Annotated in this window: 45 protein-coding genes and 1 other RNA gene (2 of these 46 cut by a window edge); 20 read left to right on the top strand and 26 right to left on the bottom strand. The window is 49.6% G+C overall.

Annotated elements, in window-relative coordinates:
- The 5 genes from FH871_RS07310 to FH871_RS07330 form a co-directional block, all read right to left on the bottom strand.
- Window positions 1-3008 carry the 5' portion of an efflux RND transporter permease subunit gene (locus FH871_RS07310; protein ID WP_138990772.1) on the bottom strand. It extends 151 nt beyond the left edge of the window, so 3008 of the gene's 3159 nt are visible here — the first part of the coding sequence; it begins with the start codon at window positions 3006-3008; its stop codon lies off the left edge, out of view.
- Window positions 3009-3117: 109 nt separating this feature from the next.
- Complete coding sequence (locus FH871_RS07315; protein ID WP_138990773.1) at window positions 3118-4200, bottom strand: efflux RND transporter periplasmic adaptor subunit; 1083 nt, start codon at window positions 4198-4200, stop codon at window positions 3118-3120.
- Window positions 4201-4207: 7 nt separating this feature from the next.
- Entirely contained in the window at window positions 4208-5461 is a 1254-nt protein-coding gene (locus tag FH871_RS07320) for a TolC family protein (RefSeq protein ID WP_138990774.1), read from the bottom strand.
- A 108-nt stretch (window positions 5462-5569) separates the two neighbouring features.
- Entirely contained in the window at window positions 5570-6937 is a 1368-nt protein-coding gene (locus FH871_RS07325; protein WP_138990775.1) for an ATP-binding protein, read from the bottom strand.
- Window positions 6938-6941: 4 nt separating this feature from the next.
- A complete protein-coding gene (locus FH871_RS07330; RefSeq protein WP_138990776.1) occupies window positions 6942-7628 on the bottom strand; it encodes a response regulator transcription factor in 687 nt (228 codons plus the stop codon).
- A 264-nt stretch (window positions 7629-7892) separates the two neighbouring features.
- Here FH871_RS07330 and FH871_RS07335 point away from each other — a divergent pair, with 264 nt between their 5' ends.
- Entirely contained in the window at window positions 7893-8930 is a 1038-nt protein-coding gene (locus tag FH871_RS07335) for a sugar phosphate isomerase/epimerase (protein ID WP_138990777.1), read from the top strand.
- 115 nt (window positions 8931-9045) lie between these two features.
- Here the strand turns inward: FH871_RS07335 and FH871_RS07340 are convergent, their stop codons facing one another.
- Window positions 9046-10002 (bottom strand): sugar phosphate isomerase/epimerase, encoded by a 957-nt coding sequence (locus FH871_RS07340; RefSeq protein WP_138990778.1) that lies wholly within the window; start codon window positions 10000-10002, stop codon window positions 9046-9048.
- An 82-nt stretch (window positions 10003-10084) separates the two neighbouring features.
- Window positions 10085-10261 carry a hypothetical protein gene (locus tag FH871_RS33070; protein ID WP_171062789.1) on the bottom strand — a complete coding sequence of 59 codons (177 nt, stop codon included), beginning with the start codon at window positions 10259-10261 and terminating at the stop codon, window positions 10085-10087.
- Window positions 10262-10528: 267 nt separating this feature from the next.
- Here FH871_RS33070 and FH871_RS07345 point away from each other — a divergent pair, with 267 nt between their 5' ends.
- The 7 genes from FH871_RS07345 (at window position 10529) to FH871_RS07375 (ending at window position 19487) form a co-directional block, all read left to right on the top strand.
- Window positions 10529-11518 carry an alpha/beta hydrolase gene (locus tag FH871_RS07345; protein ID WP_138990779.1) on the top strand — a complete coding sequence of 330 codons (990 nt, stop codon included), beginning with the start codon at window positions 10529-10531 and terminating at the stop codon, window positions 11516-11518.
- 94 nt (window positions 11519-11612) lie between these two features.
- Window positions 11613-12941, top strand: coding sequence for a sorbosone dehydrogenase family protein (locus FH871_RS07350; RefSeq protein WP_138990780.1), 1329 nt, complete (start codon window positions 11613-11615; stop codon window positions 12939-12941).
- A 172-nt stretch (window positions 12942-13113) separates the two neighbouring features.
- Window positions 13114-13863 (top strand): SDR family NAD(P)-dependent oxidoreductase, encoded by a 750-nt coding sequence (locus tag FH871_RS07355; protein ID WP_138990781.1) that lies wholly within the window; start codon window positions 13114-13116, stop codon window positions 13861-13863.
- Window positions 13864-13875: 12 nt separating this feature from the next.
- Window positions 13876-14805, top strand: a complete 930-nt coding sequence (locus FH871_RS07360; RefSeq protein ID WP_138990782.1) for an aldo/keto reductase — start codon at window positions 13876-13878, stop codon at window positions 14803-14805.
- Between the two features lie 165 nt (window positions 14806-14970).
- The gene (locus tag FH871_RS07365) at window positions 14971-15309 is read left to right on the top strand and encodes a PadR family transcriptional regulator (protein WP_138990783.1); all 339 of its coding nucleotides are present in this window, start codon (window positions 14971-14973) and stop codon (window positions 15307-15309) included.
- 103 nt (window positions 15310-15412) lie between these two features.
- Complete coding sequence (locus tag FH871_RS07370) at window positions 15413-18067, top strand: ABC transporter permease (RefSeq protein WP_138990784.1); 2655 nt, start codon at window positions 15413-15415, stop codon at window positions 18065-18067.
- A gap of 229 nt (window positions 18068-18296) precedes the next feature.
- Window positions 18297-19487, top strand: a complete 1191-nt coding sequence (locus FH871_RS07375) for a S8 family serine peptidase (RefSeq protein ID WP_138990785.1) — start codon at window positions 18297-18299, stop codon at window positions 19485-19487.
- A 49-nt stretch (window positions 19488-19536) separates the two neighbouring features.
- On the opposite strand, the gene FH871_RS07380 is transcribed toward FH871_RS07375, so the two are convergent.
- Together FH871_RS07380 and FH871_RS07385 are read right to left on the bottom strand one after the other, a co-directional pair.
- Entirely contained in the window at window positions 19537-22695 is a 3159-nt protein-coding gene (locus FH871_RS07380) for an efflux RND transporter permease subunit (protein ID WP_138990786.1), read from the bottom strand.
- A gap of 12 nt (window positions 22696-22707) precedes the next feature.
- Complete coding sequence (locus FH871_RS07385) at window positions 22708-23865, bottom strand: efflux RND transporter periplasmic adaptor subunit (RefSeq protein WP_138990787.1); 1158 nt, start codon at window positions 23863-23865, stop codon at window positions 22708-22710.
- Window positions 23866-24043: 178 nt separating this feature from the next.
- Here FH871_RS07385 and FH871_RS07390 point away from each other — a divergent pair, with 178 nt between their 5' ends.
- Entirely contained in the window at window positions 24044-24379 is a 336-nt protein-coding gene (locus FH871_RS07390) for a DUF1801 domain-containing protein (protein ID WP_171062790.1), read from the top strand.
- Window positions 24380-24523: 144 nt separating this feature from the next.
- Here FH871_RS07390 and FH871_RS07395 read toward each other — a convergent pair whose 3' ends face one another.
- The 5 genes from FH871_RS07395 to lpxK form a co-directional block, all read right to left on the bottom strand.
- The gene (locus FH871_RS07395) at window positions 24524-27481 is read right to left on the bottom strand and encodes a PD-(D/E)XK nuclease family protein (protein WP_138990789.1); all 2958 of its coding nucleotides are present in this window, start codon (window positions 27479-27481) and stop codon (window positions 24524-24526) included.
- Between the two features lie 94 nt (window positions 27482-27575).
- The gene (locus FH871_RS07400) at window positions 27576-28163 is read right to left on the bottom strand and encodes a tRNA-(ms[2]io[6]A)-hydroxylase (protein WP_138990990.1); all 588 of its coding nucleotides are present in this window, start codon (window positions 28161-28163) and stop codon (window positions 27576-27578) included.
- Window positions 28163-29110 carry a DUF1835 domain-containing protein gene (locus tag FH871_RS07405; protein WP_138990790.1) on the bottom strand — a complete coding sequence of 316 codons (948 nt, stop codon included), beginning with the start codon at window positions 29108-29110 and terminating at the stop codon, window positions 28163-28165. Before FH871_RS07405 ends, FH871_RS07400 begins: the two co-directional genes overlap by 1 nt.
- A gap of 9 nt (window positions 29111-29119) precedes the next feature.
- A complete protein-coding gene (locus FH871_RS07410; protein WP_138990791.1) occupies window positions 29120-31141 on the bottom strand; it encodes a putative porin in 2022 nt (673 codons plus the stop codon).
- 90 nt (window positions 31142-31231) lie between these two features.
- Window positions 31232-32275 (bottom strand): tetraacyldisaccharide 4'-kinase, encoded by a 1044-nt coding sequence (lpxK, locus tag FH871_RS07415; RefSeq protein ID WP_229317114.1) that lies wholly within the window; start codon window positions 32273-32275, stop codon window positions 31232-31234.
- A gap of 103 nt (window positions 32276-32378) precedes the next feature.
- On the opposite strand from lpxK, the gene menC reads away from it, so the two are divergent.
- Entirely contained in the window at window positions 32379-33488 is a 1110-nt protein-coding gene (gene menC, locus FH871_RS07420; RefSeq protein ID WP_138990793.1) for an o-succinylbenzoate synthase, read from the top strand.
- A 23-nt stretch (window positions 33489-33511) separates the two neighbouring features.
- Here the strand turns inward: menC and hemF are convergent, their stop codons facing one another.
- Window positions 33512-34411: an oxygen-dependent coproporphyrinogen oxidase gene (gene hemF, locus FH871_RS07425; RefSeq protein ID WP_138990794.1), complete on the bottom strand. Its 900-nt coding sequence runs from the start codon at window positions 34409-34411 to the stop codon at window positions 33512-33514.
- A gap of 138 nt (window positions 34412-34549) precedes the next feature.
- Window positions 34550-35176: a helix-turn-helix domain-containing protein gene (locus tag FH871_RS07430; RefSeq protein WP_138990795.1), complete on the bottom strand. Its 627-nt coding sequence runs from the start codon at window positions 35174-35176 to the stop codon at window positions 34550-34552.
- Window positions 35177-35477: 301 nt separating this feature from the next.
- On the opposite strand from FH871_RS07430, the gene FH871_RS07435 reads away from it, so the two are divergent.
- Together FH871_RS07435 and FH871_RS07440 are read left to right on the top strand one after the other, a co-directional pair.
- Window positions 35478-35885, top strand: coding sequence for a hypothetical protein (locus FH871_RS07435; RefSeq protein WP_138990796.1), 408 nt, complete (start codon window positions 35478-35480; stop codon window positions 35883-35885).
- 389 nt (window positions 35886-36274) lie between these two features.
- The gene (locus FH871_RS07440) at window positions 36275-36781 is read left to right on the top strand and encodes a hypothetical protein (RefSeq protein WP_138990797.1); all 507 of its coding nucleotides are present in this window, start codon (window positions 36275-36277) and stop codon (window positions 36779-36781) included.
- Window positions 36782-36794: 13 nt separating this feature from the next.
- Here the strand turns inward: FH871_RS07440 and FH871_RS07445 are convergent, their stop codons facing one another.
- Window positions 36795-37067, bottom strand: a complete 273-nt coding sequence (locus FH871_RS07445) for a hypothetical protein (protein WP_138990798.1) — start codon at window positions 37065-37067, stop codon at window positions 36795-36797.
- 67 nt (window positions 37068-37134) lie between these two features.
- On the opposite strand from FH871_RS07445, the gene FH871_RS07450 reads away from it, so the two are divergent.
- Both FH871_RS07450 and FH871_RS07455 read left to right on the top strand, forming a co-directional pair.
- On the top strand, window positions 37135-37917 hold the full coding sequence (locus tag FH871_RS07450; protein WP_138990799.1) for an MBL fold metallo-hydrolase: 783 nt from the start codon (window positions 37135-37137) through the stop codon (window positions 37915-37917).
- A 51-nt stretch (window positions 37918-37968) separates the two neighbouring features.
- On the top strand, window positions 37969-38544 hold the full coding sequence (locus tag FH871_RS07455; RefSeq protein ID WP_138990800.1) for a DUF2911 domain-containing protein: 576 nt from the start codon (window positions 37969-37971) through the stop codon (window positions 38542-38544).
- 35 nt (window positions 38545-38579) lie between these two features.
- Here FH871_RS07455 and FH871_RS07460 read toward each other — a convergent pair whose 3' ends face one another.
- The 3 genes from FH871_RS07460 to FH871_RS07475 form a co-directional block, all read right to left on the bottom strand.
- Window positions 38580-40241 carry an ELWxxDGT repeat protein gene (locus FH871_RS07460; RefSeq protein WP_138990801.1) on the bottom strand — a complete coding sequence of 554 codons (1662 nt, stop codon included), beginning with the start codon at window positions 40239-40241 and terminating at the stop codon, window positions 38580-38582.
- Window positions 40242-40332: 91 nt separating this feature from the next.
- Window positions 40333-40662, bottom strand: coding sequence for a multidrug efflux SMR transporter (locus FH871_RS07465; RefSeq protein ID WP_138990802.1), 330 nt, complete (start codon window positions 40660-40662; stop codon window positions 40333-40335).
- Window positions 40663-41552: 890 nt separating this feature from the next.
- Window positions 41553-43202, bottom strand: a complete 1650-nt coding sequence (locus FH871_RS07475) for a two-component regulator propeller domain-containing protein (RefSeq protein ID WP_138990803.1) — start codon at window positions 43200-43202, stop codon at window positions 41553-41555.
- A 165-nt stretch (window positions 43203-43367) separates the two neighbouring features.
- On the opposite strand from FH871_RS07475, the gene FH871_RS33965 reads away from it, so the two are divergent.
- Entirely contained in the window at window positions 43368-43499 is a 132-nt protein-coding gene (locus FH871_RS33965) for a hypothetical protein (RefSeq protein WP_255516896.1), read from the top strand.
- Between the two features lie 43 nt (window positions 43500-43542).
- Here the strand turns inward: FH871_RS33965 and FH871_RS07480 are convergent, their stop codons facing one another.
- Together FH871_RS07480 and FH871_RS07485 are read right to left on the bottom strand one after the other, a co-directional pair.
- Window positions 43543-43743 (bottom strand): hypothetical protein, encoded by a 201-nt coding sequence (locus FH871_RS07480; RefSeq protein ID WP_138990804.1) that lies wholly within the window; start codon window positions 43741-43743, stop codon window positions 43543-43545.
- A 312-nt stretch (window positions 43744-44055) separates the two neighbouring features.
- Complete coding sequence (locus tag FH871_RS07485) at window positions 44056-44655, bottom strand: helix-turn-helix domain-containing protein (protein ID WP_138990805.1); 600 nt, start codon at window positions 44653-44655, stop codon at window positions 44056-44058.
- Between the two features lie 427 nt (window positions 44656-45082).
- Between FH871_RS07485 and FH871_RS07490 the strand changes: the two genes are divergently transcribed.
- The 4 genes from FH871_RS07490 (at window position 45083) to FH871_RS07505 (ending at window position 49095) form a co-directional block, all read left to right on the top strand.
- Window positions 45083-46354, top strand: a complete 1272-nt coding sequence (locus tag FH871_RS07490) for a site-specific integrase (protein WP_138990806.1) — start codon at window positions 45083-45085, stop codon at window positions 46352-46354.
- Window positions 46355-46356: 2 nt separating this feature from the next.
- On the top strand, window positions 46357-46551 hold the full coding sequence (locus FH871_RS07495; RefSeq protein WP_138990807.1) for a hypothetical protein: 195 nt from the start codon (window positions 46357-46359) through the stop codon (window positions 46549-46551).
- Window positions 46552-46626: 75 nt separating this feature from the next.
- Window positions 46627-47892: a VapE domain-containing protein gene (locus FH871_RS07500; RefSeq protein ID WP_138990808.1), complete on the top strand. Its 1266-nt coding sequence runs from the start codon at window positions 46627-46629 to the stop codon at window positions 47890-47892.
- A gap of 318 nt (window positions 47893-48210) precedes the next feature.
- The gene (locus FH871_RS07505) at window positions 48211-49095 is read left to right on the top strand and encodes a toprim domain-containing protein (protein ID WP_138990809.1); all 885 of its coding nucleotides are present in this window, start codon (window positions 48211-48213) and stop codon (window positions 49093-49095) included.
- A gap of 823 nt (window positions 49096-49918) precedes the next feature.
- On the opposite strand, the gene FH871_RS07510 is transcribed toward FH871_RS07505, so the two are convergent.
- The 4 genes from FH871_RS07510 to FH871_RS07525 form a co-directional block, all read right to left on the bottom strand.
- Entirely contained in the window at window positions 49919-50911 is a 993-nt protein-coding gene (locus tag FH871_RS07510) for a hypothetical protein (protein ID WP_138990810.1), read from the bottom strand.
- Window positions 50912-50935: 24 nt separating this feature from the next.
- Complete coding sequence (locus FH871_RS07515; protein WP_138990811.1) at window positions 50936-53014, bottom strand: hypothetical protein; 2079 nt, start codon at window positions 53012-53014, stop codon at window positions 50936-50938.
- 229 nt (window positions 53015-53243) lie between these two features.
- Window positions 53244-53616: a transfer-messenger RNA gene (ssrA, locus tag FH871_RS07520) on the bottom strand.
- Window positions 53617-53653: 37 nt separating this feature from the next.
- Entirely contained in the window at window positions 53654-54283 is a 630-nt protein-coding gene (locus FH871_RS07525) for a hypothetical protein (RefSeq protein ID WP_138990812.1), read from the bottom strand.
- Window positions 54284-54492: 209 nt separating this feature from the next.
- Here FH871_RS07525 and FH871_RS07530 point away from each other — a divergent pair, with 209 nt between their 5' ends.
- On the top strand, window positions 54493-57671 hold the 5' portion of the coding sequence (locus FH871_RS07530) for a ThuA domain-containing protein (protein ID WP_229317130.1). It continues 178 nt past the right edge of the window; the window shows 3179 of its 3357 coding nt (coding positions 1-3179); the start codon lies at window positions 54493-54495; the stop codon falls past the right edge of the window.

The following is a 57671-nucleotide window of genomic DNA, read 5'->3' on the forward strand; positions in this document are numbered from 1 at the left end:
GGTTTTTGGGTTTCGGAGCCAATTCCGGTCGAGACTGCTGCCGGCAATAACCCGATAGCCGCCATCAAGGCCGTCATGACCACCGGACGAATCCGGCTCCGGATGCCCTGCCGGATGGCTTCGTCGAGCGGAAGCCGGTCGGCCCGGTTCTGGTTGAAAACAGACACCAGAATCACGCCATTCTGCACACAGATTCCGAACAGGGCAATGAAACCCACCCCTGCCGAAATGCCGAAGTTGATGCCCGTTGCGTGCAGCGCCAGAATCCCGCCCATCAGCGCAAACGGCACATTGAGCAGCACCAGACCCGCATCTTTGGGATTACCGAACGTGACAAACAGAATGACAAAAATGGCCGCCAGACTGAGCGGAACCACCTCCCCGAGCCGTTGGGTGGCCCGCACCTGGTTTTCAAATTCGCCCGTCCAGTTGACCGAATAGCCCTTCGGCAGTTTTTTCAGCTTCTGACTGACTTTACGCTGGGCCTCGGCAATGGTGCTTCCCAGATCGCGCTCCCGGACGGAGAATTTGACGCCAATAAACCGCTTGTTCAGATCGCGGTAGATGAACGCCGGGCCGGTGGTTTTACGCAGGGTTGCAATTTCGCTGAGCGGTATTTTACTCCCGTGCATCGTCGGCACCATCAGCCGCATGATGTCGTCTTCGGTTTTCCGGTAATGCTCGGCGTAGCGCAACCGAATGTCGAACCGGCGTTCTCCCTCATACAGAATCGAAGCGGTTTTTCCGCCAATCGCCATCTCGATCACCGCCTGGGCATCAGCCGTTGAAACCCCGTAGAGGGCCATTTTGTGGTCATGAAACAGGACGCTGATTTCGGGCTGGCCGATGTTCCGCAAAATACCGACATCCTTGATACCCGGCACATTTTGAATCGCTTCGATCACCTCATCCGCCAGTCCGTTGAGCGTCGTCAGATCCTCTCCAAAAATCTTGACGGCATTCGAGGCATTCATCCCAGCCACGGCTTCGGCCACGTTGTCGATGATCGGCTGGGAATAGTTATAGTTAATTCCCTGAAACTGTTTAAGTTTCGTATCCATCTCTTCGATCAGGTCATCGGTGGAAAGCTTGCGCCCAGTCCGGCGGTCCGGCCAGTCGTCTTTGGGTTTCAGGTTTACCTGCATCTGCACGTAATAGAATCCGGACGGATCGGTGCCGTCGTTGGAGCGGCCGGTTTGCGACAATACCCCGTTGACCTCCGGAAATTCCATCAGCTTTTTCCGCAGAACGCGCACCATTTTGGTGGTCTCACTCAGCGACGAACTCATCGGCAATTTGGCTTCCACCCACAATGCGCCCTCGTTAAGCTGCGGCAAAAATTCCGTTCCCAGCAAAGTCGCGGAGAAAAACGTCAGCCCCAGGCAAACCGTAGCGAACAGAAAGCTCAGTTGTTTGCGGGCATAACACCATTCAAAACCGGCGGTAACGGTATTGGTGAAAAACCGGACGATGAAATTGTTCTTCTCCCGGACGTTTTTCCGCAACAGCATGGAACACAAAACCGGCACCAGCGTCAGCGTGAACAACAAGGCACCCAGCAAGGCAAAACCGAGCGTCCAGGCCAGCGGGGAGAACATTTTGCCCTCCACTTTCTGGAACGAGAAAATCGGCAACAGCGCCGTAATAATGATCAGTTTGGAAAAGAAAACCGCTTTGCCCAACTCCCCCCCGGTTTTTTTGATCAGCCCGAGTTTGCTCATCCGGTTAAAGGTCGCCATGCCTTTTTTATGCGCCAGATGGTCGAGCGTTACGAAAATCCCTTCGACCATCACCACGGCCCCGTCAATGATGATTCCGAAATCGACCGCGCCCATTGACAGCAAATTGGCCGACATACCCCGCAAACGGAGACACATAAACGCAAACAGCAGCGCCAGCGGAATGATGATGGACACGATGACGGTGGTTCGCCAGTCGGCCATGAACACAAAGACGATGACCGTTACCAGAATGATGCCCTCGGTCAGGTTATGCATCACCGTTCGGGTACAGAACGCAATGAGGTTGTCGCGGTCGTAAAAGGTCACCATTTTCGTGTCCGATGGCAAGATCCGGGTGTTCAGCTCTTCGATTTTTTCCTTTACCCGCGTCAGAATTTCGCTGGGATTTTCGCCTTTCCGCATCACCACGATGCCTTCCACCACGTCGTCGTTGTCGTTCAAACCCACCTGCCCGACCCGGGGCAAGCTCGATTCGGCGACTTCAGCCACGTTTTTCACCAGAACCGGGTTGCCGTTCAGTTCTTCAATGATGATGTTTTCAATATCGGGAATCGACGTCAGCAGGCCGACACCCCGAACTACATAGGCTTGCCCGTTGCGCTCGATCACATCGCCCCCGACGTTGATGTTACTACGCGTGATGGCTTGGTATACTTCCAGGGGCGTCAGGTCGTATTTGGTCAGTTGTGTGGGATTGACCCGGATTTCGTAGATTTTCTCCTGACCGCCAAAGGCCACGACGTCGGCCACGCCGGATACACTACGCAACTGACGGTCGATCACCCAGTTGTGCAACGTCAGCAGTTCCCGGCTGTCGCGGGTTTTGCTTTCCAGCGTAAACCGGAAAATTTCACCCGTCGGGCCATACGGCGGCTGCACATCCGGCTCGACGGTTTCGGGGAGTGTTACCGTACGGAGCTGATTGTTGACCTGTTGCCGGGCAAAAAAGTCTTCGACCTCATCTTCAAAAATGATTTTGATGACCGACAATCCGAACATCGTGATGGACCGGACGTTCGTTTTCCGTTGCACGGAATTCATCGCCACCTCGATCGGCACCGTTACAAACCGCTCCACCTCTTCGGCACTCCGCCCGTTCCATTCCGTCACAACGATGATCTGGGTGTTGGTGACGTCGGGAAACGCTTCGAGCGGGGTATTTAGGTAACTCACCACACCGGCGATGATGAGTCCGGCGGTCATGAAAAAGACAAAAAACCGGTTTTTGAGCGAAAAGCCGACGATATTCCGAATGAACCTGTTCATATTTTCAATGAGTGCTTGAGCGAATGAGTGACGGGACCGCCCGCGCGGTGCGTAAATTGGGTAGATACGCTATCGGCATTCAGAGATTGAGATTTATTCACTCCTTCACTCAATCGTTGAGCGCGTCGTAAACCAGCAACTGATTTTTTGAGATTACCTGTTCACCGGTTTTCAGACCGGAGCGGATGTAGGCAATATCGCCCAGAAATTTGTGGACCTGAACTTCCCGGGTTTCGATGTCGGAGCGGCTTCGGAACACCATGACGTAGTATTTTGAATTGTCGAAAATAACCGCCGTGGAAGGCACCGTTGCCATGTTGGCGCCGTCGTCGAACCGCAGGGCCACCGTCGCGTGCATTTCCGGTTTGAGTTTCATATTTCCGTTTTTAAGCCGGATACGAATGGTCATGGCCTTGGTTCCGGGGTCGAGTACGCTGAAAATTTTATCGACTTTCCCGTGAAATTGCTGATCGGGATAACTCAGCGTTTGCACGTTGGCCGACATCCCGGCTTTCACCCGGCCAATGTCGCTTTCGTTGACGTTGGCCAGCACCCAGACGTCGCTGATCTGACCGACGGTGAACAGGTTGTCGGCGTTGTCGGAGCGAAGTTGCATGTCCCGGTTGACGTTTTTCTCAATCACAAAACCGTCGATCGGCGCCCGGACCACGTAGGTTGGCGTTTTGCCCAGGCCATAAATTCGAAAGATTTCCTTGACCCGGCTGAGTTCGGCCTGGGCGGTTTCTACGTCTTTCTTCGCCGAAACCACTTCCCGCTGGGCGTTCAGTTTGCTCTCGAAGAGGTCTTCGGCTACACTCAGATTTTTCTGCGCCAGCAGCAGATCCGACTGGGCCTGAATCATTTGTCGCTCAAAATCCGCCACCTCACCCGACCGGATCACGGCCAGCTGCTGCCCTTTTTTCACGAAGTCGCCCAGTTCCACATCCACCTCTTCCACCACGCCCCCAACCAGCGGAAATACCTTGATCACCTTGTTTTCGTCGGCGGCCACCTTTCCCACCAACGTCAGCTCACTCCGGACCGGCTGGTTCAGAACCGTTTCCAGGTGGATGCGATTCATCATCGTATCCGACATCATAAAGGCCTTTGCCTCGCTTTCTTCCACCTTCTGATGGCAGGCCGTCGCCAGCCCCAGTGTTCCCAGCAATAGACCGCTAACGAGTTTGTTCATCCTGTTTTTAGTTAAAAAGCTCCTCTCCCACGACGTAATTCAGTTCTTCATATGCACTGATGCGGTCGGCTTTGAGCCGGTTCAGTTCTTTGGTGCTTTCGTTGTAGGTCTCGATGAGGTCGATAAACTCCAGCAGGGAGATGTTGCGCTTCTGAAAATTGGCAAACAGACCCTGGTTCAACAGCTCGAATTGTTCCGAAAACCGCGATTCGACCGACTGGACCGTCCGCTCGACTTCCTGGACTTTCTGCAAAGCCGCCAGCACTTCGTTGTTCACCTGCACGGCCTTCTGATTTTGAATCTGTTTCTGGTAGTCGATCTGGCTGCGGGCGGCTTTGATGGCCCCCTGGTTGCGGTTCAGAAACGGCAGATCCATCGCCACCGAAACGCCGAGGTAATGCGGAATATAGCTCCCTGCCTGATCATACGTTCCGCCAACGCGCAAATCCGGCACCGCCAGCGCCTTTTGCAACGTATAATTCAGTTCCGACTGCCGGGTCAGCGACTGGTTGGCAAGCACATCCGGCCGGTTCTGCAGCGCCCGGCTTCGCAGGGAGTCGACCGGCTGGTTGGGAAAGCGGTATTGCTGGAGCTGGGCTTCGTTGACCAGTGGCAGAATGGGCTGATCGACTGAAAGCAACGTCCGCAAAAACTGCTGGTTTTCGGTCTGGCGAAGCCGGATTTCCAGCCGGTCGTTGTTGAGTTGAAACAGCAGGGCCTTCAGCCGGAGCAGCTCGCGCAACGACACGTTATTTTTGTCGAATTGTTGCTCAAAAGCCGCAACGGTTCCCTGTAAGGTGGTAATCTGACGGTCGTAGCGGGCGAGGGTTTCCTGCTGAAAGTAGAGATCGAAAAAGCGGCTTCGAAGTTCAAACCGGAGCGAGCGCAGCAAATCGGCAAACTCGTAGTTGTTCAGCCGGGCCGATTCCTGCGCCAATGAAATGCGTTTGTTCCGTTTCCCGGCGGTGTAGAGAAGCTGCTGCACCGAAATGATTTTCTGCCCCTGCCGACCCACGTCCAGCACCCGGCTCCGCTCCGTATTGTAGGCACTGATTTCAAGAAAAGCCGTCGGGTTGTCGTATAGACTGGCCTGAATAATGTCTGCCTGCCCGGCTTCGATTCGAAACCGGCCCGCCAGCAGCAACAGGTTATTTTTCAGAAACAGACTATCGGCCTGTCGGCGGCTCAGTCGCAAGGTGTCCTGCGCCTGTCCGATCAGAGAAAACAGGCAACACGCACTAAAAACAGCTAAAATTCGCATTCCATTCGGTTCTCACAATGCCGATGCAAGGTTTGCCGAGAGAAGTTAGAAGTCTGTTAGAAGCGAATTAGAAAAAAGTTAAAGAGCCGTTAAAAAAAAATTAGAAACTCAAAGATGAGTGATCTGGATGGTAAACTGACTCCCTTCATTCAGGCGGCTTTCCACGGCGATGGTGCCCTGATGCAGCTCCAGAATCCGCTGACAAATGGAGAGTCCAATCCCAAACCCTTCATAACCAGCGGCATTGGCAGAACGATAAAACGGCTCAAAGATCAACTCGGTTTCCTCCGGCGATAAGCCGATTCCCTCGTCGCGGACACGGACCCAGCACGAACGGGCATCGGTACCGAGTCGGACATGGGCGGTATGATCCGCGGAATATTTGCAGGCGTTGTCCATCAGGTTCAGCAAAACCCGCTTCAGCAATTCTTCATTTCCCGACACGGTGGTTTCGGTTTCCGATTCGGGCAGATTATCGTAATCGAATTCAACACGGTACTGGGGCTTGGCACTCAGCAGTTCATCCCGGGCCAGCAATACGACTTCCTCCATCTGCACCGGGGCCAGCGGCATCTGGCTGATGTTTTCGAGCGTTCGGGCCAGAAACAGCAGGCTGTTGGTCAAACCAATAAGGCGGTCGGCATCCGATAGCAAATTGGTCAGAATGGTTTCATATTCATTGGCCGTTAGCCTCCGAAGCAGGCCCAGTTGAATTTCGGATTTGAGGGCCGCCAGGGGCGTCCGGAGTTCGTGAGATGCGTGGGAAACGAAGCTGCGCTGCTGTTCGAATGCCTGCTCAAGTCGCCCCAGCACGGCGTTGAAATTGACCGCCAACTGATCGATTTCGTCTTGGCGGTCACCCTCATCAAGCCGTTGTCGGAGATTCCGGGCGGTAATGGTCGAAACCTGGGTGTTGATCTCGTCAATGGGCCGCAGCGATTGCCCGGCGAAGAAAATGCCCAGGCCGATGGTCAGACTAATCCCCCCCAACAAACCCCAGATCAACGTGATGCGGAGGTTTTTCTGTTTATTCTGCCCGACGCGATCATTGGCCGACGCCAGCACCACCAGTTTTCGCCCGCCTTCTTCGTATAAAATCCCGGCCAGTTGGTTGTCGTCACTCCAGGTTTCAACCTCTTTGACTTGCCTGACCTCATCGAGCAATCCCCGTTGGTAGTGAATAATGTGGTCGTCGACGCTGGAATAGATCAGGCGGTTTTGTTCATCGAACACCAGCACTTTTTCGTCATACAGGGCCGTGAGCGTATTCCGGTCGATGATTTTGAGCAGATTATGATCCACTTCGTTGACCTGAATCAAAAACCGGGCGGTGGTGAGTGCCTTGCTTTTTAGCCGGTCATAGAAATCATCACGGCTGTAGGTGGCGGTGGTGACGTAAATAATGACCGAAAAGGCCAGCAAAATAGTGGCAACGATGAGCGAAAACTGAAGCGCGATCCGGTTTCTGATCTTCATCTGCTTACTCCACTTTTAAAACGTAGCCCATACCGGCGCGGGTGTGAATCAATTTCGGCTCGAAATCACGATCCATTTTTTTTCGTAAGTAGTTGATATACACCTCCACGACATTCGTACCAGGATCAAAATTGAGACTCCAGACTTTTTCCGCCAGGTCCATTTTGGATACGACCCGGCCCCGGTTGCGGACGAGGTATTCGAGCAGGGCGAACTCCCGGGCGGTCAAGTCGATGGGTGTGTTGCTGCGTTTAACCTGCTTGGTGGATAGATTGATTTCCAGATTCGCGATGCGCAACACCTCATCGGCGACGGTTTTATCGATCAGATCCGCCCGCCGGAAACAGGTTGCAATCCGGGCGTTCAACTCCCTGAAATCGAAGGGTTTCACCAGGTAATCGTCGGCACCCCGTTCCAGTCCTTCCACTTTATCTTCAATTTCACCCAGGGCCGTGAGCATGATGATCGGCAGATGCGGTTTTTCGGCCCGGACATTCCGGCAGATTTCATAGCCATTCAGACCCGGCAGGTTGATGTCCAGAATGATTAGATCGAATGGATGCCGCAACGCCAGATCACGCCCGTTGTAGCCTTCGTAAGCCACCTCGGTCTGGTACCCCTCCTCCATCAAACCCCGGCTGATGTTCTGGGCAATCCGGCGGTCATCTTCAACGATCAGAATGGTTTTCATACGGCTTTGAAATCAGGATACGTACCGAACTAACACCACAAACCGCCCCGACGGTTCTTGAAATCCAAATTCTAAGGGTATTCTAATGCCATCGCTCTCTCTTTCCAAAACGCTTCCCTGTCGGCTCACACGGTTTATTGGTCGACATTTCGAGCCCACTCGTCTATTACCCTTGTACATTCACCTGAAAAAGTATTACTTTGACTATTTCATACTGTAATCTCTTTCGTCAGTCTATTCATCCCAATCTACCGAATTAAAACGATGGAAAACCAATCCACTCGCCGTCAGTTTCTGGGTGCCACAGCCGCTCTGGTTTCCAGTGCCCTGGTTGCGCCCTCCAAACTGTTTGGCGCACCGGCCCTGATCCGCAATCTGAACAAACCCAACTCGCTGATCAACGGCGTACAGGTTGGGGTCATTACGTATTCGTACCGGGATATGCCCGACCAAAGTGCCGAAGCCACCCTGCAATACGTCCTGGACAGCGGCATCAGCGCCATCGAGTTGATGGGTGGACCGGCCGAGTCGTTTGCGGGCGCGCCCAAAAATACGGTCGATATGCGGGCCATTTTCCCATTGATGCGGAAACGACGCGAAAACCAGACCCTCACCGAAGACGAACAGAAAATGCTGGCGGATGCGGATGCCAAAATGAAAGCCTACCGGGCAGAAGTGGCGAAATGGCGGCTCTCGGCACCGATGAGTAAGTTTGAGCAGGTTCGCAAGATGTACAACGCAGCCGGTGTCACCATTTACGGATTCAAGCCCGACGCGTTTGGCATGCAGAACACCGACGCAGACATCGATTACGGAATGCGGGCGGCTAAAGCACTGGGGGCCAATCAGGTCACGCTCGAACACCCGGCCAACGATGCCCATACCCTGCGATTAGGAAAAATGGCCGAGAAACACGGTCTGCGGGTCGGCTACCACGGTCATGAACAGCAAACGCCCACGTTCTGGGATACGGCCCTCGCCCAATCCCCCGGCAATGCCATGAACTTCGATCTGGGCCATTACCTGGCCGCTGGTCAGCCCGACCCACTGGGCCTGATCCGGCAGAAACACACCCGGATTTCCAGTATGCACATCAAAGACCGCCAATTACCGGCGAATGGGAAAGGAAATTTGCCCTGGGGCCAGGGCGATACGCCCTTGTTGCCGGTTTTGAAACTGATGCGCGAGCAGAAATATACCTTCCCGGCTACGGTCGAGTTGGAGTATAAAATCCCGGAGGGCTCCAATGCCGTCGCTGAAGTGAAGAAATGCATGGACTTCTGCCGGAATGCACTGAGTTAATGAGTTAAAAAAATGCATGTTAAATATCAAATGATGAATGTTAAATGTAAAAGTGATTGCAACTCCGGAACTTTTACATTCGATATTCATCATTTGATATTCATCATTCCCTTTTTCACCCCAACCCTGCCGATTTCAGCATTCCCCGCAGCGTCTGCAAATCCGTCTGCATGGCCTGATAGATTTTTTCCCGGGGAACCGTGATGGCTCGTTTGCCCTGATCGGCACCGCCCAGCGGGTACTCCAGGTGCAGCGAAATCGGAACACGGACGTTTAGTTTTTTCAGGAGTGCAAAGTAAGCCGGAAAATCGACCATGCCCTGTCCCAGGGGTACACTTTGCGCTTTCCATTTCCCCGCCGTTTTCTCCCAGATTACGTCTTTGATGGCGATAAACCGGATGTGCGGGGCAATCATCCGCAAGCCCGTCGACCAGGACGTCCCACCCTCCACCGTCGCGTGACGAATGTCGTACTGACTTCCCATGTGGGGGCTATTGATTTCTGTAAGAACCGTAGCCAGATCCCAGGTAGCCGAGCCGAAGTTGGTTCCGGCGTGGTTTTGATACGCTCCTGCCAGATTCAGTTGCTGATTCAGTTTTGCCAGTTCGCCAAGTTGCTGGCGGTAGTTGGTCAACACAGACCGAATCGGTTGGTCAGCGGGATACGCCAGCCAGCCCGTGCGGTAATACCGGATGCCCTGCTTACGGGCGGTTTCCAGCACCGTTCGGGCCGTCTCATCGGCTTTGGTAATGGCGGTGGTAATCGTAGATACGCTCAGGTTGCGCTTTTTGAGGATGTCGACCGCTTTCGGCAAATCGGTTTGCACCCGGGCCGGTTCGACGTGGCCATCGGGCCGAACCGTCAGATCGACGCCATCGAAACCGAGGTCGGACGCAACCGTTGCCAGTTCGGTATAATCCAGGAAATGAAGGAGTTTTGAAAAAATATGGATGCCATAAGGAACCGCACCTGCCGGTGCCTGCGAAACCGCCCTGGTTTCAGCCGCCGAACCAGCCAGACTGGTCGCCAGCAACCCTTTTAACACATCACGTCGTTGAAGCAGAAGCGGCATAGCGTTAGGGAGTAGGTGTGCCGATAAGGAATTTTGCGGGCTGATCTACTCGGTGGTCGTGACTCAGAAAAATACCAATCCCCTACTCCGCCTGCTTCGCTTTCACCAGTAACACGAGCAGAACTGCCACCGCCGGAACCGTTAAACCACCCGCGATCAGGGCCTGGCGGTTGGTGCTGAATCCATCCGCAATGCCCGAAAACAGGTTGATCATAATCGCGATAAAAAGCAGTGCGGTTAAAATTGGTAGGGCTTTCATGGCTTTCTGTATACTTTAGTGTTTGCGTGTTGACCGATTTGGTTACTATATGACGGTGCGATGAACCACTTGTCACACCCGAAAGAATAAAAAACTTCGCCCATCAAAACCCATCTGTCTGGTTATTGCACTATGCCTTTTCGGGCCGAACAGGTTTATAAAACCGGTAGGCTGTCCGTGGTAAACTGTTTGTAAAAATCGGTATGTTTGTTGTTCCATACGATGAACGGTTTTACGCGTTCTTCCTGCGTTTTAATCTGGTAACTCATGCTGATGCTGCGTCGAATCGGGCTGGTTTTGCTCGTCCTGTTTATTCTGCTGAATATCGTTTCGGCATTCCATGCCTCCCGTTTCACGTATTTTTACAACAATCCGGACAAAACTCCGGCGCGGAAAGCCGAAGACTATTCGACCAGCGAACTTATCCAGGCGGCTTTTTTTGGCCTGAAACTGAAGAAATCGGTCGTCAGCGATACCCCAAAAATCCCCTACGAAACCATTCGGCTCACCAACGAGTATGGTCAGAGACTGGAAGGCTGGTATATTCCGGCAGAACAGGCCAAAGGCACCGTAATTTTGTGCCACGGTCACGCGTCGAATAAATCGAAAATCCTCTGTGAAGCGGACTATTTTCACGCACTGGGCTACAACACCCTGTCGTTCGACTTCCGGGCGCACGGCAATTCTGATGGCAACATTTGCACCATCGGTTTTCGTGAAACCAACGATCTGAAAGCCGCTTATGATTTTGTGGCGAAAGGAAACGAGAAAAACATCATCCTCTGGGGTGTGTCGATGGGAGCCGCCACGATCCTGAAAGCCATTCCCGAACACGGATTGAAACCGGCGCGCGTCATTCTGGAATGTCCGTTTGCCTCACTCTACGACGCCATTCAGGGTCGCCTTCGATCAATGCACATTCCAGCCCATCCGGTGTCGGAATTGCTGGCGTTGTGGGGCGGCATGCAGCGCAGCATGTGGGTGTTTGGCTTCCGACCCTCGGAGTCGGCCAAACAGCTCACGATGCCGGTTTTGCTCAACTGGGGCGCGAAAGACCCCCGGGTTCTGCGACACGAGACCGACGCCATTTTTGAGAATTTAGGTACTTCCCGGAAACAGTTGGTGGTTTTCGAGAATTCGGCCCACCAGTCGTTTTGCATGAACGAGAACGCAAAATGGCAGGCCAGCATCAACCGTTTTTTGCAGACCAGTCTCAAACCCGCCCGTCAACCGGTGACCGAACTTCAAGCCCGTTGAGTTGGTTTATTCCGAGATGAAGCACGAAAAATAACCCAAACAAAGCCATTGATCAGTCGGTTGATACAGGATTACTTGCTAATTCTTCTCAACGATGAACAACCGGATTATTCTTTTTACACACACTTTACTCCTGACTGGCCTGCTGCTGTCCTGTGGCCAAAGCAAAAAGACGGAGAGCGCCGAAAATGCCGCTACGACGACGGAAAAACCCGAAACCGCCCAGGCACCTGATCTGCCGGAACCGTCCGAATCGTCCAAGCATTTTAGCAATGTGATTGGCTGGAAAGACGGCCAGATGCCCAAGGCTCCCGACGGTTTTGTGGTCACCGAATACGCCCGCGATTTGAAAAACCCGCGCCGGACCTACGTCCTGCCCAACGGCGACGTGCTGGTGGTGGAGTCGCAAACCGAAAAGAAAGGCGTGGTGAAAAAGGTGGTGGCCGCCGTCAGTGGACAGGCCAAAGCCGGTGCCGTTGGTGAAAGTGCCAACCGCATCACACTCCTCCGCGACGCCAACAAAGACGGCAAACCGGAGATTCGCGAAACCTTTCTGGAGGATCTGAATCAGCCGTTTGGGGTCGTTTTAATCGGCAGCACGCTCTATGTTGCCAATACCGACGGCGTTCTTAAATTTCCGTATGAGCCGGGTCAGACCAAAATAACCGCCAAAGGAACGCCGATTCTGCCATTGCCTGCCGGGGGTTACAACAACCACTGGACGCGTAACCTGCTTGCCAATGCCGACGGTTCCAAGATTTATGTTTCGGTGGGATCGGGCAGCAACGTGGGCGAGAACGGCATGGAACATGAAGTGAAACGGGCGGCCATCCTGGAAATCAACCCCGATGGATCGGGCGAACGAATTTACGCCAGCGGGCTGCGGAATCCGGTGGGTATGGACTGGGCGCCCGGTACGAACACGCTGTGGACGGCGGTGAACGAACGCGACGAGCTGGGTGATGAACTCGTGCCCGACTACATCACCAGCGTCAAAGAAGGAGCATTCTATGGCTGGCCTTATTCCTATTTTGGACAGAACGAAGACCCGCGCCGGAAGGGTGAACGGCCCGATCTGGTCAAAAAAACGATTGTTCCTGATGTGGCCGTAGGCTCGCACACGGCGTCGCTGGGGCTGGCGTTTTATGATAAAACCGCTTTCCCGGAGAAATACCGCAATGGTGCGTTCGTGGGTCAGCACGGTTCCTGGAACCGATCGGCTTTTTCCGGTTACAAAGTCATTTTCGTACCCTTTGAAAATGGAAAGCCAAGTGGGAAGCCGGAAGATTTTCTGACCGGTTTTATTGCCAATGACAAGGACGTATTTGGTCGCCCGGTTGGCTTATCGGTTTTGCCCGATGGTTCACTGCTCGTGGCCGACGATGCCGGCAACCGGATCTGGCGGGTCAGTGCAACTCGCTGATCTGAGGCCATTTCACGGTTTTGTTCTTGATTGGTACAAATGCGATCATTATTGGGATAATTCCAATAGCATTCTTCGATTGATAGCACTACGTTTGCTAACCGACTGTCCCGGCGCTTGTTTACGGGGCAGTCGGTATCGATCGGTTTTACGAATCTCCTAACATCGTACCATGAAATTCAAAGGCAAAGTAGTGGTCATTACCGGCGCCACCACCGGCATTGGCAAAGCGACCCGCGAACACCTTGCGCGTGAAGGTGGAATTGTCTATAACCTCGACATCCAGAAACCCACAGACGACGACACGCCGGGCGAATTTATCCCGTGTGATGTCCGAAACAAACAGGAAATCAAAGACGGTTTGGCGGCTGTTGTGGCCAAAGAAAACCGCATCGATATGCTCTTCGCCAACGCTGGCATCCACCTTTTCGCTACGATGGAACAAACATCCGACGACGAGCTGGACAACCTGATCAACATCAACATTAAAGGCACCTTTCATACCGTCCGGGAAGTACTTCCTTACATGAAAGCGCAGCGGAAGGGAAGCATCGTTCTGATGGGTTCCGATCAGACCTTTACCGGCAAAGCCAGCAGTTCAGTCTATGGCCTGACCAAGGGTGCGATCGGGCAACTCACCAAAAGCACGGCCATCGACTATGCCCCGTTCAACATCCGGGTCAACTGCATCTGTCCCGGAACCATCGACACGCCTTTGCTCCATAAAGCGGTAACCCACTTTTCTTCCATCAATTCTGTCGGCGAAGCGGGCGTTTATGAGTCACTAAACACCATCCAGCCCCTGGGTCGAATTGGCCAACCCGAAGAGATTGCCGCGGTGGTCGCGTTCCTGTTGTCAGACGACAATTCCTTTATGACGGGCAGTCTGGTGAGTGCGGATGGTGGGTATGTTTGTCAATAACGAATGAAACTGATGGATCAAAACCAACGAAACACCCGACGAGATGCCCTCCGGCTGCTTGGGGCTACGGCCGCAACGCTGGCAACGGGCGGTTTATCCGGTTTTTTAGCTCCTCCTTCCATGCTCAACCGACTGATTCCTTCCAGCAACGAAAAACTGCCCGTCGTGGGCATTGGCACCTGGCAGACGTTCGATGTTTCCGGAACGGCGGAACAGGAACCGTTGCTGCAGGCTTTGAAAGCCGTTCACCAAGCCGGGGGCAAGCTGATCGATTCGTCGCCGATGTATGGACGTTCGGAAGAGGTCGTGGGCAAACTCACGGCAGACTCCGGGATTCAAAACCAGTTTTTTTACGCTACGAAAGTCTGGACGCGGGGTCGGGAAGCGGGCATTCGACAGATGGACGAGTCGATGCAGAAAATGAAACGGTCGTCGATGGACCTGATGCAGATTCACAACCTGGTCGATTGGAAAACGCACCTGGAAACGCTCAAAGCCTGGAAAGCGTCCGGCAAAATCCGCTACATCGGTATAACGCATTACACCGATTCGATGCACGATGAACTGGCGGAAATCATCCGTAAAGTTCCCATCGACTTTGTGCAGTTCAACTACTCGATTCTGTCCCGCAATGCCGAAAAAAAGCTATTGCCCGTCGCCCGGGACAAGGGCGTTGCAACGATCATCAACCAGCCGTTTGCCGAAGGGCGGTTATTTTCGCTCGTGAAAGGGAAGGCACTACCAGCCTGGGCGACCGAAAACGAGATCAACAGCTGGGCGCAGTTTTTTCTGAAATTTATTGTTTCAAACCCCGCCGTTACCTGCGTCATTCCCGGCACCAGCAACCCCCGGCACGCTGCCGATAACATGCTGGCCGGACACGGACGTCAACCGGATGCAGCCCTGCGCGAAAAAATGGCCGCGTTTCTTCAGCGGTTGTAACGTTAAATCACGCCCTTTTCCTGTCCGCACCTGGACAAATTCTGTCCGAAATCGTACAGAGCCTCTTCTTCAATACCCTCCAAATCGCTTCCAAAGCCACTTTTTCTTTCTGGCATTCTATTTGTTTTGCAAAATTACAACTAATCGTTTGAATGGAGTAAGACCATGCGAAGATCCTTTCTGGGCGAGTTTGAAGAAATTGTCCTGCTGGTGGTGGCAGCCTGTCCGGCCGAAGCCTACGGCGTTACCATCTGGGAGGATGTCCAGCAGCAAACCGGACGAACGATCACGATGAGTGCCGTCCATGCCACCTTATACCGCCTAGAAGAGAAAGGGTTCCTGTCTTCGCTCATGGGGGGGGCCACCGCTGAACGGGGTGGACGACGCAAGCGGTTTTTCGCGCTGACCAACGCGGGCGTTCGGGCCTTGAACGACATTCAGGAAGTCCGCAGTCGTCTCTGGCAGGCCATTCCACCGGGGAAATTTCAACTGATTGGCGGGTAAATAAAAATGAATATCGAACACTGCATATTGAATAGAGAATATCGTAGGGTGTCCTCTCTTCATCATTCAATATGCAGTGTCCGATATTCGATATTTCAAACCGATGAGACACACCGAAACACAGGATTCAACTGAAGGACCACATCCGCCCCGCTGGGCCGACTGGCTGCTGGAACACTTCGTGGCACCTCATCTGCTGGAGGATGTGCAGGGCGATCTGCATGAAGTTTTTTACAAGCAGACAGAGCATGGCGGTTTGGCAAACGCCCGACGGGCGTTCGTCCGGGCGGTTTTGAATTACCTGAACCCGTTCTTTTTGAAGCGAAAACCCGAAGCATACTCCAAACCAACAAATACCACAATGATCCGTAATTATTTCAAAATTGCTTTTCGAAACCTGGTCCGCAATAAAAGCTACACGGCGATCAATGTCTCCGGGCTGGCCCTCGGAATGACCTGCGGCATTCTGATTTTCATGCTGGTCAAATACCACCTGAGTTTCGATACGTTCCACGCCAATTCCGACCGCATTTACCGCTTCGTGACCGAGCAACACCGCGAAACGATCAGCTACCGCGCCAACGTTCCCAGCCCCCTCGGCAAAGTTTTCCGCAACGACTATACTTTTGGTGAGAAAGTAGCCCGCATTGCCACCGCCGAGGATGTGGTGCTGACGGTTAAAGAAGATTCGGAAATCCGCAAGTTTAAGGAGAGCGAGGGCGTGGCCTTCACTGAACCCGACTTCTTCGACATTTTTAACTATCCGCTGCTGAAAGGAGATCGGGCTACGGTCTTGCGTGATCCCAATACCGCCATTGTGACGGAGAAAATGGCCCGAAAGCTCTTTGGCGTGGCCTATCCGATGAACAAACTGTTTCGGCTGGATAACAAGGTTGATTTCAGGGTCACGGGAGTATTGAAAGATTTACCCATCACCACCGACCGAAAAACCGAAATCTACGTATCGTACAACACGCTGAAACAGTACAACGACTGGCTGGCCAGCGACGATGCCTGGGGCGGTATCAACAGTGCCATGCAGTGTTTTGTCCGGCTCCGGCCCGGTGTCTCGCCCGATGAGGTCGAAAAAGTTCTGCCCGCTTATGTGAAGAAATACCGTCCAACCAATAAAAACGTTCACCATTACAAGCTTCAACCGCTGGCCGATATACACTTTAATGCCCGGTATGGCGGAGTCATCACCAAAACCAATTTGTGGGTTTTAGGCTGTATTGGCCTGTTTCTGATCATCACAGCCTGCGTAAATTTCATCAATCTGGCCACGGCACAGGCGCTAAAGCGCTCCAAAGAAGTGGGCGTTCGAAAAGTGCTGGGGAGTTTTCGCGGGCAACTTTTCTGGCAGTTTATCGCCGAAACCGGTTTAATCACGACCGTAGCCGTTGGGTTGGCCTGCATTGCGTCCGCGTTACTCCTTCCTTTTATCAATGACTGGTTCAAGGTACAAATCGCCGTCAACTCCATTTCCGACTGGCAGTTTATGTTGTTTCTTCCCCTGCTGACATTGGTTGTTACGTTCTTTGCCGGATCATACCCCGGACTGATTCTGGCCGGTTTTCAGCCGGTTATGGCGCTCAAAGGAAAGCTTTCACAACAAAACATCGGCGGTTTCAATACCCGGCGTACGCTGATCGTGGGGCAATTTGCGATTTCGCAAGTGCTGATCATTGGCATGATTGTGATCACCAACCAGATGCGGTTTTCGACGCAATCCGATCTGGGGTTTAACAAAGACGCCGTGGTGATGCTGCCGGTGGCGACGGAATCGAACGTGCTGACGATGAAAACCCTGAAAAGCCAGTTTTCCCAGATACCGGGCGTTCAAACCGTATCGGTTTGTCAGTCGGCCCCGGCTTCGAACTACAACGTCTGGAACACCTCCCCCAGATACGACAACCGGGCTGAGGATGAAGCCTTTAGTGTGAGCGTCAAAGCCGCCGATGAGCAGTATATCCCGATGTTTGGACTGAAAATCGTGGCGGGTCGCAACCTGTTTCCGTCCGACACGGCGAAGGAATTTATTGTCAATGAAATGTTTGCCCGCAAGCTGGGTCTGAAAGCATCCGACGAAGTGATTGGGAAAGCCCTGAGTTTAAACGACGGCAACACCAAAGGGACGATTGTGGGGGTGATCGCCGATTTTCATGACCGGTCTTTCCACGAAGACATCAACGCCATTTGCATCACGACAGCCCCGGATTTGTACGCGAGTTATGCCCTGAAAATCAATAGCGCCACCGTTCAACCCACACTGGCTGCTCTGGAAAAAACGTGGAGCGACCGGCACCCGGATCAGGTATATGACTATCAATTTCTGGATGAGCACATTGCCAATTTTTATGCAACCGAAGACCTGATGCTCAAGCTGATTCAGGCTTTTGCCGCCATCGCCATTTTCATCGGCTGTCTGGGTCTCTACGGTTTGGTGTCGTTTATGGCTGCTCAAAAAACCAAGGAGATCGGGATTCGAAAAGTGCTGGGCAGCAGCATGGGCCAGATTCTCTGGATCTTTGCCAAAGAGTTTTCGCGACTCATTCTGATCGCCTTCGTTGTGGCCGCTCCGGTGGCCTATTACACGATGACGGCCTGGCTGAAAAACTTCATCTTTCGCGTCGATCTGGGGGTCGAGATCTTTATTTCCGCCATTGTTGGCACCTTTTTGATTGCGTTTATGACCGTCGGTTTTAAATCCATCAAAGCCGCGTTGATGAATCCGGTGAAAGCCCTTCGCTCGGAGTGATTGTCTGAACAGACTACCTGAAACAAGCGGTTTGACTTGTTTCTCATTAAAAACGAACCAGGCCCCGGCTGAAAATTGCAATAGCAATCCAGCCGGGGCTTTCCGGTTTATTCCCGGGTTTTCAATCAATCGCCCCGGTGAATAAATCAGGTAGTACTACGCTGTTGGCGAACCCGTTCTGTCGCTACATTTGGTTCAGTCTCCCGTTCCAACTATATCCTTACCCCTCATGAAACAAAAACACATTATTCTCCGAACCACACAAACCGCCACCCGCGATCCCTTTCTGGGCGCACTCTCATTTCCCCGCTCCGCCGAAGCGGTTGCCGCCGGCCTTTCCATCGAAGTTGAAGACATCGACCGGAGGCAGGTATCGGCTCTCACCCGCCGGTCCGACATTCTGGCGATGGCTCCGGCCATTCCCATGAAACTGATCGAGCCTGTCAGCAAAAAAAATATAGCCACGCCAGCGGCCCAGACTACGGCCTGGGGCGTCAAAGCCGTGGGCGCCGACACCTCACCGTTCACGGGCGAAGGGGTCATTGTGGCCGTGCTGGATACGGGCATCGATGCTGCTCACCCGGCTTTTGCGGGCGTCCAGATCATTGAACAGGATTTTACGGGCGAAGGCAACGGCGACCAGAATGGTCACGGCACCCACTGCGCCGGAACGATTTTTGGCCGCATCAGCGACAACATCCGGATCGGTGTGGCACCCGGTGTTCAGAAAGCCCTCATTGGCAAGGTTCTCGGCGAAAACGGCGGTGGTTCCAGCGAGCAGATCGTCAGTGCCATTCAGTGGGCGGGTCAGAACGGCGCCAATGTCATCTCCATGTCGCTGGGGATGGACTTTCCCGGTTTTGTAAAGCAATTGATCGACGAGGGCTACCCCGCGGAACTGGCCACTTCCTACGCGCTGGAAGGTTACCGGGCCAATGTCCAGCTTTTCGAGCGGATGGCCGCTTTGATTAAAATACAAGGTTCGTTTTCGCAGGCCACGGTCATCATTGCAGCCGCCGGCAACGAAAGCCAGCGGAATGTGAATCCGGATTTTGAGATTTCAGTGAGCCCGCCCGCCGTGTCGGATGGCATCATCTCCGTCGCAGCGCTGGGCGAAAGCACGCAGGGACTGACGGTGGCAACATTCTCCAATACGGGGGCCAATGTTTCCGGGCCGGGGGTTAAAATTCTGTCGGCCCGACCCGGTGGCGGTTTTGTTCAGATGAGCGGCACCAGCATGGCGACACCCCACGTGGCGGGTGTGGCGGCTTTGTGGGCGGAGAAAATCATGAAAACCGGTTTTCTGACGCCCCTGACGCTAACAGCCCGGCTGATCGGTTCGGGTACAGAAACGGGTCTGAAGCCCGGTTTTGATCCCACCGATGTGGGGGCAGGTCTGGTGCGTGCGCCCCAGGTTTGAATGGATTCTTCCAAACGAAAAAACCGGCGATGAGCCGGTTTTTTCGCTGTTAAACTTCTTCTTCGTGTAGTTCCTCGCTTTTGCGTTTGACCGGCTTTTCAGGCTCCGGCAACGGTTGAAGCGGCTGCGGGTGATCTTCGTACGCCGAATTATCCACGATTTTATACCGCGACAGGAACGAGTACATGGCGGGAATCACAAACAGGGTCAATACCAAAGAGAAAATAATTCCCCCCACAATAACGACGCCCAGCGGAATGCGGCTTTTGGCTGCCGCACCCAGTCCCAATGCAATCGGCAAGGCACCACAGGCCGTTACGAGACTGGTCATCAAAATAGGACGAAGCCGGAGGGCAGAAGCTTCGATGGCCGCTTCAAACCGGTTCATGCCCTCTTTGCGCTTTTCATTCGCGAACTCAACGATCAGAATACCATTTTTCGTCACCAGACCAATGAGCATAATGATACCGATCTGCGAAAAGATATTCATCGTCTGATTAAACACATACAATGAAAGAACGGCCCCGGCAATGGCGAGCGGCACGGTCAGCATAATGATGAACGGATCGGTGAAGCTCTCGAACTGAGCCGCCAGAATCAGGTAAATCAGCACCAATGCCAGCAGGAAGGCAAACAGGGTGTTCGATGAGCTTTCGGCATAATCGCGGGACGATCCCGACAATTCGGTCTGAAACGTTTCGTCGAGCGTCCGGGCCGCGATGGCGTTCATGGCATCCACCCCATCGCCGATGGTTTTACCGGGCGCTAACCCGGCCGATACGGTGGCGGATTTGAACCGGTTATGGTGATACACCTGGGCCGGGCTGGATACCTCGGCAAATTTCACCAGATTGTCTAACTGGATCAGGTTGCCCGCATTATTCCGAACATAAAACGAGGCCAGGTCGACCGGTTCGTCACGGTCGTCCCGTGCCACCTGGCCAATCACCTGATACTGTTTTCCATTCATCAGAAAGTAGGCCAGCCGCCGGTTGCTCAGTGCCAACTGAAGGGTCTGGGCCACATCCTGCACGGTTACCCCCAAACTAGTGGCTTTCTCCCGGTCGATCGTAATGTTCAATTCCGGTTTATTGAATTTCAAATCGACGTCGAAACCCTGAAATGTCGGATCTTTCTGTACTTCGTCCATAAACTTCGGCAGGTTTTGCTGAAGCTTGTCAAAGTTGAGGTTCTGGATCACAAACTGCACCGGCAATCCCCCCCCGCGCCGTCCAACCTGAATGGTTTGCTCCTGGGTCGCATTCATCCGGGCTTCGCTGGAGCTTCTTAGATACTTGCCCAAATAATCCGTGATTTCCTGTTGTGACCGTTTGCGTTCACTGGGCTCAACCAGATTGAGCGATATAAATCCGGAGTTGACGGCACCAGCCGCCGAGTTACCCGGCGCAATAACACTAAACGTGTAGTTCAGTTCGGGAATCGAATCCATCACAAACTGGTTTACCCGTTCGGTAATCCGGGTCATGGCTTCGTAGCTGGTTCCTTCCGGAGCGGTAATGGGCACCCGGATGCGGCTGCGGTCTTCCATAGGAGCCAACTCGGACTTCAGCGAAGAGCCAATCCAGAAAATGATGCTTAAACAAATGCCGATGATGCCCACGGCCAGCCAGCGACGGCCCATAAAGGTCGTCAGGGATGATCGGTAACTTCGGTCCAGCCATTGGTAAAACGGCTCGGTTTTCTGATAAAACCACGATCCTTTCCCCTGGTCTTTGCTCACCAGCAATACACTCAAAACCGGCGTCAGGGTCAGGGAAACAAAGGCAGAAATCAATACCGAACTCGCTACGACGACCCCAAATTCGCGGAACAGACGCCCGGTAAACCCTTCCAGAAAGATAACCGGTAAGAAAACGATGGACAAGGTGGCAGAGGTCGAAATAACCGCAAAGAAAATTTCTTCCGAACCTTCTTTCGCAGCCCGTTTCAACTCCATGCCCTCTTCAATTTTCTTGAAGATATTTTCCGTGACCACAATCCCGTCATCCACTACCAGCCCCGTAGCCAGCACGATCCCAAGCAGCGTCAAAACGTTGATACTGAAGCCCGAGATATACATAATGAAGAATGTCGCAATCAGCGAAACGGGAATATCGATCAGCGGGCGAATGGAGATCAGCCAATCCCGGAAGAACAGATAAATAACGATGACCACCAGAATGAAGGAGAGGATGATGGTTTCGGCCACTTCTTCAATGGACTGGCGAATAAATTTCGTTTTATCATCACCATTCAACAGCTGAATATCGGACGGCAAATCGCGCTTGATATCCTCCAAACGTTTGTAAAATTCATCCGCAACAGCCACATAGTTTGCGCCCGGTTGCGGAATTAAAGCCAGAATTGCCCCGGAAGCGTTGTTCTGTTTGGCGGCCGATTCTTCATTTTCCGGTCCCAGAACCGCATATCCGACATCTTTAAACCGGATAATCTGGTTGGCTGTCTGCCGAATGATCAGGTTGTTGAAATCCTCTTCCGTGGTTAACCGCCCTACCGCTTTCACCGTTAATTCGGTGTTATTGCCGTAGATTTTACCGCCGGGTAATTCAACATTCTGACGGTTTAAGGCTTCCTGAATATCCTGTGCGGTCAGTCGATAAGCCGATAGTTTGTGCGGATCGATCCAGAGCCGCATGGCCGACCGTTTCAGTCCGTATACCATCACCTGGCTAACCCCCGGAATGGTTTGCAGACGTTCCTGCAACACATTTTCAACATAATCCGACAACTGCATCGGATTTCGGGTTGTGCTTTGAACAGGCAGAAAGATAATCGGTTCCGAGTTGGCATCGGCCTTGCTCACGACCGGGGGGGCATCGATATCCTGCGGAAGCTGCCGCTGCGACTGGGCTACTTTATCCCGCACGTCGTTGGCGGCCCGCTCCAGGTCGGCCCCCAGTTCAAACTCGACGGTGATGTTACTGCTTCCGAGTGCGCTGGTCGATGAAATGGTCCGAATGCCTTCGATGCTGTTGAGCGATTTCTCAATCGGCTCGGTAATCTGGGATTCGATAATTTCCGGATTCGCTCCCACGTAGCTGGTTCGAACCGAGATAATCGGCGGATCGATAGCCGGGTATTCACGAACGCCCAGAAATGTAAAGCCAATGACACCGAAAAGGATGATGACAATCGACATAACCATGGCGAAAACCGGTCGCCGAAGGCTTAATGAAGGTAGACTCATTGGTTTTGTTCGTTAATTCATACTCGCACTATTACCCGCTGCTGACCCTTGCTCCGGTTGCTTCTGACCCGTTAACCGGTCCACTTTAGCCACTTTTACCGGCGCTTCAGGCCGCAGGAAAATCAGGCCGGTCGTTGCCACCGTATCCCCCTTCTGCAAGCCCTGCGTTATTTCTACAACGCTGGCATTCCGCAATCCGATCTTCACATCTTTAAAAACCGCTTTTCCGTTTTCGATCACCACCACCTGGCTACCGCGCGTTTGCGGAATCACCGACTGGCTTGGAACAACGAGTGCCTGGGCATTATTGATCACCAGACTCACTTTGGCGAACGTTCCGGGGCGCAGGCTGGACGAATTGTTGGCTACCCGCGCCCGAATCCGCAGATTCCGGGTGGCTTCCTCGACGCCCGGTTCGATGGCATACACCGATCCGTTAAACGTTTTGTCAAGGCCGTCGACCTGAAACGAGATCACACTGCCAACCTTAACCGATGGGCTGTATTTCTCGGGAACCGAAAAATCCAGCTTCATCGAATTGGTCTGTTGCAACCTGGCAATCAGCGTATTCGGACTTACCACCGCCCCCAAACTCACATTCCGTAAACCAATGGTTCCGGAAAAAGGTGCCCGGATTTCGGTCCGGCGAAGCGCTGCTTTCGTCACTTCGATGTCGGCCAGCGTTCCTTTCAGATTCGTTACGATAATGTCATATTCCTGCTGGCTGATACCGCCCCGTTCCAGCAATTGCTTGTTTCTTTCTTCAATACGCCGGTTATTTTCTTCCAGCGATTTGAGCTTCAGCATTTGTGCCTGTAAATCACCATCGTATAGCTTCACCAACAACGTACCCTGTTTAACGGCCCGTCCCTCCTGAATGTTCAATTCGACAATTCTTCCGGAAATTTCGGGATAGATATCTACCTGTTCTGAAGCCAGCAGGGAGCCCGTAGCCACCACTTCGTCTTTCAAATTCTGGGAAGTAACCACATAAACATTGACTGCCGTCGGGCCGCCCCCGCCCGCCCGGCCACCGCCGGCCTGCCCGGAGGGAGCTCCTCCCCGACCACCACCGGCTGCTTCGCCTGGTTGCTTTTTAGAAGACTTATTGTAATAAATGATGCCACCAACCACCAGCACCACCAAAATAATAGCAATCCACCTTTTCACAGAGATAGTATGTTGAAGCGGACGCGGTATTGCGCCCATTGAGAAAGTTGCATCAAACCGTATGCCTACTGTCGGAATCTGATTTTTCAGCTAACTTAGCACCGAAATTACTCCATTACAACAAGCCATGACAGTTGAAGAATACATTAATCGACAAACACCCGAAATTCATCGCCTATTGGACCAAATACGTCGATTAATCCTGGAAGCGTCCCCCAAAGTTCAGGAAAAAATGAGTTGGGGCGTGCCCTTTTATTTCCACAAAGGCCATTTGTGTTACCTCAATCCGCTCCGAACACCGGAGGTCGCCGTCGATCTTTGTTTCCTGAGAGGCTATGAATTAGCCAATGAACAGGGTGCTCTCGAGGGCCGGGGACGCCGAACGGTCAAGTCACTGGTTGTCCAGGCCGACACTGTAAACGAAGACCTGATCCGGGAATTGTTGCAGGAAGCGATTTTACTCAACGAAACCTCGAAAGAAAAACCGGCTATTTTTCATAAAAAAAGAGGGTGATTTTGCCTGAATTTCAGTAGCATTTTCCCGCTTTTCAGAAAATTTTAAATGTAAAATGGTGAATAGTAAATGCAAAAGTCTCCGGTTGGTAACTCCTTTTACAATTAACATTCACCATTTTACATTTAAAACGTCAATTTAACTTTACCGCCCACACAATTTCCGATACTCACACCATTCGCAAATCTTTTTGTCGCTGGTTTTCTGGAAAGGCCGGCCGGGGTCGAACAAATCCGCGATGATTTTGCGGAGGTGAATTTCCGTTTCAACCACGAATTCTTCGGGCGTGCCCAGATGCAGTTTGTTCTCCATAAAACCGCCTTCCATGTTGCGGAACGAGTAAAAACCGGCCACGACCCGGGTGTTCGTACCGTCGATCCATTCGCTGCCAAACTGCAATCCCTTGTTTTGCAGCATCTTCTTGTACACCAGATACTGGTATAACCACAACTGCCGGGCCTTGTCTTTCTGGGCGTCGGTCAGCAGGAGTTCCATCGTTTTGACGTCGGCATCCCGGGCTTCGATTTTCCCGGTTTTGTAATCGGCCACCCGAATCAACACCGTACCGTCGGGCTGTCGAAGCCGCTCGACCCGGTCGATTTTCCCGGCAATCCGGATGCGCAAGGGTCCGATGGCGGTTTCGACCTCCAGCTCGGTATCCCATTCTTCTTCCGTTTGCAACACTTCCAGGTTTTTTCCGTAGCGTTCCACCTGCAGGGCATTGAACCGCACCATCAGGTCTTCCGCCACCTTGTAGAGCAGACGGTTCATGCCCGACTCGGTCACGCGGTTTACAAACGCTTCTTCGTATTTCAGCTTCAATTTTTCGACCACCCGTTCGGTCGTCACCTCCGCTCCCACCATGCGGTATTCCTGATCGAGGGCTTCCAGCGTGTTGTGAATCCACTGCCCGAATTCGGCGGCATCCATCTCATCGCTGACCTCATCGTCTTCCTGCATGCTGATCACCCGGCTGAAATAATACTTGAGCGAACAGCTCATGAAATTATTCAGCGAAGTGGGGTACATTCCGCCGAACACCCGGTTTTTGGCCGAACTGAATTTCCCCATCAAATCGTCCCGCAGTTTCGCCAGAATCGCATCACTTTTCGGAATTTCGAGTGTATCGAAGGGTAACAAAGCCGACTTCTGATCGGCCGGTTTGCCAAACCGCACACTGGGATAGCTGATGGTCACATGGCCCCCGGAGGCCGGAACCAATTCGTGTTCGATCTGGCGGATAAACCGGCTTTTCTCGCCCTTGCTGGTCCCGTACGCATCGGCCGAGGTAACATAGAGAAGGGAGACTTTTTTGGCCCGCTGCAACAGCCGGTAGAAGTGATAGGACATCACCGATTCCTGATCCTGGTAGGTCGGCAAACCGACTTCCACGCAGGCATCGAACGGAATCAGGGAATTCAGTTTCCGCGACTGGGGCAGAATTCCTTCGTTTACCGACAAAATAATCAGGTGCTCGAAATCCAGCGCCCGGGTTTCGAGCATTCCCATCACCTGCAAAGTGCTGCCCCCCTCACTTTCAAACGGGATGCTGGTTTGCCGGATCAGTTCATACAGAAACTGCTTCAAGCTCTTGATCGTCACCAGTTCATTCCGTTGCTCGCGTTCGAGCGTGGTTTCCAGCTGGCGAAGCAGATTCTGAAATAAATACAGATACTCGGTTTCGATGGCGTCCTGCTGCTCGGTGTAAACCGCCCGCAGCACCTCGATCAAGGCATAAAACTGGTGAATGACCACCAGCGGTTTGTCATCCGGCCACCGGCGGAATAATACCTGAAACAGCGGGCTGTTTTCGCCCATCGCCAGCAACTGCTTTTCGTCCAGATACACCAGATTGTCCGTCGTAATGGTGTTGATGGCTTTCTGAACAACCCGGTTTGGCGAACCCGCCGACGCTTTCAATTCTGTCAATTCATACTGCCGGATAAACGGGTGATTGAGAACCTTGACAACGTGCCGGTGGTTAAATTTGGGAATGTAGACCGTGCCGCTGCCGTCTTTCTTCTGAAAAGCGGCTACGGTTCGCTGCATTTCGAACAGGGCATCGACCAGCGTAAACAGGTGCGAATTCTGCAACGAAAGCCCCATCGTCACGTTCAGATCCGTTACCGAGCCACCCATCGAATACAAAACCGGTAACAACAGGGTTTCGTCGCCCAGAATCAAGGCCGTGGTGCCGGCATCGGTTTCAGAATCGGCATGCTGCCGGTAAATCTGGCTGGCGACTTTGGCCTGCATGCTGGCATTCGGAACGCCGATGACATGAATGTGTTTGGGCGTTTCGGTGAGCCCGTTTCCTTCCCAGGTCCAGGGGCCACTCCAGCCATCCCGTTTGTAATTCCGTAGCATCTTTCCGGCTTCCTGCCGCTTCGACTGCATATAATAGGCATCCGTGTCCCAGAGCATTTCGGCTTTCTGCGCTTTCAGGAGCGTTTTCACAATCTGCTCTTCCGACCGGCTCAGGGCGTTGAATCCCACGAAATATAGTTTTTCATACGCCGGATTGTCGCGCACCAGGTCTTCCACCTGATTAGCCAGCAACCGGTAGGCCATGCCCCGATAGGCCCAGCCTTTCGACAAAAGTCGCTCGTGCAGAGCCTCGTAGGCGGTTTGCAGGTTTTCGAAGAGCTTGAAATACCGCTGCGTTCCGACGGTTTCGAGTTTGGCTCCCCGGCCGTCGGGCAATTCGAGCCGCCAGCGTTCGAGGGCTTTGGCCGCCGTCATGTAGCTGAACAGTTCAGAAGGGGAAATCATGTACTGATCAATGCGGTCAAAGTCGGTGAGCAGAATGCTCGCCCAGTTCAGAAACCGCCCAAATTCCAGCGTATCGTCAATTTCTTTGAAAACTTCAAACAGTTCGAACAGCAGACTGACCGGATCGATTTGCAGAACACCCGCACTCTGCATGATAAAGTCGTCGACGGCCAGCACGTGCGGTGACAAAAACGGCGTATCGGACTGCTGGCTAAGGTGTTGCTGAAAGGTGGAAACCGCCCGGCGTGTTGGCACAATTACCCACACATCGTCCATCCGCGTTTGATGGTTCTGGAAGATGTGCTGGGCCACTTGACGTAAGAATGACATGTACTTTTTCCGGATAAAACTGACGGTTGTTTATCCAGGTATTTCAATAGGTGATACTCAAAAATACGCTAAAAAAGACGGCTTTCCAACCCGGTCAATGAAACCGGTCGGCGCGGACTTCCAGCGTTTTCATGATTTCGGCTTCAGATTCCAGCAGTTCTTTCCAGCGTTTTCGAACCTTTTCTTTTGGATTGTACTCTTCGGCCAATTCAATAAAATTCCGGTAATGCCCGGCTTCCGAAATCATCAGCTCGCGGTAGAATTTTTGCAGGTATTCGTCCGTCAGGTTTTCCGACAACAGCTTGAAGCGTTCGGCACTGCGGGCTTCGATGAGGGCATTCAGCAGCAGCTTTTCCATCAACTGCTCGTTGCGGTCACCCGGTTTGCGGAGAACCTGCAGCAACTGGTTGACATACTCATCCTTACGCGGTTTTCCCAAGGGAATATTCCGTTTACGAAGCTCTTTCAGAACCCGCTGAAAATGCCCCCATTCTTCGGCCACCACGGGTGTCAGCACTTCCACCAGCTTTTCACGTTCGGGAAACTGAACGATCAGCGAGATGCAGGACGATGCGGCTTTCTGTTCGCAAAAGGCATGATCGATCAGGATATCGCCGAGGTTCATTCGGGCCACATCGACCCAGCGCGGATCGGTGGGAAGTTCCAGGCCTAAAGTCGTTATCACAGCTCAATCAGTTTTTCCTGTTCCCGGTCCCACCGATACGGTGAGTCAGATGTCTGGTAATAGCCGCCCAGCCAGCGTTCCACCGGGTTGAGCACCCGGCGTCCGGCAATGATGTCGGCACCGGTTTCGGTCAGACTGACACCCGCTTCGGTATATTCCCACAGTTTTCCGTTCAGTTGGCGGATGGTTTCTCCCACGCTCAGGTCGGTAATTCCGTAGTCGCGGTCCTGCTGCAAAAACCGCCCGATCAGGCTGGCTTCCGGCATCGGCCCTTCCATCAGCGTCGCCGTCAGCATATGTTCAATCAGATTCAGGTTGTTTTCGGTAAACGGAAAACGCTGTAAATGCAGAATCAAAGCGTTTCGCAAAAACCGCAATCGACCAAAATCGGCAGCCAGAAGTTGCTGAATGGCCAGCGGCTCCGGGCTGGCGTAGGCATTCCAGACCGCCCCGGCCACCTCCAGTTCGTGACGGGTCAACGCTTCGGCCTGTAAAAACAAGGTCGCCAACTGGGCTCCCTTCAACTGTCCGATGCCTTTGAAAAACGGCTCTCCCGGAAAGGAATCAACCGACACCTGTTTGATTTTGGTGGCTCCCAGTGGTCGCTGCGCCAGTTGCGCCAGCAGAAAAACCAGGTTGATCTGGCAGAACAGATCGTGCTCGAACCAGAGGTAAATTTCGTCGTAGTCGGTCGGAACCGCCAGTTTTTCAAACGCCTGCACCACCCGTTGATCGTAATCGGAAGGCGCGTCATCCGTCACGTTGTGCCACACCCGGCGAATGCGCCAAAGTTCGTGAACCGATTGAACATCCGCCTTCACCGGCCCCTCCGACATCGCTTCCCGCCAGACCATCAGGTCGGTTTGATCGGCCTTTCCCAGGATGTTCGATTCGGCAAAGGCTCCGGCGGTTGCGTCGCCGTTGAGGATGTGTAATACTTTCATAATCAAGGCTTAATCGAATAATAACCAATGAACCCCAAAGGAAAAAGACCGGTTGATGGTCCGAAAATACGGTGCGCTGTAATACGTCTGGTCGAACAGACCCTGGTTGGCGTGGGCCATTTTCAGAAAAAGCCGCACCCGGTTGATCCGCAAGTTGGCATACGGTTCGGCCATGATATAATCGCCCAGTTTGGTTTCGTTCTGCAAATGATACTGCTGGGTGAGTGGCATATACTGGTCGGCAAAATACGCGGACTTGTAATGAAACTGAACCCCCGCCAGCACATACAATTTCTTGAATAACAAAAAGTTGTATTCAAACCGGGCATTCGCCAGCAAAGTCGGTATGCGCAGCACGTCATCGTTCGACACCAGCGTGTAGTAGCCCTGCCCTGCCATCGTAAATTTGCCCGCCCGGAACTGCCAGCCCAAACTGGTTTGTAAAATGCTGAACGCATCCGAAAGCTGTTGCGGAACCGCTGCCGTGTCGAAATAAATATAATTTGTCAGCAGATAATAATCCATACCAGGGCTCAGAATCAGTTTTCCCAGCTTCAGATTCAATTGTCCATAGGCATGTTGCGTGCCCCGCAAATTGAACTGGGTTGCTAATCTTCCTTCATGGTCCCACTGGTAGATATTGCTCGTATACCGGTTTTGGATCAGCGTTGGGGAGGCAAAGACACTTTCGTATCCGGCCGTCAGCAGGCGGCTTTCCAGACGCCCCTGAAGCCGGAAGTCGCGGCCTAACAAATACTCCACTTCGGCCGTCACCCGTGTCAGGCTGTCCGGAAAATAGTAGCCCAGCCAACCGCCGACAAACGTTTCGAGCCGATTGCTTTTATAGCTCGAATCCGGCACCAGCCGCCCGATGTTGAAGCGGTTCTCCAGGCTGTAATAACGGTTTCGGAGCCAGGCACGGTAGTTGAAAGCCGATCCGCGCGCCGAAAACTGGCCTTTGATGCCAATCTGGTTCTCAATCAGCCGAAACAGTGTGGTTTGCCGGGTCTCCAGGTTGTCGAAATAATAGCGCGGATAAAAAGGTTTCCGGGACAGATTTGACGAGTCGGGAGGCAACAAATTGTCGGTTATGTCCGTGTCGGTAAACCGGTAGCTTTGGGCACGGAAGTCAACGATGTTATAAAGCTGAAAAGCCGTATCCAGAACATACTGGTGATACAGATGGAGGTCGTTGCGGATTTCGCGGGAGTTGGCCGTCGACAAAACCGGCCTCAGTTCCAGGTCTGGATTGGCAGCATTGGACGTACCCGATTCCGGTTCAATCACACCACCCTGATCGAGCGAGCGGTGGTTGAGGTTGTTGTAATGCGCCAGCAAGGTATACTTGCCGTTTTTGGACCGGTAATTGGAATGCACGACAAAATTCCAGTTTTCGGCCAGGCGCTGGGTGCCGGACGAAACGGCGGTGGTCCCCCCAAATTGTACGTCCGACGTCATGCGCTGGAGATTGAATCCGAGGTTCCAGCGTTCGCTGATGTTTTGCGTAAAGTCGAAATTGACGATGTTCTGCCCACGTCCTCCCAACACCAGATACATGTTCGTGTAAGGCGATCGCGTGTCGAAATACCGGACGTTCTGGGTCTGATACCCGTACAATCCGTAGGCGCTCAGGCCGGTTTGGGAGCCAATGACGGGTGTCTGGTAAAAAACCGGTCGCAGGGCCGTCCCCAGATTGCCCAAATCCGTGTAAAGGTTGTTGTACCGATTGACGTAGTTGGTCTGTTGAATGCCTTCCAGCGTGGTATCAATGGTAATCAGGGCTTTCCGGTTGTTCAGAACGTCGCTTTCCAGGAAAAAGCGGGTCGTTTTGGGTCCATAAATGAGTTTGGTGGAGTCGTCGAGAATGGCCCCTCCCGCGCTGGCCCCCGCCCCTCCCGTTGTGGTCGGCTGGCCCCCGGTCCGGTTGCCGCCCTGCGGGAAGTTCGGAAGGCGGGTGGGCAACTGCGCCCAGGCCGGTGAGGTAAACCAAAACAGCAGGATACTTACACGCAGTAAAACAAATCGGGTCATATGGTCTGAACTGGGATTCCGCCAATTTATTGATTCGCGGTGATTACTTTTTGCGGTAATTAGCTTTTTTTAACAACTCATCGCGGCTGGTTAAACCCGTTGCGGCTGTTTTTTTTGAATCAATTCCCGGAATAACGTTTCATTTTCCAGGAATTGCACGTCAATCGGCAGATACGCAAACCGCGAAGCATTGTCCCCGGTTTCGGCCAGCAACGGCGCCAGTTTGACAAAGTCCTTCTCCGTCGTCAAAACCGTTGTGTCAACCGGCAATTCGGCCAGAATGCGTTTCAGATCAGCCGCCGTATACCGGTAATGATCGGCAAACCGCCAATGACGCACCAGTGAAAAATGGCTGTTGACATACGTCTCCAATGATTCGGCCCGGGCGATGCCGGATACCAAAACTACGCTTTTCAGGACCGTTCGGATTGAGGGGTCCACAAAATTAATCGGATCACCGTACCGGAATCCCGTAAAAAAAACCGGTACATCGGCCCGGCCATACGCCCGGATTCGATCCTGAATCGCCTGCTGCCCGGTTCGGCTCAACCCGTCGGGACATTTGGTTACCAGAACCGCATCCGCCCGCCGGGCACCGTGTCGCCGTTCGCGCAGGCGTCCGCCCGGAAACGGCTGGTCGTCGTAAAAAGGCCGGTTGTAATCCGTCAGCAACAGGTTCAGATGTGCCTGAACGGGTCGGTGCTGAAAGGCATCATCCAGAATAATCACCTGTAAATCAGGCTCTATCTTCAACAATTCCGGAATTGCTTCGGCGCGTTTTTCACCCACACTGATCAGAACCGGGGTTTGCCCGACCCGTTGGCTGTGTCCATGTTTCCGGTACAGCAACAGGGGCTCGTCGCCGATGGTATCGGCGGTGTCGGCATCTGTTGCCAGACGAAAGCCTCTGGTTTGGCGACCATACCCCCGACTCAGCGTGGCCAGCGGCCCGAACGGTTTCAGCAAACGAACCAGATAGTCGACGTGTGGCGTTTTGCCGGTTCCTCCAACCGTGATGTTTCCTACACTAATGGTATAGATGGGCGGCCTTAATACTGAGATAATACGCCTGTCATACAGCGTATTACGGACATCAGTAATACCGCCGTAAAGCCAGTTGAGGGGATTCAGCAATCGGTTGAACACTAAGTTTTACGTAATAATTTATTAACAAGCCTACTCAGTAACACCCAAAATTACTACTTTTAATGATGAATGCCGTTCCTTATCTGTCACTATGAGTCTCAAGGCCGACTTCCTGAAATACACATTGCATTTTACGTTCGAGGCCGGAACGTCACGAGGCACCCTAACGCAAAAAGACAGCTATTTTATCCGCATTCGCGACGATGAAGAACCGTCTGTGGTCGGTTGGGGCGAGTGCGCTCCACTCCGTGGACTGAGCATCGACGACCGTCCTGATTTTGTCGATCAACTGCGTCATACCTGCGAGCTTTTCAACCAGTTGGACCTTCAGCTTTTTCACTGGAATGTCCCGATTGTGCTGCAACTCATCAGCGACCGGCTTCCGTCGATCCAGTTTGGTTTTGAGACCGCCATGCACGATTACATCAACGGCGGACAGCGAACGGTTTTCGACTCCGAGTTTGCCAAAGGCGCCAGAACCCTGCCCATCAACGGCCTGGTGTGGATGGGAAAACCGGAATTCATGCGCCGACAGATTGAAGAAAAACTGGAAGCGGGCTACACGACCATCAAGTTAAAGATCGGTGCCATCGATTTCCGGCAGGAATGTGACCTGCTCGACTCCATTCGCTCCCGCTTCAGTGCCGACCAGATTACGCTGCGGGTGGATGCCAACGGTGCTTTTAGTCCCGACGATGTGCTGGACAAACTCAACCAGTTGGCCGTTTTCGACATTCATTCCATCGAGCAACCCATCCGGCCAGGACAACCTGATCTGATGGCCGAACTCTGCCGTCAGTCGCCCATCCCGATTGCCCTCGATGAGGAATTGATCGGCCACATGGAATACGTGGAAAAGATGCGGTTACTGAAAAAGATTCAGCCGCACTATATTATCCTGAAACCCACGCTCCTGGGCGGTTTTATTCACTGCACCCAATGGATTGAAATTGCCAACCGGCTCGGCATCGGCTGGTGGATCACCTCCGCCCTCGAATCCAACATTGGCCTGAACGCCATTGCGCAATACACCGCCCAGTTCAAAAACCCCATTCCGCAGGGCCTCGGAACCGGGCAGCTTTACCACAACAACATCGAAAGTCCGCTGGCGATTGAAAACGGTTTTTTGAAAACCGATCTCTCCAAAGGCTGGAATCTGGAGATTTTAGAAACCGGTCGGGGGGTGCGCATAGAAAGGTAATGCCGGTTTCTGCCGCGCCTTTTCTATACCCAGTCAATTCCTTTTTTTAGCAAGCCCAGCGTTTCGGCTTCCCGGCTTCCGGGTTCAGGCTGGTAATCGTATACCCAGTTGGCCTGCGGGGGCATGCTCATCAGGATCGACTCCGTACGGCCGTTGGTTTCCAGCCCGAATTTCGTGCCCCGGTCCCAAACCAGATTGAACTCCACATACCGCCCCCGGCGCAGCATCTGCCACTTTTTCTCATTTTCGCCAAACGGCAACGCCCGGTTTTTCTGCATAAAGTGGGTGTAGATCGGCGCAAAGGCATTGCCGATTTCCTGCACAAAGGCAAACAAAGCCGCCTTGTGATCGTCGTCGGCCGGGCGCAGGTAATCGAAGAAAACACCGCCAATGCCACGGGTTTCGGCCCGGTGGCGGATGAAAAAATACTCGTCAGCCCAGCTTTTGTACTGGGAATAATAGTCTGGATGGTGCCGGTCGCAGGCGGTTTTCAGGTGCTGATGAAACCAGCGGGCATCGTCGGCGTCGACGTAATGGGGTGTCAGGTCGATGCCGCCCCCAAACCAGCACTCGCCCGTACTGAGTTCAAAATACCGCACGTTCATGTGAATAATCGGCACCAGCGGGCTGTGTGGGTGAATGACGATGGAAACGCCGGTGGCGTAAAAATCAGCCGGTTCGGTCGTTTTCATCTGTTTCAGCACCGCGTCGGATGCCGGGCCGTGGACGGCGGAGAACAGAACTCCCCCTTTTTCAATCACATCGCCGTTCTGGATGATCCGGGTGCGACCTCCGCCCCCTTCGGCGCGTTCCCAGAGGTCTTCGTGAAACCGGCCGGAGCCGTCGGCGGTTTCGAGTGCCTGGCAAATCCGGTCCTGTAAGCCCGTAAAAAAATCAGTGATGCTTTGTTTATCGACAGCCATTCGGGGATGATGCGGTTTTTTCGCCCGCAAAGATACACGGACCCGCGGATTTTTAGTCCGGGTGATTTTCATTCCGCCTGTGGTCTTACGACATTGAAAAGTTCTCTAAAAAGCTCTCGGACTAAACAACCGGAGCACTTATTCACTGATTTTCAGCGAAAACCGCACGGGACGGGGTTTATCGACCATCAACAGCAACCCTTGTCCGGTTAACTGGTGGAGCAGTTTGCTGGCCCGGTATTCAGAAATATTGACCAACTGGGCGTATTGTTTGGCCGTAATGAAGTCGGTTTTCCGAAGGACCTGGATCAGATTGCGGACGTTGGACGATTGCAGCAACGGGCCATCGGGCGTCACCAGATTGGTCAGAATCAGCTTATTGGTCGGCACGGATTTGTCTTTCGCCCGGACATAAATGGTTCGTTTCCCTTTTTCATCGATGGCGTAATGCGGTTTTTCGTCGCTCTCCGCCACCTCGATCAGAATCACCTGCCGACCCAGTTCGTTGATGACTTCGTAACTGACCGAAATGGCCGGGTCGATCAGCAGATCGGTGGCTTTCTCGATTTTCTGCATTTCGTACAATTCCGACTCGACACCCGACACCCGCCCGTCGTCCGACACGCCGATGAGCAGCAGCCCCCCCGATGTATTCGAGAAAGCGGTGAGCGTTCGGGCAATGCGGTAGGCCGTATGAATGGTCGATTTAAATTCGAGCCGGGTGCCTTCCCCCCGGGTAATCAATTCGGTCAGATTATAGCGCATACTGTCTTAAACCGCGTTATTGAAGTGTTTTGTTCACAAAAAAAATAATTTGGAATAATGAAAAAAGGGGCGTCGCCGGTCGTGTCTATCAGTCCTTTAGGCCCCTAGTTACTTAAAATTGCCATTCCGACCTTGCTTTGCATAGTCCTTTTTAAAATTTATCCGTATATCTTTGATTGAGTTCATCTCATATTGCGATAGATAATCCTGACAAAGCCCGGTTGCAGTTGCAGCCGGGCTTTGTAGTTTTGGGGCAAAAATAAGCCGGTCCAAAAAACCGTATCCTCCGAAACCAGCTTTTATGAAACCGCTCCTTTGTCTGTTATTTCTTACCGCTTTCGCCTGCCAATCGAAAAAAAGCCCGGATCTCGACCACGCGGATGCCTACCGTGACTTGTTGATCGATCGGGTGGTCTGGAACAAAAGTGATGTAGCAAATCCGCCGGGAAGCCCCACAAACGTACACGGGTTTACGATAACCAACACTTCGGAATTGTACACCTACCGTCAGATTGAAGTCCGGTTTGACTATTTTGACAGCACGTACCACAAAATCGGCTCGTCAAACAGAGTTCTCCCACAAGCCATCGGGCCACGGGCCGCGCTACCGGTTCGCAACATTCAGGACGGGCCGGTGATGCCAGCCGCCCGATCGGCGACAGTCACGGTGGTCAAAGCGGAGTCCGACCGGGCGGTTTCACCAGAATAAATCCGTTGTATACCTGCCGAAATGCGGATTTAATATGTCTTATGTACATATTGTTACTACTTGGCTATCTGCCTATTACAAAAAAAAGCAAAAAAAACTTTCAAAAAAAAGGTGATAAAAGCACTTTATTCCCCTCTTATAGATGAAGGAGTACACCTGTACTGCTTGTAATTAATAGAGATTGGTAAGTGGAACATCCCGGCCTTTTTGGCCGGGATTTGTTTTTGAAGCCCCTTTCCCTGCCGATGAACACCGGCGATCTCTCCAAATCGACATCAGCCAGATTGACCATCGGTATTTAAATTCTCCATTTATTTGTGACTTATCCTACAAACCGATAGCTTTATTTGGTATTTAAAAGAACCCGTCACTAATCCATAAGCTGTAGAATGGTACTGATTATACATGGGATTCGGGCGGGGATTGAATGGAAGAATTTGATTTGCTTCCCCGATGATTACGAAGCGGCTTTTGACCTTTTATCTAATTTTGTAGCGTATGGACTCACGCTCCTGGAAGCTTCCGTGAGTGACGGTGGTCCCTTGTCAAAACTTCCGGTAGATGGATTCGACGGGCAATTAATCAGTCCACACCTGCAAAACCTTCAGAAGGCGTGGGAAATGGTACTGGCTGATCGGCCTCCATTCCCCAAAAAACCAGCCACTACCCCCTTGCAGGAGTGGGACCAACGGCTTATTCTCTATTACGAAAAGCAGATTGAACGCGTTTGCCGGAACCTGGTTTGCAACCGGAAGGCTCAGAAAAAAGCCCTGAAAGGAAAATACTCCAGCGCCGGGCTAAACCACTATGAACACATGCAGGAAAAATACCTGCAATTATTGACCGGGTTCGAGGCTTCGCATCAAAAAGCCGTTAGTCACCTTGCAGCATGCTGACTTTTCGGTCCGCTCACCCAATGAGGTGGCAGTAAAATCCCGAAACGCGCACTTCCTGCCCATTGTCCAGAGCCCGCAGGTAGCAGGTGTGAATGCCGCTTTCATTGTCAAAAAGCGGATAAGCCGTTACAATGAATTTCCGTTTTGGTGAAAACAACTGCGATACCGGCAGGTTGACAACTGCCCCCAGGCGGGGCAATTTGGCGTGGCTGAAGTTGGTTTTGGCGGTTAACATGGCTTTCGACATCCATTTGGTTCCAGTTCCGGCGCTTTCGCTCCGGCTCATTTATTTATCACCAACCGGTGGCTTTCGTTATCAATCCGCGCGTATTTTTTGATAACTTTACGAGTCTATGCCATTGTTTATCTCCTCCCTCAATTCGGGCAGCAACGGAAACTGTTATTACGTGGGCAACGAGCAGGAAGCCGTTCTGATCGATGTCGGGCTTTCCTGCCGCCAGATCGAAACCCGGTTTCAGCGGCTGGGGTTATCGCTTCGGACGGTGAAAGCCATTTTCATTTCCCACGAACATTCGGATCACATCAGTGGCCTTTCCCAACTGGCGCGAAAGTATAAACTGCCGGTCTACATCACCCCCAAAACCCTCAACAACAGCCGTCTGTCATTAGAGGGTATTCCCGTTAACCCATTATACGGTAACGAACCGGTACAGATTGGAGACCTCACCATCACGGCTTTTCCGAAACACCACGATGCCGCTGACCCCCACAGCTTTACGGTCAATTTCCAGGACACGAAGGTTGGGATCTTTACGGACATCGGCACCCCCTGCGAACACCTCATTCACCACTTCAGCCAGTGTCACGCGGCTTTTCTGGAAGCCAACTACGACGAAGACATGCTGGACCGGGGGCGGTATCCGTATTTTCTGAAACAGCGCATCCGGGGTGGCAAAGGCCATTTGTCCAACCAGCAGGCCCTGGCCCTGTTCAGACAGCACAAACCGGCTTTCATGAGCCACGTCCTGTTGTCGCACCTCTCGAAAGACAACAACTGCCCGGAACTGGCCCGCGATCTGTTCCTGCCCCACCTCGACCGGACGGAACTTGTTGTGGCCTCCCGCTTTGGCGAAACTCCGATTTTTCGGATTGATGGTGCCCTGGCGTTGGTTTGACGGAGGATTGCTCGTAGTTTTAGCCTTCTCCTTTTTACTTCCCAACTAACAATGAAAAAAACCGGTTTATTATTCGGATTCCTTTTCCTGGCAATGGCCGGGGCAAATGCCCAGACGTTCCGCGGCCTCGACAAATCGCCGATGGACATGGCCTACTACCCGGACGACTATGCCCACGACCGCAAGTTCGCCCCGGCCAAAATCGGCACCGACAAAGCGATGGTGCGGATTACCTACAGCCGTCCGGCGAAAAATGGCCGCGAAATTTTCGGGACCAAACTGGCGCCGTACGGAAAGGTCTGGCGGGTGGGTGCCAACGAAGCCCCGGAAATCAAATTTTACCAGGATGTGACGTTTGGTGACAAAAAAGTAAAAGCGGGGAATTACGCGCTGCTGGCCATTCCGACCGAAAAAGAATGGACGCTCATCCTCAGTTCCGACCTGGACCAGTGGGGTGCCTATAGCTACAATGAAGCCCTGGATGTGGCCCGGGTGACCGTACCCGTTCAAAAGCTGGACACGGTGCTTGAGAATTTCTCGATCCAGTTGACCAAAAAAGACGCTAAAACCGCGACCCTGTCCATGGGTTGGGACACCACGCTGGTGACGGTGCCGGTTTCCTGGTAAGCCGGACGACGGTTTTGATAGGTTGACAGGCCCGGTCAGTCCGTCTTACTGATCCGTACGGTTTGCGAACGATGTCCACTGGTGGCCCGAAGCAAGAGAATGCCCGTGGGCATTGTTCGCACGTCAAACCGGTGCTGTTCGGCAGGTTGTGCGGATTCGATGTTTTTCGACTCGATTGTTTGCCCCAGCAGATTGGTCAGTTGTAGGGAAAGCGGCTGCCCGTTTACACCCCGGATTTCAACCGTAACCACGTCAGGCGTCGGGTTTTTCAATACCGTTACGGCCAGGTCAACGGCTGGTTCGATGCCAACGCCCTCCCGGCCCACCGGACAGGCGTAACAGGGCGCTATTTTGCATAATTCATAGTTATTGGGATTGGCCGCCATGTTGGTTTCGTTGTTTCCATAAAACAGAACCATATTGCCAAAACCGGTAAATCCCTGAGGATCCCGGTAGGCACTGGAAGAACTGGATACCGGTTGGGTACCCGCACTGGTTCCATCCGACTTCCAGGGACCGGTATTATTGAAATAAAGCCAGTTTCCAATGGCACGAAGATGATTGGGGGGCAGCGACTTGACTTTCAGCGTACCGGCATAGGTTCCGTTCGATTTCCAGAAGGCATAGCCCGTTCCGTCGTCGGCCCCAAAGTAGAGCTGGTTCTGAAAAGCCGTCAGATTGTACGGTTGTGAATCACCGGACGTATTGATGTTCCGCACCAAAACCGTTCCGGCGGCTGTGCCGTCCGACTTCCAGAGTTCCTGTCCGGAAGCCGGGCTATTCCCACTAAAAAAGAGCGTATTACCCACCGCCGTCAGTTCGCTGAGTAAGCCCGAGCCATAGGACGAACTATTCCAGGTATCTTTTACCAACTCCGTGCCTGCCGTCGTGCCGTCCGATTTCCAGAGTTTTGTCCCGCTGGTACCATCGTAGGCGGTAAAAAATAGCAGCCCGTTGCAAAGAGTCAGTTCGGCCGGAGAACTGCTTCCGCTGGGGTTAATGTCTTTGACAAGCTGCGTACCGGCAGTGGTACCATCCGAAACCCACAGTTCGGAATTGTTTGATCCATCGGTGGCGGTGAAATACAGTTTGCCGTTGAATAACACCGGATAAAACAGATCGCCCGCGTTTCCGTTCGGGTTGATGTCTTTGACCAATCGGGTACCGGCGGCCGTCCCGTCCGTTTTCCATAATTCTTTTCCAACCGATCCGTTAGTGGCAAAAAAGAAAAGTATGTTGCCATTGGCGACCATACTCGACGGAGAAGCATCGCCCGACGGGTTGATTTCCCGAACCATCTGCGTTCCACTGGCGGTTCCGTCGGTTTTCCACAACTCCCGTCCGTGGGAGCCGTTGTCGGCCGAAAAATAAAGTGTGCCGTTCATGACCGCAAACTGCGAAGGCGTGGACGACCCCTGCGTATTGATATTTTTGAGCATTGTCGTACCCGACTCCGTTCCGTTGGTAACCCAAAGTTCGTTGCCATAGACACCATCGTTGGCCGAAAAATACGCTTTACCCCCAAATTCGATGATCGTGCCGCCGGTGACACCGGTTCCGTACGGGTTGATATCTTTAACGCGCGTTACGTAATAGGACGGCGTGGGTGTCGGCATGTATTGCGCCACCACCGGAGAAATGAGAGTGGGGCTGATGAACAGCAGCGGGGCGAAAAAAAACCGGTAAAGTTGATTCATTGTGTTGAGGTTGACAGGGTGTGCGATCCTGAACAAACTTACTGACAACCAACGGGTTTGTCAATCCTTTTTGAGTTTGCGGCTATGCCGGTCAATGGCCGGTTACTTTAGAAAACAGGTTCATTACCAACACCCCCGCAATGATGAGAATCATACCGATGATGGCGGGCGTATCCGGAACCTGTTTAAACAGAAAAACGCCCACCACCGCCGTCAGCACAATCCCGACACCGGACCAGACGGCATATGCCACCCCGATCGGCAACGACCGCAGGGCCAGACTTAACAAGTAAAACGAGATCAGATAACCTGCGATGGTAATCAGACTTGGCACCAACTTCGTGAATTGCTGAGATGCATTAAGGGCGCTGGTTGCCACCACTTCGGCAACGATGGCCGCGAATAAAAAGAGGTATTTCATGGGGTTACTGCGGGGCGGTTTTCAGTAAATTGAATGATTCATAACCCCTTCCGGGCGTATTTGTGGGCAAAAATTGAATATAGGTCATTTTGGAGGTAAAAAAAATTGACCTTTGCCGAGAAGATGCGGCTAATTTGTATCGATCAATTAAGCGATCAAAACTACATCAGAAAAGCTCCGGCACTCCGTTTTCTTTGCCATTTTCTTGCCATTCTTGCAGAAAGTCACAAAAGCGAAGGTTCTATCGATCAAGACGGGGTTTGTAGGACTGGTTCAGAAAGGTAGATCGTTTAGGCTCTTGCCTGCTCAATATCTAGACATGCGTTGCTGCTCTTCGCAGGAAAGCGTCAGCATCTGTTTAACTTTTCCTGGCTAAAGAGACTATTCCTGGCTGCCACCGCCACCTTGTAATACCGCAGGGCGTGGGTGTTGTCTCGTGCCTCGTAAAGCTGCACCAGCAACTCACTGACGGGCAGAATACCGGGAGGGATTGATCATATCGGGGATTGTCCCCGCCGGAACAGCCAACTTGTAGGTGGTTATACTTCGCGCAAGGTGCGGATAGCACCATTGTAGTCTTTACTAAAAAGTTACATCAGAAAACTACAACTATAGGATGATAGACTTCATTAAAATCAGAAATGATGGTCAAAAGAATCCTTTGGTCACCTATCTACCTGGCCCATAGTGGTATTTTGAGTTTCTACTGGCAGACCAAAAAACAAGCCGAATAAATTATATGCCGGTAAATAAAACCGATAGAAGCCGTTTCTTCATTGAGTCGAAGATTGACGTTATCTGCTGAAATTTGATCGAAGGCAAACGAACAGATTATTCGTTTTTGGGCTAACATATCTAAGAGTACCACTTTCTGTATAGTTATTATTACGCTATTTTTTTGCTACGATTTTCATAAGGAGTTTAACGTCGTCCAAAATTGCATTACCAGACTTAGACTGATAAAAGTGCTTTTCTGATGCATAATTGATCCCCCAATCTGTTCGATCAATGATCAGCGTGCCATTCAACTCGACAGTTCCGTCCATTCCGTCCTTAAAATACATTTTGGCTGGAAAAGTAACAGCTTTCGTGATGCCTTCAATGGTTAGGTTCCCTGTAACTTTTATATTTCCATCATTAACTCTTATACTTCCATCATTAACTTTTACATTTCCATCATTGCCTGTTTCAACCTTCGTAATTGCGAATGTAGAAACAGGGAATTTTTTGACATCAAAAAATGCAGGCATTTTATTGAGTGAACGTTGATCAACAAAATTTTCAATTGTATTCATATCGACTCCAATGGCACCACCCACCAAATGACGGTTTTCGATCAACAATTCTCCTTTTAAAAGATCCACTTTTCCTGTATTGGAACCATCACCAAGAAACTTAGAACCTGCCCATTCACCAAGTAGCCAAGAAGCTTTCCATATTACAACACTTTGCTTCGTATCAATGATATATTTTTTCTGACCTTCTTTATTATAAAAGTCCGTGATGGTCTTTCCATCATAACGATACACTCCAGTCGCATCTCCAAACCAGACACTTCCATCGTTCGCTTCCAAAAGCCCCAGAAAAGCATTCCCTGACCTAATTTCGGTTACCGTGGGCTTATTACCATACAAAGACTTTGCATCATAACGTGAAAGTGCCTGAAACGTCGAATTAGCAGGATTTACCGGACCCGTAGTCCAGATGTCGCCTTTTTTATCTTCGATGATGGCATAAGCACCTCTCTCCGATACCTTCGTAAAAGTACTATCGTCATAGCGCCAGAGGCCACCGGGCAGACGGCCTCCTTTAAAGCCATTGAAACCGCTGAGCCAAATATTGCCTTTTCTATCTTCCATGATACCCCAAACCTCAAGAAAGGGCTCGCCCTGGTGGGTTAAAGTGGTAAATTTTTTCCCGTCATAAACAAAGGCCTCGCCCCTGGCACCAACCCATAATTTCCCGGTTTTATCTTCAATTATGGTAGTAATATCATTATTCAAATGCCCGTCTTTATAAAAAAGTGGTTCGTTCGGGTTTTTAAAATTTCGAAAAGACTTCCCGTCGTAACGGCTCAGGCCGTTCCCCGTGCCGAACCAAATAATACCGGCTTTATCTTCATAAACAGACATAACCCGGTTATCTGCAAGTCCATCCCTGGTAGTGAAATGTTGAAAGGATTTGCCGTTGTTATAATAAACGCCTGAATCAGTAGTAGCGAACCAAAGATTTCCTTTGCGATCTTCCAGGACGTCCCAGAATCTGTGCTGACTTATTTTACTTGTAAGATTAATAAAAGATTTTCCAACTGCCCGTCTGGGATCGTATCGAAAAACATCACCAAATAATGAGTTATTAGGTCCAGCAATCAAAATGGTACCATTTCTTCCTTTTTTTATATTTCGAACCATTATGTTAGGCCCTATGTCTTTAATTTCGGTCTTGATATCATCGTTTGGTAAGTTTGTTTGATTTTGTCCACAGGAAGTGCAAAAAACTAATACCAGGAACAAAAGATATACGTGCACGAGTTTATTCATTTCATTTTTTGTTTTCAAGGATTTTAACCACTGCGGTGGCCGCAAAGCTAAAAGCTTTTAGCCTGCCCTCTGTTAAGGAGCTGTAAAAGAAGATTAACGAAATGTAAATGCCGCTTTTATGCAATGTGGTCAATGTCGTGAATGCCATCAACGTCGTCGAAACGATTGCAACCTCAAAAAATGTTAGACAAGGGCGGTTTATGGATGGAACTGGGGAAACTGCTTAACCTGTGGCTGGATTTCAATATGCGCCGGAAGGTCGGCACGATTGATTTGGTAAATGATGTGCCAGTGTAGCCCATTCCGGCGGTACCGGGTAAATACCAGACGCCATGCTTTCTTAGCAATTGATGCTGTTTCCGGAAAGTACGACGCGTTTACGAACGACTCGTTGCTTTTTTATCGACCATATTCCGTATTCGACGACCCATTGTTTGGACAAATCGTTGTCTTCCGGTTTCGATAGAAATGGGTCTTTATAGGGGTATTTTGCGGTGGTATGGGTGTTTCTGACATTAAAATCTTCACTTTTCTTTGCCATTTTTGAGGATATGGCAATAAAAAGCCCTGCAAATACTTGATTTACAGGGCTTTGTGAAGTGGAGACGCAGGTACCAAACATTACCATAGCTATCCTACTAGCATTCAGTCTTTTATAAAAATTTCTATGCAAAGTGTAACCCGATAATTTCACGATTTGTAATTGTGATTATCGTGGAAAGGCCTTAGAACATGCTACTGTGGTTGTTTTTATATGTCACCAGCAGTTAAAAAGTTACCTCAGTTGTCACTCTATCTACCTCATAGAAAATGCATTTAGCATAATTGCATTACTTCACCAGCTTGCTAATCCCTACTTTAAACTTCTGTCTTTCTGCGCATTATGCATCAATAACAGCTTTGCCATTCTACCTGAAGCATCAATAATATCTTGTTGAAGCATGTCTTTAAAGAAGCTGTATAAGAGGGGATGATCGTTAAACATGATTTCAAAAATCGTCATTAACTCCTTGTCTGTGAAAATTGTGGTGTACATGATAAGAAGCTCATCATCTTCCACCAACTGTTTTTCCCCCAATTCTGCTTTTTCACCGATACTATTGATGATTGAATAAAAAATTATACTTAAGCGATAAGTCTTTCGCTTTAAATCTTCTACATAATCTTGAGCAATATCACGAGCGGTAGTGAGTTCCTTTATCTTGTCCTGTAACTTACGAATACTATGCTTTTCTACAGCTTCGGTACCTTTTTCTTCCCCCCAATTAAGTAAATCTGACCGGCTCACACCCAAAGCCATTGCAATGCTATCAACCTGCTCGATAGTCATTTTATCACCCCTGTTCTCAAGTCTGTGATACGAAGATGGTTCAATGTCTAATCGTCTAGCTATCTCTGCTTGTGCTATGCCCTTCTGGGTACGTATAGCTTTTATGTTATCTGAAATGCTCACATTCTTAGCGTTTTACGCAATATTATTCATTAAAAGCCTAACGTTCATTAACACAAATGTTAATTATTTTTTACAAAAAAGTTGCCTTCAATTATCATAATAGCTAATGTTGTGAACAAATTAGCTAACATCATTATGACAATTGTTAATCCTACTCCAATTTCAGTGGCATATAATGCCTATCAAGACAAGATTGGTGGCCAATTCAGACCCGATCACCGATTTTATACTAAAGTAGGTATAAACAGGAAAAGGTTCGGTCAGATTATGCGAGGTGAAAAGCCTTTGTTTGGTTACGAAGTCCGTGCCCTCTCTGATTTTTTTGGAATACCCGTAACAGACCTGCTGTAAGAGCGGAAAGCCCTACTTCCACAAAATGGTAGGGCTTTATCATTTCAAGATTTACAAACTTCAAATTTACTAATTCATGCTCGATCAATCAACTTACCGTAAAACACAAGAGGCTGTAGAGCGAGGTCAGACCTTTAAAGCTCCGACCTGCCACGTTAGCTTCTTTATCCGAAAAGCAACGGGCATCATTTCGTTGCGTGTAGTCGTCAATGGTAAACGAGCTACAGACAAATCAACAGGCATTAAAGCAACTGCCGCAACGTTCGACCCCCAAACGCGAACTCTTTTAAATGATCCGACTAACACAGCGCGGTTACGCACTTTGGAAAGTAACATTCAACGAATTTTTAAAGACCGTGAACTGTCTGACCGCTCCTTAGACCCCACAATTATCCGAGATATTGCGCTTGGTTTACGTGGGCATGATGAACAAACACCGACGGTAGTAGAAGCTATTGCTTTGTATTCGCAGTGGCATGAACAGCGGTTCAATACAAAGGAAGTCTCCAATGGAACTATAAAGCGATACCGCACATATCACTCTGTTCTGGAGCGCTTTTTCACATTATATCCTAATTACGGCAAAAACTTCAAGTTCAGCCAACTCACCCCGGCCTTACAGTATCATTTGGTTGATGGATACCTGAAATCTGAGAAGAAATATTGCCATAACTACGCATTGAAGATATTCCAGTTTTTTCGAGGCATTTTAGAATACGCCATTGCCCACGAGTGGGCTGATCGTAACCCAATCAGACACGTCAGGATTAGAAAATACTACAAAGATCCTGTGACGCTGACAATGGCCGAATTGGAGAAGCTAAAAACATATCAGTTTGTAGAAGCAAAAGCAAACGAAGTCCGGGATGTTTTTTTATTCTGCTGCTATACTGGTCTAGCATACGTCGATGTTGCAGAATTGAGTACCAAAGATTTAGCAACTGTTAATGGTGTCCAAAGTATCCTTAAAAAACGCCATAAAAGTGGGCAACAAGCCTTTATCCCACTCTTTCCAGATGCCCGAGTCATCTTAGACCGCTATCAGCAAAATGAAATGTGCTGTATGAGAAACGTACTTCTACCAGTCATGTCAAATCAAAAAATGAATAAATGGCTGAAAATCATAGGCAATATAGCAGGCATTAAAGAATCATTACACACCCACCTAGCTCGTAAAACCTTTACCATGTACTCTGAAGAATTAGGCTTTACGCTTGATGAAATGGCGGTCATGATGGGCCATGCTAACCCCACCATGACACGGAAGCACTATCACGCCAAACGTGCTACGCCTGTGGTTCGACGGTTCCAAACGTTATTTCAGGACGCTACTTTATCTTCTAATTAGTCATGCCACAAATAACTAACTCAGTGTTCTGGTCGGATGATTTACCTAATGATCCTGAAGCACTCAAAGCCTGTATCCATCGGCAAGCTATTCTGCTCGGTTACCAGCTTATTGAACTCGATCATTTGCAAGAAGATTTGCGGCAATTGAAGCGGCAAAACCGACGCTTAAAAACGTTACTTACCCCAACCAATTAAATAAAGAAGCCCTGCCAATTCTGGCGGGGCTTACTCAATCAGCTATTATTAAACTTTAAGAACAGCGCAAAATTAATGAATAAAACCAATTTACCAGCCCAAGAAAAAGGATTGCCCACAAAGAGAAAAGAGAAAAATCCCGAATCATTAACAGCAATACAGAGCAAACGTGGGCTGATTGAAGAGTATATTTCGTTTCACTTCCAATTCCGTTATAACGTTCTAAATGGCCGGATTGAATACTGTGAGAAAGCAAAAGACGATTTTAAAGCGTTAGAGGATTACTCGCTTAATTCCATCGTTCGTCAGATCGACTACAAAACGGGAATATCCACCAGTCCGGAAAAGCTAAAGGTTATTCTCAAATCGGATTTTACACCCCGCTACAATCCCATCCAATCCTATTTCCAATCTTTACCAATTCCTTGTTCCTCGGATACGCCAACTATCAAGGCATTGGCACAAACGGTGCAAACAGAGGACAGTAATCTATTTTGTCTTAGTCTGACCAAATGGCTAGTAGCCAGTATTGCTAACGCCTTCCAGGCAGATGGCTGCCAGAATCAAACTTGTTTAGTGCTGACTGGCTCCCAGGGAGCCTTTAAAACTACCTGGCTGAATTTATTATGTCCTCCCGCCCTGATAAGCTATTTGTTCTGTGGCAAAATAAACCTGGAAAGTAAAGACACGCTTATCCTCTTGGGTGAAAAATTTATTGTCAATCTGGACGATCAATTGCACAGCTTGAATAAACGGGATGGCGATACGGTCAAAACCTTTATTACTCAGGGTAAGATTACCATTCGCAGGCCTTATGATGCCCTTTCCTCGGAATTGCCACGTATTGCTTCCTTTCTCGGCAGTGTTAATGGCAACAACTTTCTAACTGATCCCACAGGTAGCCGCCGTTTTTTACCATTTGAGGCTTACAGCATCGACATCAACACGGCGAAAGAACTTAACATTAATCAGGCATGGGCTGAAGCTTATCAACTCTTTCGGCAGGGATACAGATATTGGTTCACAATGGAAGAAACGGCAGAAATGTTCGCCAACAATGAACGTTTCCAGGACATTACGCCCGAATATGAGCTTTTACTGGAGCATTATGAACCTGTCGATGACCAGGTTACTAACGCCCTCTATTTGACCACCACAGCCATTAAAACGTATCTAAATTCATTCACCCGTCAGGAGATTCGTTCTAAGCAGTTAGGTGAAGCACTAACTAAGCTCAAATTCAGCCGCAAGAGCAAAAGAATAAATGGGAATTCGCTGTATGTATGGGTAGTAAGGGAGCGCTTAGTCACGGAGATAAATGAACATACAAAACGATTGTAAGCCTAGCGATTACAGAAAGGGTAGTAAGTGGATAATTGAAATCCACTTACTACCCTTTGGTTTTTCAAATAATACACAAATCGGGTATAAACTACTCAATGTCAGCATCTTACCAGATCGCTTTTTAAATTATTCATACTTGTTCTTACTACCTTACTACCAAGGATCAAAAAGCCGGTTTCTAGCCCAATTAAGCCTTTTTTAAGTCGTAAGAATCAACTTACTACCCACTTACTACGCTCTTACTACCAAGATTGGTAGTAAGGTAGTAAGATATATTGAAGTCAACTGAAAAAGCCCACAAAGAAAAAAGTCAATATGATTACTTCACAATCCATTCAATTTGCCAAAGCGGTAGCTATTGAAGATTACCTGGCGTATCGGGGTTTTAAACCTGCTAGTCAACGCGGCCAACGTCTCGTCTATTATTCACCTTTCCGTACGGAAAGTACGCCCTCATTTTCGGTCAATACGGCGATTAATCGATACAAAGATTTTGGAAGCTCTGAAGCTGGAGACGATGTGATCCGTCTAGTGCAACAACTAAATGGATGTAGCTTTTCAACTGCGGTCGCTGAATTAAGCCAGTTTGCCGGATTAGAAAATAAACCTCACTTTTCTTTTAGTGGGCAAATTCAGCATACAGCAATCACAGAGGAAATACACTCGGTCAAACTGCTGGCAAATACACATCTGATCCGTTACGTTGAAAGCCGCAAAATCAGCTTTCCCATTGCTCGCCGTTACTGCCAGGAGGTTTACTATAGCCAGCAGGGAAAAAACCTATTTGCGTTAGGTTTTGCGAATGATCGAGGTGGATATGCTCTACGGAATGGGGTTGGTACTAAGCGCAATTTAGGACCAGCGGGGTACACGACAATTGATGTTCCAAAAAGTACGACAATCAACCTATTTGAAGGGGTATTTGATTTCTTATCTGCACTGGAATATTATGGGCGCAGCACTCCTACTTTCCCAACCTTGGTACTCAATTCTACCACTAATTTGGAAAGTGCCTTGCCGGTGCTGGAAAGTTATAAACAGATAAATGCCTTTTTCGACAATGATTCAGCAGGCCAAATTGCCTTAAGTAAACTTTCCAAACTGGAACTTTCTATTGTCAACCGCTCTATGCTATACGCCAATCATAAAGATTTTAACGCCTTTTGGATGGAAAGTGCGCCCAAACACTTTCCACATTAAACTTTCGGGCTTTCCACTTTCCAATTTTTTACAATATTGGAAAGTGGAAAGTCCAAATTATATAATACACTGATTATCAATAATTTATCTATATTGTAAAAGTTGCACCCAGTTTTTTAGTTAAACTACTGTTTAACAGATGATTACCGAAAAACACCCCCCATTTTTAGGTGTTTTTTTCTTTATTGACCCCGCCCTTTAACGATTTTGGAAATTTCTACTTTCCAATTTCCGAATATATGAATTTAAGGTCTGAGTTGTTTGTGGTACCGAAATATGGTAGATACAAAAGCAACGAGACAATTAACTTTAATTCCCACCATAGAATGCAAGCTGCTCAGCACCCTCTATATAGTCACAACTTATAACAAATAATGAAACTAGTACTGAGAACCACTGCCCAGTCAAAACACCTTGTGTAAGCCACCATAGATATTGTCCATAGCAACCCACCTATCCCTATCCTATTCACTATCCATCTTTGTGCAGTTTAATATCTCCAATGGCTCACTGAAGCTAAAATGCTCTACTATTCGCTTCTACAATCTACACGTAATTTATCGGATTGGCTTTGAGCTGCCGCTGTATCACTAATACTATTCCGACTAAATGAAAAACTGATTACATACAGCCCACAACATGGTTATCAGTTGGTTAGTGGCCATGAGTAGGTTTGAACAAGGAAAAAAAGAAACGGTAAGAGACCCAGAATGCATCTGTAAAAATTTCCTATAAATTACTTACAAAACAAAAAGTGGGTAATCTAAACTTTAACGAATTGGCAATGGTAATTTTATGTAAAAGTAGACTTAAAGGAAAGATCCTATGCAAGATCAAGAAAGTCTTTACTAGAGCAAACTAACGTTGTTATACCTTCGCTATCGAATACAACTTTGCTTTTTTTATAAGTCCGTTTATCATTTGTAACAAATACATCGCAATGAGCAGCATAAAAGCAATGCAATGAATCATTAAACAAATTGCCATACATGTTTTTCGAATTAAGCTTATCAGAATTATAGCCAAAAAAGTCTAGGGTCAAATATTTATGGATTATTTTATCTTGATTTGTAATCTCATAAAAAGGGTTATTGTCCGTTGGTTGAGACAATTCACTAAATGTTTTCCCTAAAATTGTATTGGGCATGAAGCTATCCAGTTGCTCAATGGCATTATCAACCGAACCAATATGTGGATTTATTTTAAGTTGTTCTTTAAATATTTTTCTCAGTTCATTATATACTGATGGATTATTATAAATTTCTTTAAATAAACAAATTACATCTTTTATTACTGCATACATAGAATTTTCTATCTGAGAGCATTGAAAAAGAGATGCAAAAAAAGGCTGTGAATTCTTTAAATCAATAAAATTTATATTATGAGGTAACAATTTATATGAATCAAATATACCCTTATATAATATTGCAACCGAGTCTTCATTTGAACCTTCAAATAATGTATCAAATACATTAAAATTCACTTCATTGTTTTCGATTAATGTGTTAAAATGCTCTACGGCAAGACGGCTATGCCATTTTGGATATTCATCTCCCCAGTACTGGGTTAAGCATATATTGTTAGTTAGTAACGATATGAAATTGAGAGAATTCTGTACACGCTCATTTTCTCCTTTAACGTAACTTTTATATAAATCATTGAGATGAGCATTTGAATATGGAATAACAAAAGTAGAATCTCCTTTTTGTAAATACTCTTTAATTTGTCTAAATTGAATCTTTAAGTCTGTATCTTCAATACTTTCGCAATTAGCTAAGTTCGTAAAAATATTCCAATCTAAATAAATAGTCTTCATATCTATAAATTTAACAGAAATGATCTAAATTACTGAAGAATAATCACTCCAAAAAGCCCCTAGAACACTGCATTTTTGAACTATCTTTGTAATATTATTGTCAAATAAAGCTGAATAAGGACTATCCATATAATCATGATTTGTCTTGCTACAAATCACGTCTTCATAAATAAAAGCCGGAGCAATGAAAAGATCACCTTTTTTGATTAGCTTACTAATGTAAGGTTTATCTTTTGGAATCTTCATTTCATAATTTAATCCATTTTTGGTATTTTTGAATCTTATATTAGTATCATTTCCAACATTCTTTCTATCAAAAAACAGAACACCATCACCTTTAATTATGGATGATATATCAGGTATATTCTTATAATTAAAACGCTTTAAATATTTTGATTGATGCTCAAGCCAAATATTTACTTGTGATCGTGTTGCCGGAAATGGTGGACAAGATAACATCCAGTCAGCTATGTCTTTTACGTGACCAGCTACACTGATTCTTACCTCTTTTTCTTCAAGGTTCCATCCTAGTGTAAACGAAATCACTTTGTGCGCACCCTTTTCGATATATTTATTTACAATTTCCTTTATTGCTATTAAAGTTTTCATTGCTTGGTTACTTCCATATTTTCCTCCGTGGAAAAGCAAAGGAATGTTCCAGTAGGCATCTTTACTTTGTATCAAGCATAGGCTTTTCGGTATTTTTAAGTCAACATTTTCTTTTTGCAGAAGTTTTTTTATTTCAACAATATTAAATTCAATCGCAGAATGTTCCCCATTGCTAGTGGTGATTGTGTCATAGTTAGATATTGAAATTACATCTTTTGTCTCATTCTTTTCGTGGTATGAATACAGAAGTCGAACCCCATCTCCTTCTTTCATAGAATATGGGACAAAGTTTGATATATCTTCTGGACCTATATCTTCCTTTCTATTAAAGTCATCTAATTCTATGTTAAAATACTCGTATATCAGTCTATTGCCTTGGTAATAATGAGTTGTTAAAGTTTTCCATTCTTCAATAGGTAATTTCCCGTCAATTCTAAATAATTTATTATAATCACTTCTACGACCAAATTCTGTCATATTGCAGTATGACCTTTCTAAGAATAAATCTTCATCATATATCCTTACTGCTCCATCAAAATGATCAAATATTTTTTTATCACTAAGATAAATTGAGTGAACGTATCTACAACCATATTTATCTCCTAGAGCAGGTTTATCAAGTGTTCTTACTTCTTCCGATTGCAATGTATGCTCATTCTCATTTATTGTCCATTCTACCTCTAGTCTTTCTAAATTACTCATTATAGATTCTATTTCATCATTTTTGTATATTGACAAACCTTGCTTTATTTGTTCAATATTGTCATTATATGTAGGTCCATACCAATATTCCAATTCATGATTTTCTGAATATGAAGGAGAGTATCCAATCATATCAAAATCAATAGCAATTTTCATTTTTATGTCTGTATTATTTGATAGAGACATAAAAGCATCTAAAAAAATAAAATGAAAGTTGTTTATTCTTGATAAGGATCTTCTAAAATATTGATGAGCAAAAATTGATAATTTAAGATATTTATGAAAGAAAATTCCTTGACCATGGTAATTAAAATCCTTTAATAACTTATCAATAGGAATCAATTTATCTCGATCATTATTTCTTAATAAATCTAACTTTGGAAAAATTTTTGCAACAATATTTGAATCAACATAAGCAGCACACCCTGAATACAAAAACTCTTTCTCGGAGCTTACATGATTTTCAATTAGTGGAATAAATTCCTTATAGTATTCTTTTTCAATCTGCTTCTGTTCTTTTATGATGTGATTATAAAATCTTTTATAAATATTTTCACTATCAATTTGATTTTCCGCAGTTAAAAACATCCCTACACTCTTTGCCATATGGGGTTCAAAATATAATCCTAGGAGTTGAATCCAACCTATTAGGCGATGTCTATCATGACTAATATTAGAAGGAATGCCATATGGAACATTTTGCCATGTTGCATCTTCTAATGCTCCTAATGAGAATCTGTACCCATACCTATTTACAGAATCTGAGCTTAATACAGCTACAGTCGATTTCATAATTAATAACTTTTGAATAGCATTAAAAGATTATAACATAAGTCTCAATCTAAGTAGGCTTATTCTCTGGTAATAGTAGCCGAATGATATTTGCACATACGTTCCATGAAGTTAATAGATTTAATACTTCTATTAAGTCAATCATAAGTAGCATTATCTAAGTGCATTTCGGGTTACAGAAAGGTGATTTTACAAAAAAAACCTCGAAAACATAAAGTTTTCGAGGTTTTTGTGGAGACGCAGGGAGTCGAACCCTGGTCCAGACAAGGAAACCGTCGTGCTTTCTACATGCTTAGATGCGATTGGGATTGTCGGGAATCGGTCAGGCCCGCATCACGCCGTACCTCATCCTTAGGTATTTTTGTCTCGCTCCGTAGTCAACACCATTACCGGAACCAGCGCTGCGAGTCGATGCCCCAGATTCCAACCCAGCAGCACGTAGGGTCGGTGGGACAATGGCATTTGCTAATCCTCCGGATTAAGCAGCCATGGCGTAGTTATATTCGCCAGTTATTGTGTGAAGGTTTGTTATACAGGAAATGCCCTCAACTCCCGGCATGCTTACACGCAGCGTCAACAAGCTGTCAATTCCGGTCGTCCCCAGAAACGTGTGCTAAGAATAACGCAAAGGTACAGAAATTAGTTTTCCTTTCCTGCAATGATTTTTTCCGTCGCCATCAGGCTGGTCAGCCAGGCCGTATACAACCCGGTTTCAATCGCCACCGCCCGCTCGGCGTGGCCCTGCCAGTCGCCGAAAAATGTTTCCATCTGCCGCAGCATCTCGGCCAGGTGTCCCTCTTCTTCCACAATGATCGACCGGACGTTCACCTTGCTGCCCGACTCGGTCAGTACGTCCTGGTACACCGGATACAGTTCGTCGGCCCGCACCTCAATGGCGTAGGTCACCAGCAGATAAGCCGCGTATTTCAGTTCTGCCCCCGCAAAACCCAGCGTGTCTTTCAAATACCGGCAGACCTGCACATCGAGCCGGTTGAGGTACGCATGGCTGTCGTTCGGAGCCAGCAGATAAGCCGGTTCGTAGGTCGGGCAGTCGGTTTCGGCCACTTTCTGAATCTGTTTTTTCAGGTAATACGCGTGCCGGGCTTCTTCAGCCGCGTGTTTTAGCATCAGCAAATCGACAGTGGTTTTGGGTTCAGCCGCCGAAATCTTGCGGGCCCCGGTATTTTCCATCATCGACAAGGTATTGAGCCAACGGGCGTGCAACGAATCGTCGGCCACGATATGCGTTAAGAGGTTCGTAAATTCCATCCAGAAATTTGAATTGATATCCCGCAAAGATACGGCACAAGCGTGGGTCACAGACCGTTTTTTTTTGTACTTTTGAAGCTTTGTAAAAGTCTATTTGAAACCCGAATCTTTATAAGCCGGTTTCTGGACCACGTAGTATTTTTTAACTAACCTCTATGTATTCTGACAATCCCCAATCCTCGTTGCGCTTTCGGGCGTTCCTGTCATGGATGCTGGTAGGCTGTCTGACCCTGTCGGCCGTTTGGACGCAGGCGCAGGCCCCCCAGAAACGTTTATTAGTTTTTTCGAAAACCGCCGGTTTCCGGCACACGTCCATCCCAGCCGGCCAGCAAGCCCTGATGAAACTGGGCAAAGAAAACGGTTTCGCCGTCGATACCACTGAGAATGCCGCCAAATTTACCGAAGCGAACCTCAAACGCTACAATGCCGTCGTCTTCCTCAGCACCACGGGTGATGTGCTGAACGATGGTCAGCAAGCGGCTTTCGAACGCTACATTCAGGCCGGTGGCGGCTTCGTCGGGATTCACGCGGCTGCCGATACGGAATACGACTGGCCGTGGTATGGCAAGCTGGTGGGCGGGTATTTTGCCAGCCACCCCGGCAATCCGAACGTGCAGGAAGGCGAAGCCTACGTCGTCAGCAAAGACCACGTTTCGATGTTCGGTTTCCCCGACCGCTGGAAGATCAAGGATGAGTTTTATGATTTCAAAAATGTCAACCCCGCCGTGACGGTTCTCGTAAAAATCGACGAGAAAACGTACAAAGAAGGCAAAATGGGCGACAATCATCCCATGTCGTGGTTCCATGAATACGACGGCGGAAAAGTGTTCTACACCAACTTCGGCCACCCCGACGAAACTTTCACCAATCCCGTTTACCTCAAGCATTTGCTGGGTGGTATTCAGTATGCCGTTGCGCCGAAACTGGACTACACGAAAGCCAAAACACTACCCTTCCCGGAAGAAAACCGTTTCAACAAGGAAGTTCTCGCCGAGAAACTGGACGAACCCACCGAACTGGTTGTGCTCGACAACGGCAAAGTGTTGTTTACCGAACGGAAAGGCGCGTTGAAAGTCTATGACCCCAAAACCAAAGTTACCAAAGTGGTGGCCAATCTGCCGGTGTATACCAAGCAGGAATACGGTTTGATGGGGATGAACATCGACCCGAAATTCAAGGAAAACCAGTGGCTGTACCTCTATTATTCGCCGACCGCCGAAAAATGGAAAGCCGATACGGCCCAACACCTTTCGCGTTTCAAGTTCGATGCCGAGAAAAACGAGCTGAAAATGGAAAGCGAGCAGGTCATTCTGCGGGTTCCGGTAAAACGAAACAACGAATGCTGCCATACCGGCGGTTCGGTAGCCTGGGATAAGTCGGGCAACCTCTACCTGTCGACCGGCGATGATACCAACCCGTTTGAGTCGCGGGGCTTCAGTCCGTCCGACGACCGGCCCGGTCGCGAGAGTTTCAACGCCCTGGTGACCTCGAGCAACACGATGGATCTGCGCGGAAAAATCCTGCGCATTAAGCCGCTCGACAACGGTACCTACGAGATTCCGGAAGGCAATCTGTTCCCGAAAGGCACGCCCAACACCCGGCCCGAAATCTACGTCATGGGCAACCGGAACCCGTATCGCATCTCGGTCGATCAACGCACCGGTTTTCTGTACTGGGGCGAAGTAGGTCCGGATGCCGCCAACAACATCGAAAAATACGGTCCGCGTGGCCACGACGAAATGAACCAGGCCCGCAAAGCCGGGTATTACGGTTGGCCGCTGTTCGTTGCCGACAACAAGGCGTACCGTCACTACAATTTTGCCGACAGCACTTCCGGCCCGTCGTTCGACCCGGCCAAACCGGTCAACCCGTCGAAATTGATCAAGGGACTCAGCGAATTGCCCCCGGCCCAGAAGGCGTTTATTTATTACCCATATGCCGACTCGCCCGAATTTGGCCCGATTGTCGGCAAAGGCGGCCGGAACGCGATGGGCGGCCCGGTATATTATTACGACGATTATCCGGAAACACCGGTGAAATTCCCGCGCCATTACGACGGCAAGTTTTTTGCCTACGACTGGATTCGCGACTGGATTCACCCGGTAACGATGACCAAAGACGGTGATTTCGTGAAGATGGAAACCTTCATGCCGAACACGAAATTCAGCCACCCGATCGACATGCAGTTCCACAAAGACGGTTCGCTGTACGTACTGGAATACGGCAGCAACTGGTTTGCCCAAAACGACGACGCCCGGTTATCGCACATTACCTACAACGCCGGAAACCGCAAACCGCTCGTGGTTGCCAACGCCAGCAAAACCGTGGGTGCCGCGCCCCTAGCCGTTCAATTCAACGCCAAAGGCTCAATGGATTACGACGGCGATGCGATCAAATATGAATGGACGTTTGGACAGGGCTTGCCGAAAAGCACCCAGGCCGCTCCCACCTTCACCTATGCCAAACCGGGTGTATATACGCCAACGCTGAAAATTACCGATGCCGCCGGAAATGTTTCGACCAAGCAACTGGAAATCCGGGTTGGCAATGACGTTCCGAAAGTGGAAGTGGCCGTGAAAGGCAACAAAACCTTCTATTTCGACAACAAACCGGTGGAATACGAAGTCAAAGTAGCTGACAAGGAAGACGGCAGTTTGACGACCGGCAAAATCAGTCCGGAAGACGTCACGATGACCATCAACTACCTCGAAGGATTCGACAAAACGTTGCTGGCACAGGGTCACCAGGCCAACGTCGGTTTCGCGACCGGCAAACGGCTCATCGAACTCAGCGATTGCAAAGCCTGCCACAGCATCGACAAAAAATCCATCGGACCGGCCTACCAGGATGTGGCTAAAAAATACGCCAAAGAACGCCGGGCGGAGATTGTCAACAAACTGGCGAAGAAGGTGATCGAAGGCGGTGGCGGTGTCTGGGGTGAACAGGCGATGAGCGCCCACCCACAATTGAAAGAAGACGAAGCGAAAGAAATGGTGAGCTACGTTATGTCGCTGGGCGATAAGAAGCAGGTCGACAAAAAACCGCTGAAAGGCTCCTACACCGCACAGGCGAAAGAAAAAGATGGTTCGTATCTGTTCTCGGCCAGCTACACCGACAAAGGTGGTGCCGTAATCGGGCCCCTGACGGGTAGCTCGACGGTCGCACTGCGCAGTGCCAAGATGAAAGCGGCTGCTTATGATGGCGGGAAAGACGTTTCGAAATTCAAACTACCTTCCGGCAATGAAGTGGTATTCGGTGCCAAATCGACCGGTTTCTTCTTCCTGGATGACATCGACTTGTCGGGTATTCGCAGTCTGACGGTGCTCGGTTCGGCCTCGGCACAATACATGGCGGGCGGCACCCTGGAAATCCGGCTCGATTCGCCCAC

The organism is Larkinella sp. C7, assembly GCF_006149005.1.
In the GTDB taxonomy this organism is placed as follows: domain Bacteria; phylum Bacteroidota; class Bacteroidia; order Cytophagales; family Spirosomataceae; genus Larkinella.

Bases quoted from the DNA above. Each gene is read 5' to 3' on its own strand.
- FH871_RS07315 (WP_138990773.1), bottom strand. From the start codon at position 4,200: ATGAACAAACTCGTTAGCGGTCTATTGCTGGGAACACTGGGGCTGGCG.
- FH871_RS07320 (WP_138990774.1), bottom strand. From the start codon at position 5,461: ATGCGAATTTTAGCTGTTTTTAGTGCGTGTTGCCTGTTTTCTCTGATC.
- FH871_RS07325 (WP_138990775.1), bottom strand. From the start codon at position 6,937: ATGAAGATCAGAAACCGGATCGCGCTTCAGTTTTCGCTCATCGTTGCC.
- FH871_RS07330 (WP_138990776.1), bottom strand. From the start codon at position 7,628: ATGAAAACCATTCTGATCGTTGAAGATGACCGCCGGATTGCCCAGAAC.
- FH871_RS07335 (WP_138990777.1), top strand. From the start codon at position 7,893: ATGGAAAACCAATCCACTCGCCGTCAGTTTCTGGGTGCCACAGCCGCT.
- FH871_RS07340 (WP_138990778.1), bottom strand. From the start codon at position 10,002: ATGCCGCTTCTGCTTCAACGACGTGATGTGTTAAAAGGGTTGCTGGCG.
- FH871_RS33070 (WP_171062789.1), bottom strand. From the start codon at position 10,261: ATGAAAGCCCTACCAATTTTAACCGCACTGCTTTTTATCGCGATTATG.
- FH871_RS07345 (WP_138990779.1), top strand. From the start codon at position 10,529: ATGCTGATGCTGCGTCGAATCGGGCTGGTTTTGCTCGTCCTGTTTATT.
- FH871_RS07350 (WP_138990780.1), top strand. From the start codon at position 11,613: ATGAACAACCGGATTATTCTTTTTACACACACTTTACTCCTGACTGGC.
- FH871_RS07355 (WP_138990781.1), top strand. From the start codon at position 13,114: ATGAAATTCAAAGGCAAAGTAGTGGTCATTACCGGCGCCACCACCGGC.
- FH871_RS07360 (WP_138990782.1), top strand. From the start codon at position 13,876: ATGGATCAAAACCAACGAAACACCCGACGAGATGCCCTCCGGCTGCTT.
- FH871_RS07365 (WP_138990783.1), top strand. From the start codon at position 14,971: ATGCGAAGATCCTTTCTGGGCGAGTTTGAAGAAATTGTCCTGCTGGTG.
- FH871_RS07370 (WP_138990784.1), top strand. From the start codon at position 15,413: ATGAGACACACCGAAACACAGGATTCAACTGAAGGACCACATCCGCCC.
- FH871_RS07375 (WP_138990785.1), top strand. From the start codon at position 18,297: ATGAAACAAAAACACATTATTCTCCGAACCACACAAACCGCCACCCGC.
- FH871_RS07380 (WP_138990786.1), bottom strand. From the start codon at position 22,695: ATGAGTCTACCTTCATTAAGCCTTCGGCGACCGGTTTTCGCCATGGTT.
- FH871_RS07395 (WP_138990789.1), bottom strand. From the start codon at position 27,481: ATGTCATTCTTACGTCAAGTGGCCCAGCACATCTTCCAGAACCATCAA.
- FH871_RS07405 (WP_138990790.1), bottom strand. From the start codon at position 29,110: ATGAAAGTATTACACATCCTCAACGGCGACGCAACCGCCGGAGCCTTT.
- FH871_RS07410 (WP_138990791.1), bottom strand. From the start codon at position 31,141: ATGACCCGATTTGTTTTACTGCGTGTAAGTATCCTGCTGTTTTGGTTT.
- menC (WP_138990793.1), top strand. From the start codon at position 32,379: ATGAGTCTCAAGGCCGACTTCCTGAAATACACATTGCATTTTACGTTC.
- hemF (WP_138990794.1), bottom strand. From the start codon at position 34,411: ATGGCTGTCGATAAACAAAGCATCACTGATTTTTTTACGGGCTTACAG.
- FH871_RS07430 (WP_138990795.1), bottom strand. From the start codon at position 35,176: ATGCGCTATAATCTGACCGAATTGATTACCCGGGGGGAAGGCACCCGG.
- FH871_RS07435 (WP_138990796.1), top strand. From the start codon at position 35,478: ATGAAACCGCTCCTTTGTCTGTTATTTCTTACCGCTTTCGCCTGCCAA.
- FH871_RS07440 (WP_138990797.1), top strand. From the start codon at position 36,275: ATGGTACTGATTATACATGGGATTCGGGCGGGGATTGAATGGAAGAAT.
- FH871_RS07445 (WP_138990798.1), bottom strand. From the start codon at position 37,067: ATGAGCCGGAGCGAAAGCGCCGGAACTGGAACCAAATGGATGTCGAAA.
- FH871_RS07450 (WP_138990799.1), top strand. From the start codon at position 37,135: ATGCCATTGTTTATCTCCTCCCTCAATTCGGGCAGCAACGGAAACTGT.
- FH871_RS07455 (WP_138990800.1), top strand. From the start codon at position 37,969: ATGAAAAAAACCGGTTTATTATTCGGATTCCTTTTCCTGGCAATGGCC.
- FH871_RS07460 (WP_138990801.1), bottom strand. From the start codon at position 40,241: ATGAATCAACTTTACCGGTTTTTTTTCGCCCCGCTGCTGTTCATCAGC.
- FH871_RS07465 (WP_138990802.1), bottom strand. From the start codon at position 40,662: ATGAAATACCTCTTTTTATTCGCGGCCATCGTTGCCGAAGTGGTGGCA.
- FH871_RS07475 (WP_138990803.1), bottom strand. From the start codon at position 43,202: ATGAATAAACTCGTGCACGTATATCTTTTGTTCCTGGTATTAGTTTTT.
- FH871_RS07480 (WP_138990804.1), bottom strand. From the start codon at position 43,743: ATGGCAAAGAAAAGTGAAGATTTTAATGTCAGAAACACCCATACCACC.
- FH871_RS07490 (WP_138990806.1), top strand. From the start codon at position 45,083: ATGCTCGATCAATCAACTTACCGTAAAACACAAGAGGCTGTAGAGCGA.
- FH871_RS07495 (WP_138990807.1), top strand. From the start codon at position 46,357: ATGCCACAAATAACTAACTCAGTGTTCTGGTCGGATGATTTACCTAAT.
- FH871_RS07500 (WP_138990808.1), top strand. From the start codon at position 46,627: ATGAATAAAACCAATTTACCAGCCCAAGAAAAAGGATTGCCCACAAAG.
- FH871_RS07505 (WP_138990809.1), top strand. From the start codon at position 48,211: ATGATTACTTCACAATCCATTCAATTTGCCAAAGCGGTAGCTATTGAA.
- FH871_RS07510 (WP_138990810.1), bottom strand. From the start codon at position 50,911: ATGAAGACTATTTATTTAGATTGGAATATTTTTACGAACTTAGCTAAT.
- FH871_RS07515 (WP_138990811.1), bottom strand. From the start codon at position 53,014: ATGAAATCGACTGTAGCTGTATTAAGCTCAGATTCTGTAAATAGGTAT.
- FH871_RS07525 (WP_138990812.1), bottom strand. From the start codon at position 54,283: ATGGAATTTACGAACCTCTTAACGCATATCGTGGCCGACGATTCGTTG.